The 54,949-nt window shown below is 66.0% G+C and carries 54 protein-coding genes and 1 tRNA gene (2 of these 55 cut by a window edge); 24 read left to right on the top strand and 31 right to left on the bottom strand.

Going from position 1 to position 54,949, the window contains the following annotated elements; translation table 11 throughout:
* A protein-coding gene (locus DOL89_RS09650; protein ID WP_119678955.1) for a histone deacetylase family protein crosses the window boundary here: on the bottom strand, nucleotides 1-427 show its start. 503 nt of this gene lie to the left of the window's left edge; 427 of the gene's 930 nt are visible here — the first part of the coding sequence; it begins with the start codon at nucleotides 425-427; the stop codon falls past the left edge of the window.
* 100 nt (nucleotides 428-527) lie between these two features.
* Nucleotides 528-764 (bottom strand): sulfurtransferase TusA family protein, encoded by a 237-nt coding sequence (locus tag DOL89_RS09645; RefSeq protein ID WP_119678954.1) that lies wholly within the window; start codon nucleotides 762-764, stop codon nucleotides 528-530.
* Nucleotides 765-856: 92 nt separating this feature from the next.
* Here DOL89_RS09645 and DOL89_RS09640 point away from each other — a divergent pair, with 92 nt between their 5' ends.
* Nucleotides 857-1,198 (top strand): ArsR/SmtB family transcription factor, encoded by a 342-nt coding sequence (locus tag DOL89_RS09640; protein WP_119678953.1) that lies wholly within the window; start codon nucleotides 857-859, stop codon nucleotides 1,196-1,198.
* A gap of 21 nt (nucleotides 1,199-1,219) precedes the next feature.
* Here DOL89_RS09640 and DOL89_RS09635 read toward each other — a convergent pair whose 3' ends face one another.
* The 3 genes from DOL89_RS09635 to wrbA all read right to left on the bottom strand — a co-directional run bounded on the left by DOL89_RS09635 (nucleotide 1,220) and on the right by wrbA (nucleotide 3,293).
* Nucleotides 1,220-1,627: a DUF423 domain-containing protein gene (locus DOL89_RS09635; RefSeq protein WP_119678952.1), complete on the bottom strand. Its 408-nt coding sequence runs from the start codon at nucleotides 1,625-1,627 to the stop codon at nucleotides 1,220-1,222.
* Between the two features lie 191 nt (nucleotides 1,628-1,818).
* Nucleotides 1,819-2,529: a pirin family protein gene (locus DOL89_RS09630; RefSeq protein WP_119678951.1), complete on the bottom strand. Its 711-nt coding sequence runs from the start codon at nucleotides 2,527-2,529 to the stop codon at nucleotides 1,819-1,821.
* A 164-nt stretch (nucleotides 2,530-2,693) separates the two neighbouring features.
* On the bottom strand, nucleotides 2,694-3,293 hold the full coding sequence (gene wrbA, locus DOL89_RS09625) for an NAD(P)H:quinone oxidoreductase (protein WP_119678950.1): 600 nt from the start codon (nucleotides 3,291-3,293) through the stop codon (nucleotides 2,694-2,696).
* A gap of 169 nt (nucleotides 3,294-3,462) precedes the next feature.
* Between wrbA and DOL89_RS09620 the strand changes: the two genes are divergently transcribed.
* Complete coding sequence (locus DOL89_RS09620) at nucleotides 3,463-4,395, top strand: LysR family transcriptional regulator (RefSeq protein ID WP_119678949.1); 933 nt, start codon at nucleotides 3,463-3,465, stop codon at nucleotides 4,393-4,395.
* 30 nt (nucleotides 4,396-4,425) lie between these two features.
* Here the strand turns inward: DOL89_RS09620 and DOL89_RS09615 are convergent, their stop codons facing one another.
* Entirely contained in the window at nucleotides 4,426-4,572 is a 147-nt protein-coding gene (locus DOL89_RS09615) for an entericidin A/B family lipoprotein (protein WP_119678948.1), read from the bottom strand.
* Nucleotides 4,573-4,632: 60 nt separating this feature from the next.
* Here DOL89_RS09615 and DOL89_RS09610 point away from each other — a divergent pair, with 60 nt between their 5' ends.
* The gene (locus DOL89_RS09610; RefSeq protein ID WP_119678947.1) at nucleotides 4,633-5,382 is read left to right on the top strand and encodes a TlyA family RNA methyltransferase; all 750 of its coding nucleotides are present in this window, start codon (nucleotides 4,633-4,635) and stop codon (nucleotides 5,380-5,382) included.
* Nucleotides 5,383-5,441: 59 nt separating this feature from the next.
* Nucleotides 5,442-5,789 (top strand): hypothetical protein, encoded by a 348-nt coding sequence (locus DOL89_RS09605; protein WP_119678946.1) that lies wholly within the window; start codon nucleotides 5,442-5,444, stop codon nucleotides 5,787-5,789.
* Nucleotides 5,790-5,850: 61 nt separating this feature from the next.
* Here the strand turns inward: DOL89_RS09605 and sppA are convergent, their stop codons facing one another.
* The gene (gene sppA / locus DOL89_RS09600) at nucleotides 5,851-7,665 is read right to left on the bottom strand and encodes a signal peptide peptidase SppA (protein WP_162937430.1); all 1,815 of its coding nucleotides are present in this window, start codon (nucleotides 7,663-7,665) and stop codon (nucleotides 5,851-5,853) included.
* A 158-nt stretch (nucleotides 7,666-7,823) separates the two neighbouring features.
* On the opposite strand from sppA, the gene pabB reads away from it, so the two are divergent.
* The 3 genes from pabB to DOL89_RS09585 all read left to right on the top strand — a co-directional run bounded on the left by pabB (nucleotide 7,824) and on the right by DOL89_RS09585 (nucleotide 11,167).
* Nucleotides 7,824-9,254, top strand: coding sequence for an aminodeoxychorismate synthase component I (gene pabB / locus DOL89_RS09595; RefSeq protein ID WP_119680350.1), 1,431 nt, complete (start codon nucleotides 7,824-7,826; stop codon nucleotides 9,252-9,254).
* Nucleotides 9,251-10,006, top strand: a complete 756-nt coding sequence (locus tag DOL89_RS09590; RefSeq protein ID WP_119678944.1) for an aminotransferase class IV — start codon at nucleotides 9,251-9,253, stop codon at nucleotides 10,004-10,006. The genes pabB and DOL89_RS09590 overlap by 4 nt, the downstream gene beginning before the upstream one ends.
* Nucleotides 10,007-10,210: 204 nt before the next feature.
* The gene (locus tag DOL89_RS09585; RefSeq protein ID WP_162937429.1) at nucleotides 10,211-11,167 is read left to right on the top strand and encodes an extracellular solute-binding protein; all 957 of its coding nucleotides are present in this window, start codon (nucleotides 10,211-10,213) and stop codon (nucleotides 11,165-11,167) included.
* Nucleotides 11,168-11,187: 20 nt separating this feature from the next.
* Here DOL89_RS09585 and DOL89_RS26010 read toward each other — a convergent pair whose 3' ends face one another.
* Complete coding sequence (locus DOL89_RS26010) at nucleotides 11,188-11,430, bottom strand: sensor histidine kinase (protein WP_225889965.1); 243 nt, start codon at nucleotides 11,428-11,430, stop codon at nucleotides 11,188-11,190.
* 40 nt (nucleotides 11,431-11,470) lie between these two features.
* A complete protein-coding gene (locus DOL89_RS09575; RefSeq protein WP_162937428.1) occupies nucleotides 11,471-12,331 on the bottom strand; it encodes a hypothetical protein in 861 nt (286 codons plus the stop codon).
* A gap of 354 nt (nucleotides 12,332-12,685) precedes the next feature.
* Here DOL89_RS09575 and DOL89_RS09570 point away from each other — a divergent pair, with 354 nt between their 5' ends.
* On the top strand, nucleotides 12,686-13,705 hold the full coding sequence (locus DOL89_RS09570) for a response regulator (protein ID WP_119678940.1): 1,020 nt from the start codon (nucleotides 12,686-12,688) through the stop codon (nucleotides 13,703-13,705).
* A 35-nt stretch (nucleotides 13,706-13,740) separates the two neighbouring features.
* Here DOL89_RS09570 and DOL89_RS09565 read toward each other — a convergent pair whose 3' ends face one another.
* Nucleotides 13,741-14,589, bottom strand: a complete 849-nt coding sequence (locus tag DOL89_RS09565) for a phytanoyl-CoA dioxygenase family protein (RefSeq protein WP_119678939.1) — start codon at nucleotides 14,587-14,589, stop codon at nucleotides 13,741-13,743.
* 260 nt (nucleotides 14,590-14,849) lie between these two features.
* Here DOL89_RS09565 and DOL89_RS24845 point away from each other — a divergent pair, with 260 nt between their 5' ends.
* From DOL89_RS24845 to DOL89_RS09550, 3 genes are all read left to right on the top strand, one after another.
* Entirely contained in the window at nucleotides 14,850-15,005 is a 156-nt protein-coding gene (locus DOL89_RS24845) for a hypothetical protein (RefSeq protein WP_162937427.1), read from the top strand.
* A 426-nt stretch (nucleotides 15,006-15,431) separates the two neighbouring features.
* Complete coding sequence (locus tag DOL89_RS09555) at nucleotides 15,432-16,766, top strand: DUF6538 domain-containing protein (protein WP_119678937.1); 1,335 nt, start codon at nucleotides 15,432-15,434, stop codon at nucleotides 16,764-16,766.
* Nucleotides 16,767-17,613: 847 nt separating this feature from the next.
* Nucleotides 17,614-18,285, top strand: a complete 672-nt coding sequence (locus DOL89_RS09550; RefSeq protein WP_318658490.1) for a recombinase family protein — start codon at nucleotides 17,614-17,616, stop codon at nucleotides 18,283-18,285.
* A 28-nt stretch (nucleotides 18,286-18,313) separates the two neighbouring features.
* Here the strand turns inward: DOL89_RS09550 and DOL89_RS24840 are convergent, their stop codons facing one another.
* Nucleotides 18,314-19,057, bottom strand: coding sequence for a hypothetical protein (locus tag DOL89_RS24840; RefSeq protein WP_162937426.1), 744 nt, complete (start codon nucleotides 19,055-19,057; stop codon nucleotides 18,314-18,316).
* 329 nt (nucleotides 19,058-19,386) lie between these two features.
* On the opposite strand from DOL89_RS24840, the gene DOL89_RS24835 reads away from it, so the two are divergent.
* From DOL89_RS24835 to DOL89_RS09530, 3 genes are all read left to right on the top strand, one after another.
* Nucleotides 19,387-19,527 (top strand): hypothetical protein, encoded by a 141-nt coding sequence (locus tag DOL89_RS24835; protein WP_162937425.1) that lies wholly within the window; start codon nucleotides 19,387-19,389, stop codon nucleotides 19,525-19,527.
* A gap of 817 nt (nucleotides 19,528-20,344) precedes the next feature.
* The gene (locus tag DOL89_RS09540; RefSeq protein WP_119678934.1) at nucleotides 20,345-21,556 is read left to right on the top strand and encodes a hypothetical protein; all 1,212 of its coding nucleotides are present in this window, start codon (nucleotides 20,345-20,347) and stop codon (nucleotides 21,554-21,556) included.
* Between the two features lie 413 nt (nucleotides 21,557-21,969).
* Nucleotides 21,970-23,082 (top strand): AAA family ATPase, encoded by a 1,113-nt coding sequence (locus DOL89_RS09530; protein WP_162937424.1) that lies wholly within the window; start codon nucleotides 21,970-21,972, stop codon nucleotides 23,080-23,082.
* 772 nt (nucleotides 23,083-23,854) lie between these two features.
* Here the strand turns inward: DOL89_RS09530 and DOL89_RS09525 are convergent.
* Both DOL89_RS09525 and DOL89_RS09520 read right to left on the bottom strand, forming a co-directional pair.
* Nucleotides 23,855-25,327 carry a site-specific integrase gene (locus DOL89_RS09525; RefSeq protein ID WP_162937423.1) on the bottom strand — a complete coding sequence of 491 codons (1,473 nt, stop codon included), beginning with the start codon at nucleotides 25,325-25,327 and terminating at the stop codon, nucleotides 23,855-23,857.
* 119 nt (nucleotides 25,328-25,446) lie between these two features.
* Nucleotides 25,447-25,536, bottom strand: a tRNA-Ser gene (locus DOL89_RS09520).
* Between the two features lie 320 nt (nucleotides 25,537-25,856).
* Here DOL89_RS09520 and rplU point away from each other — a divergent pair.
* The 3 genes from rplU (at nucleotide 25,857) to obgE (ending at nucleotide 27,707) form a co-directional block, all read left to right on the top strand.
* Complete coding sequence (gene rplU / locus DOL89_RS09515) at nucleotides 25,857-26,168, top strand: 50S ribosomal protein L21 (RefSeq protein WP_119678930.1); 312 nt, start codon at nucleotides 25,857-25,859, stop codon at nucleotides 26,166-26,168.
* A gap of 45 nt (nucleotides 26,169-26,213) precedes the next feature.
* A complete protein-coding gene (gene rpmA / locus DOL89_RS09510) occupies nucleotides 26,214-26,501 on the top strand; it encodes a 50S ribosomal protein L27 (RefSeq protein ID WP_119678929.1) in 288 nt (95 codons plus the stop codon).
* A 150-nt stretch (nucleotides 26,502-26,651) separates the two neighbouring features.
* Entirely contained in the window at nucleotides 26,652-27,707 is a 1,056-nt protein-coding gene (gene obgE / locus DOL89_RS09505; protein WP_119678928.1) for a GTPase ObgE, read from the top strand.
* A 2-nt stretch (nucleotides 27,708-27,709) separates the two neighbouring features.
* Here obgE and DOL89_RS09500 read toward each other — a convergent pair whose 3' ends face one another.
* A complete protein-coding gene (locus DOL89_RS09500; protein WP_119678927.1) occupies nucleotides 27,710-28,123 on the bottom strand; it encodes a type II toxin-antitoxin system VapC family toxin in 414 nt (137 codons plus the stop codon).
* Nucleotides 28,123-28,380 carry a type II toxin-antitoxin system Phd/YefM family antitoxin gene (locus DOL89_RS09495; RefSeq protein ID WP_119678926.1) on the bottom strand — a complete coding sequence of 86 codons (258 nt, stop codon included), beginning with the start codon at nucleotides 28,378-28,380 and terminating at the stop codon, nucleotides 28,123-28,125. Before DOL89_RS09495 ends, DOL89_RS09500 begins: the two co-directional genes overlap by 1 nt.
* A 179-nt stretch (nucleotides 28,381-28,559) precedes the next feature.
* On the opposite strand from DOL89_RS09495, the gene proB reads away from it, so the two are divergent.
* Nucleotides 28,560-29,702, top strand: a complete 1,143-nt coding sequence (gene proB / locus DOL89_RS09490; protein ID WP_119678925.1) for a glutamate 5-kinase — start codon at nucleotides 28,560-28,562, stop codon at nucleotides 29,700-29,702.
* Between the two features lie 69 nt (nucleotides 29,703-29,771).
* Here the strand turns inward: proB and DOL89_RS24830 are convergent, their stop codons facing one another.
* Genes DOL89_RS24830 through metX form a run of 3 tightly spaced genes read right to left on the bottom strand, consistent with a single transcriptional unit; the run spans nucleotide 29,772 to nucleotide 32,107 of the window.
* The gene (locus DOL89_RS24830) at nucleotides 29,772-30,242 is read right to left on the bottom strand and encodes a hypothetical protein (RefSeq protein WP_162937422.1); all 471 of its coding nucleotides are present in this window, start codon (nucleotides 30,240-30,242) and stop codon (nucleotides 29,772-29,774) included.
* A gap of 50 nt (nucleotides 30,243-30,292) precedes the next feature.
* Entirely contained in the window at nucleotides 30,293-30,916 is a 624-nt protein-coding gene (gene metW, locus DOL89_RS09480) for a methionine biosynthesis protein MetW (RefSeq protein WP_119678923.1), read from the bottom strand.
* A gap of 3 nt (nucleotides 30,917-30,919) precedes the next feature.
* Nucleotides 30,920-32,107 carry a homoserine O-acetyltransferase MetX gene (gene metX / locus DOL89_RS09475; RefSeq protein WP_119678922.1) on the bottom strand — a complete coding sequence of 396 codons (1,188 nt, stop codon included), beginning with the start codon at nucleotides 32,105-32,107 and terminating at the stop codon, nucleotides 30,920-30,922.
* Nucleotides 32,108-32,245: 138 nt separating this feature from the next.
* On the opposite strand from metX, the gene DOL89_RS09470 reads away from it, so the two are divergent.
* Together DOL89_RS09470 and hisC are read left to right on the top strand one after the other, a co-directional pair.
* Nucleotides 32,246-33,109 carry a chorismate mutase gene (locus tag DOL89_RS09470; protein ID WP_119678921.1) on the top strand — a complete coding sequence of 288 codons (864 nt, stop codon included), beginning with the start codon at nucleotides 32,246-32,248 and terminating at the stop codon, nucleotides 33,107-33,109.
* Nucleotides 33,110-33,157: 48 nt separating this feature from the next.
* Complete coding sequence (gene hisC, locus DOL89_RS09465; protein WP_119678920.1) at nucleotides 33,158-34,255, top strand: histidinol-phosphate transaminase; 1,098 nt, start codon at nucleotides 33,158-33,160, stop codon at nucleotides 34,253-34,255.
* Nucleotides 34,256-34,361: 106 nt separating this feature from the next.
* Here hisC and DOL89_RS09460 read toward each other — a convergent pair whose 3' ends face one another.
* Nucleotides 34,362-36,401 carry a S9 family peptidase gene (locus tag DOL89_RS09460; RefSeq protein WP_225889751.1) on the bottom strand — a complete coding sequence of 680 codons (2,040 nt, stop codon included), beginning with the start codon at nucleotides 36,399-36,401 and terminating at the stop codon, nucleotides 34,362-34,364.
* A gap of 151 nt (nucleotides 36,402-36,552) precedes the next feature.
* Entirely contained in the window at nucleotides 36,553-37,590 is a 1,038-nt protein-coding gene (locus DOL89_RS09455; RefSeq protein ID WP_119678918.1) for a DUF2125 domain-containing protein, read from the bottom strand.
* A gap of 252 nt (nucleotides 37,591-37,842) precedes the next feature.
* Here DOL89_RS09455 and DOL89_RS09450 point away from each other — a divergent pair, with 252 nt between their 5' ends.
* Nucleotides 37,843-38,451, top strand: coding sequence for a gamma-glutamylcyclotransferase (locus tag DOL89_RS09450; protein WP_205574556.1), 609 nt, complete (start codon nucleotides 37,843-37,845; stop codon nucleotides 38,449-38,451).
* Between the two features lie 46 nt (nucleotides 38,452-38,497).
* Here DOL89_RS09450 and DOL89_RS09445 read toward each other — a convergent pair whose 3' ends face one another.
* The 3 genes from DOL89_RS09445 to DOL89_RS09435 form a co-directional block, all read right to left on the bottom strand.
* Nucleotides 38,498-38,812, bottom strand: coding sequence for a YgaP-like transmembrane domain (locus tag DOL89_RS09445; protein ID WP_205574555.1), 315 nt, complete (start codon nucleotides 38,810-38,812; stop codon nucleotides 38,498-38,500).
* A 63-nt stretch (nucleotides 38,813-38,875) separates the two neighbouring features.
* Nucleotides 38,876-42,358: an LAGLIDADG family homing endonuclease gene (locus tag DOL89_RS09440; RefSeq protein ID WP_119678917.1), complete on the bottom strand. Its 3,483-nt coding sequence runs from the start codon at nucleotides 42,356-42,358 to the stop codon at nucleotides 38,876-38,878.
* 133 nt (nucleotides 42,359-42,491) lie between these two features.
* Nucleotides 42,492-43,280, bottom strand: a complete 789-nt coding sequence (locus DOL89_RS09435; protein WP_225889750.1) for a lysophospholipid acyltransferase family protein — start codon at nucleotides 43,278-43,280, stop codon at nucleotides 42,492-42,494.
* Nucleotides 43,281-43,404: 124 nt separating this feature from the next.
* Here DOL89_RS09435 and DOL89_RS09430 point away from each other — a divergent pair, with 124 nt between their 5' ends.
* Nucleotides 43,405-43,665: a hypothetical protein gene (locus DOL89_RS09430; protein WP_225889749.1), complete on the top strand. Its 261-nt coding sequence runs from the start codon at nucleotides 43,405-43,407 to the stop codon at nucleotides 43,663-43,665.
* Nucleotides 43,666-43,672: 7 nt separating this feature from the next.
* Here DOL89_RS09430 and DOL89_RS09425 read toward each other — a convergent pair whose 3' ends face one another.
* Together DOL89_RS09425 and DOL89_RS09420 are read right to left on the bottom strand one after the other, a co-directional pair.
* Entirely contained in the window at nucleotides 43,673-44,380 is a 708-nt protein-coding gene (locus DOL89_RS09425) for a YdcF family protein (RefSeq protein ID WP_119678916.1), read from the bottom strand.
* A complete protein-coding gene (locus DOL89_RS09420) occupies nucleotides 44,380-45,264 on the bottom strand; it encodes a cell division protein FtsX (RefSeq protein WP_119678915.1) in 885 nt (294 codons plus the stop codon). The genes DOL89_RS09425 and DOL89_RS09420 overlap by 1 nt, the downstream gene beginning before the upstream one ends.
* 213 nt (nucleotides 45,265-45,477) lie before the next feature.
* Between DOL89_RS09420 and DOL89_RS25515 the strand changes: the two genes are divergently transcribed.
* Nucleotides 45,478-46,242 (top strand): MJ0042-type zinc finger domain-containing protein, encoded by a 765-nt coding sequence (locus DOL89_RS25515; protein WP_119678914.1) that lies wholly within the window; start codon nucleotides 45,478-45,480, stop codon nucleotides 46,240-46,242.
* Nucleotides 46,243-46,334: 92 nt separating this feature from the next.
* Here the strand turns inward: DOL89_RS25515 and DOL89_RS09410 are convergent, their stop codons facing one another.
* The 4 genes from DOL89_RS09410 to argH form a co-directional block, all read right to left on the bottom strand.
* On the bottom strand, nucleotides 46,335-48,995 hold the full coding sequence (locus DOL89_RS09410) for a TIGR02302 family protein (RefSeq protein WP_119678913.1): 2,661 nt from the start codon (nucleotides 48,993-48,995) through the stop codon (nucleotides 46,335-46,337).
* Nucleotides 48,996-49,089: 94 nt separating this feature from the next.
* Nucleotides 49,090-50,406 carry a diaminopimelate decarboxylase gene (gene lysA / locus DOL89_RS09405; protein WP_119678912.1) on the bottom strand — a complete coding sequence of 439 codons (1,317 nt, stop codon included), beginning with the start codon at nucleotides 50,404-50,406 and terminating at the stop codon, nucleotides 49,090-49,092.
* A 13-nt stretch (nucleotides 50,407-50,419) separates the two neighbouring features.
* A complete protein-coding gene (locus tag DOL89_RS09400; RefSeq protein WP_119678911.1) occupies nucleotides 50,420-50,764 on the bottom strand; it encodes a hypothetical protein in 345 nt (114 codons plus the stop codon).
* A gap of 140 nt (nucleotides 50,765-50,904) precedes the next feature.
* Nucleotides 50,905-52,326, bottom strand: coding sequence for an argininosuccinate lyase (gene argH / locus DOL89_RS09395; protein ID WP_119678910.1), 1,422 nt, complete (start codon nucleotides 52,324-52,326; stop codon nucleotides 50,905-50,907).
* Between the two features lie 66 nt (nucleotides 52,327-52,392).
* Between argH and DOL89_RS09390 the strand changes: the two genes are divergently transcribed.
* Nucleotides 52,393-52,965, top strand: coding sequence for a TlpA family protein disulfide reductase (locus DOL89_RS09390; protein ID WP_225889748.1), 573 nt, complete (start codon nucleotides 52,393-52,395; stop codon nucleotides 52,963-52,965).
* 70 nt (nucleotides 52,966-53,035) lie between these two features.
* Here the strand turns inward: DOL89_RS09390 and DOL89_RS09385 are convergent, their stop codons facing one another.
* The gene (locus tag DOL89_RS09385) at nucleotides 53,036-54,190 is read right to left on the bottom strand and encodes an ABC transporter substrate-binding protein (RefSeq protein WP_205574554.1); all 1,155 of its coding nucleotides are present in this window, start codon (nucleotides 54,188-54,190) and stop codon (nucleotides 53,036-53,038) included.
* Between the two features lie 191 nt (nucleotides 54,191-54,381).
* Nucleotides 54,382-54,949: the 3' portion of a 3-hydroxybutyryl-CoA dehydrogenase gene (locus DOL89_RS09380; RefSeq protein ID WP_119678907.1), read on the bottom strand. Its footprint extends 308 nt past the window's final position; only the last 568 of its 876 coding nucleotides appear in the window; its start codon lies beyond the right edge, outside the window — the gene reads right to left on this strand; the stop codon is at nucleotides 54,382-54,384.

Below are 54,949 nucleotides of genomic sequence, written 5' to 3'. Positions count from 1 at the left end.
CCACGGCGATGCTGTTGAACAGGCAGAAGCCCATGGCCTGGTCCGGTTCCGCATGGTGGCCCGGCGGGCGCACGGCGCAGAAGGCGTTCCGCACCTCGCCCGTGCAGACGGCATCCACCGCACCGACCACCGCGCCGGCCGCCCGCAGCGCCGCCTCGCCCGAGCCGGGGGACAGCCAGGTATCGTCATCGATGCTGGCCGAGCCTTCCTTGGGCACCTTGGCCAGCACGCCGTCGATATGGTGGGCGGGGTGGACGCGCAGCAACTGGTCCCGCGTGGCGCGCGGCGCCTCCCGCCGATCCAGGAACATGAAGGCCTCATCCTCCAGCGCCGCGAGCACGGCCCGCACCCGCTGGGCGCATTCGGGATGCCCCTCGCCGGTGTCGTGCTCCAGGCAGGCAGGATGGAAAAAGAGCGCGGTGTGCATGATTCTTCCGGGTTCGTTTCCTCACCGCCTATCATTCCCCAAACCGCGCGCGGTTTCATGGGGAAAGTGTCACGGGCGCAACGCGGGACCCGAAGCCGGATCAGCCGCCCTTGCGGATGCGGAACCGATAGACGCCGTCCTGCTCGGTGGAGGACAGCAGCTCATGCCCGGCCTCCCGGCAGAAGGTGGCGAAATCCTTGGGCGCGGCCTTGTCGGTGGCGGTGACGGAGAGCACTCCGCCGGGGGCGACATCCTTCAGCCGCTTGCGTGCCCGCAGCACGGGCAGGGGGCAGATCAGCCCGGTGCAGTCCAGTTCCTGTTCCACCAGATCGGCCATGTGCGCCCTGCTTTCAGATGGTGTTCCTACCGGGTGAAAATTTTTACCGGGGCAGGCTTGACGCCCCGTGAGCCCGGACGATTTCCCTGCCTATGGACATCGAACGCCTCAAAGTCAACGCACACAAGGCTGCCGCTCTCCTCAAGGCGATCGGCAACGAAAAGCGCCTCTTGATCCTCTGCCATCTGGTGGATGGCGAGCGGTCGGTGGGGGAGCTTGAGAAGCTGGTGGATCTATCCCAGTCCGCCCTGTCGCAGCATCTGGCACGGCTGCGCAAGGACAATCTGGTGAAGACCCGCCGCAGCGCCCAGACCATCTATTACTCGCTGAACGGCGAAGAGGCGGTGGTCGTGATGCACACGCTTCACGAAATCTGCTGCGGGGCCAAATCCGCCAGCACGCCGAAGGCCAAGGTGCCGGAAGCCGTGGGCTGAAACCCGTCGGCTGCCGCGCTGCTATGAACCGGCGCCCGCCCCCCGGACGCCGGCGGCGGCCAGCAGCAGCCAGCCCAGGATGAAGCCCAGCCCGCCGATGGGCGCTACCGCGCCCAGCACGCTCGGCCCCTGCCAGCCCAGCAGGTAGAGCGCGCCCGGAAACAGGATGCAGCCCAGCACGAACAGCCAGCCCGCCGCGGCCAGCAGGCCCGCGCCGGCCGGGGCGCGCTGCCGCAGCGCCACGACGCCTGCGATGGCGAGCGCATGCACCATCTGATACTGGCTTGCCGTCCCCCACAGCTCCACCGCCCGCGGCCCCTTGGCCGCTTCCAGCCCGTGCGCCGCATAGGCCCCGCAGGCCACCGCCAACGCGCCGAACAGGCCGGCGAGCAGGAGAAGGGCGGAGGCGGTGCGGTCGGTGCGGGTCATGTCGGTGCGCCTTTCGACTGTCCAGGAGTCTCTATCGTCCAAGTGTCTCCGCCGTCCAGGCGGGCCGATGCAGCATAGGGCGGCGGGCAGCCCTCCGCATCCATGCCGGGAGCTTCTCTGCCCTGCGGTTCCGGCCAGCACGGAAAGGGCGGGCCCTTTCGGACCCGCCCTCCCGCACAGGCACTGTTCCGTTACGCCGCCTTTGGCAGGTCGGCCAGGAGGATTTCGGCTTCCTCCAGCGCCTCGATGGTCAGGGTCGGCTCATCCCTGACGGCCGCACCGTCGCGGGCGTCGAGTTCGATCCCGTTCACCCGCACCTTGCCGCGGGCGGGAACCAGATAGGCCAGACGGTCGCCGACCTCGTAGGTCACGGTCTTGCCGGCGGGCAGAGTCGCGCCCAGCAGGGCCGCGTCCTGATGGATCATCAGCGCGTCCGTGTCGGCATGCTTGATCCGGCCGGACGCCAGCACCACCAACTCGCCGGCGGCCTCGCCCTTCGGGAACTGGCGGGCCTCCCAGCGGGGGGCGACGCCGGCCTTGTTCGGGATGATCCAGATCTGGAAAATCTGGGTCTCGCCCGGCTCGCGGTTGTACTCGGCATGGACGATGCCGGTGCCGGCGGACATCACCTGCACGTCGCCCGCCTCTGTGCGGCCCTCATTGCCCAGAAAATCCTGGTGGGTGATGGCCCCCTTCCGAACATAGGTGATGATCTCCATGTCCTTGTGCGGGTGCGGGTCGAAGCCGGTGCCGGCCGCGATGGTGTCATCGTTCCAGACCCGCAGAGGTCCCCAATGAACCCGCTTCGGATCGTGGTAGTGGCCGAAGCTGAAATGATGCTTGGCATCCAGCCAGCCGAACCTGGCGCCGCCCAGGCTGTTGAACGTACGACGCTCGATCATGACACGTCTCCTTGTCTGGCCCCTCTCCTGAGGCGGCCGGTTGAACTCGTTTGCGGGCCGTGGGCCGGATCAAGCGGAGCGCCGATCCGACACGGTTCCAGCGTTCTGCACCGCTGTGTCGGATCGTCGGGCCATGCCCTCGATCCGACCTACGGTGTTCCGCCTCAGCCCTTCAGCTTGGCGGCGATCTTCGCCACATGGGCGCCCTGGAAGCGGGCCCCGCCCAGCTCCACCTCGCTGGGCTGGCGGCTGCCGTCGCCGTCGGCCAGGGTGCTGGCGCCGTAGGGGGTGCCGCCCTTCACCTCTTCCACGCCCATCTGGCCGGGATAGCTGTAGGGCAGGCCGGCGATGACCATGCCGTGATGCATCAGGTTGGTGATCACGCTGAACAGGGTGGTCTCCTGACCGCCATGCTGGGAGGCGGTGGAGGTGAAAGCCGCGCCGACCTTGCCGACCAGCGCGCCCTTGACCCACAGCCCGCCGGTCTGGTCCCAGAAATTGGCCATCTGGCTGGGCATGCGGCCATAGCGGGTGGGCGCGCCCACGATGATGGCATCGTACTCCGGAAGCTCCGCGACGGTTGCAATCGGGGCCGCCTGCTCAAGCTTCATGCCTGCGTTCCGGGCGACTTCCTCCGGCACCAGCTCCGGCACCCGCTTCACGGTCACCTCGGCGCCTTCGGACCGCGCGCCCTCGGCGATGGCGTTGGCCATCTGCTCGATATGGCCGTAGCTGGAATAATAGAGGACGAGAACCTTGGTCATCGGGAAGACCTCCTGCGTTTCAGGTGACGGGCCGACAACAGCGACGCTGTCCTTCCGTCCACGCCGCAACAGATAGCGCGTTGCCCGCCGCCCGATAATCCGCCACAATTGCACCGGTTCGTTGCCGTCAGGGGGACAATGGGCGAACCGCAGGCGGAGATGAGGGGCGATGGAGAGGCTGGAGGATCTGCGGCTGTTCACTCTGGTGGCGGAGGCGAGAAGCTTCACCCGTGCCGCGGAAAAGCTGAACCTTTCGAAATCCGCCGCCAGCCGCCGCATCGCGGAGCTGGAGGAGCAGCTCGGCGCGCGGCTGTTCCACCGCACCACCCGGTCCATCAGCCTGACCCAGGTGGGCCAGGGCTTCTACCAGCGCATCTCCCAGATCCTGGCCGATCTGGAGGATGCGGAGCGTAGCGTCACCGACGAGCATGCGGCCCCTCGCGGCGTGCTTAAGATCGCGGCCCCCATGTCCTTCGGCTTCCGGCATCTTGGCGGCGCGCTCTGCGACTTCATGAGCCGCTACCCGGAGGTGGAGGTGGATATGGAGCTGTCCGACCGCTTCGTCGATCTGGTGGAGGAGGGGTACGATCTGGCGGTGCGCATCGGACGGCTGAAGGACAGCTCGCTGATCGCGCGGCGCATCTGCCCGGCCCGCATGGTGGTCTGCGCCAGCCCGGACTATTTCAAGCGGCGCGGCCGTCCCGGCATTCCCCAGGACCTGACCAATCACGACTGCCTGATCTATACCGGCTCCCAGCGCGACGAATGGACCTTCCGCGCCAAGCCGGGCTCCAACGAGCTGGTGCATATCAAGGTCAATGGCCGGATCAAGGCCAACAATGGCGACGTGCTGCGGCAGGCCGCGGCGGGCGGCTGCGGCATCGTCATCATGCCGACCTTCATCGTGGGGGAGGATTTGACCGCGGGACGGCTGGCTCCCTGCCTGCTGGACCATATGGTGGAGCCCAGCGCCGTCCACTGCGTCTACCCCGCCAACCGCCACCTCAGCCCCAAGGTCCGCGCCTTCGTGGACTTCATGACCGGCCGTTTCGGCCCGGTGCCGTACTGGGATGAGAGCCTGACGGTGCTGAAGGGCGGGTGAGGGGCGTTTGACCCCGGCCGCCGGTGGCGGTTATCTCTTGCCCTTCTCGCCGGCGCCCTCGATCGCCTCACCGGCCCGTTGCAGGTCCTTGCCGATCCCTTCCACCGTGTTGCAGGCGGTCAGCAGGGCGAGCGAGGCCAGCAGGATGGCGGGGAGGGCGGTGCGCAGGCGCTTCATGGCGGGCCGAACCGAATGTGTGAACCTATCTTCCGTCCCCATACCACGAAGTCGTGAAGCATGTCCAAACAGCCGAAAGTCAGGGTGGATCAGGCGTTGGTGGAACGCGGGCTGGCTGAAAGCCGCGCCAAGGCCCAGGCCCTGGTCATGGCCGGGCTGGTCTATGCCGATACCCGCCGCATCGCCAAGCCGGGCGAGCAGGTCGCCCCCGATCTGGCTCTGACCGTCAAGGGCCAGGACCATCCCTGGGTCAGCCGGGGCGGGTTGAAGCTGGTGAAGGCGCTGGATCATTTCGGGATCGATCCAACCGGACTGACCGCCATCGACGTCGGCGCTTCCACCGGCGGCTTCACCGACGTGCTGCTGAGCCGCGGCGCGGCCAAGGTCTATGCCGTGGATGTGGGCCATGGGCAACTGGCCTGGAAGCTGCGGGAAGACCCCCGCGTCGTGGTGATGGAGAAGACGAATGCCCGCCATCTGACGGCGGAGCAGATACCGGAACCGCTGGACATGGTGGTCTGCGATGCCAGCTTCATCGGGCTGGAGACGGTGCTGCCCGCGGCCCTGGACCTGACCCGGCCCGGCGCGTGGCTGGCGGCCCTGATCAAACCGCAGTTCGAGGTCGGCAAGGGCCGCGTCGGCAAGGGCGGGGTGGTGCGGGAGCCGGAGCTTCACCAGGAGGTCTGCGACCGCATCCAGGCTTGGCTGGCGGCCCGGCCCGGCTGGATCGTGCTGGGCATCACGGAAAGCCCGATCACCGGCCCGGAGGGAAATAAGGAATTTCTTATTTGCGGTCGCCGAACCGCGTGAGGGGGGCCGTCCTATCCTGTTGGCTGTCGCCGAACAAGCAATTACAGGAGCTTGGCACGATGAACAGCAACCGTGGCGACGACCGCCGGGACAAGGCGACGGAGCGGGAAAAGCGCCTGACCCGGAGTGGACTGGGCGCTGGGGACAGCGATCCGACCCGCACCCGCGTCGCCGGCACCATGATGGACCCGCTGGCCGAACCGGCCCCGCGCGAGGGCGGCGGCCGGGGCGAGCATCCCGGCGCGCCGAATCCGCCGGCCACCCCGCCCCACGCGGATGCCGCGCCGGGCGTCGATCTGGCGAAGACCTCGTCCCGCGATGCGGCGGGAGGCGGGGACGAGGTGGCGCGCAATCAGGGCTCCATGGGCCGCCGCAACACCCCGTCGGAGACCAAGCCGATCGGCTGAATGACCGTACTTTCAAGGATGGGAGCCGGCGTGACCGGCTCCCCCCATCCGGACGGTTCCGTCAGAGACCCTGGCCGGTGATGGAAACGGGACGCATCATCACGATGGTCTCCTCCGGCGAGGGGGCAGCGAGCCAGGGGGCCAGGGTCTTCATCACCGGCCGCGCCCCTACCAGCACATCGCCGAAGGATCGGCTCAGCAGTCCCGCGGCGATGTCGGCGCGGACGTCGCCGCTGATCAGGTCCATGACATAGGCGAACTGGCTCTTGCTCTCCGGAAAGAGGAGGGTGCGAACCGGCGCGTCGGGGGCCAGCCCCATCACCTCGCGGAGCTGGGCCAGGGCCACGTCGTAGCCGCCCAGCGCATCCACCAGTCCGATCTCCTGCGCCTGCCGGCCGGTATAGACCCGACCGCGCGCGATCTCCTGCACCTTCTCCAGCGGAAGCTTGCGGCCGTTGGCGACGCCGGCGGTGAAGCGGGCGTAGATGTCGTCCAGCATGACGTTCAGCCGCTCCTGCTCGCTCTCGCTGAAGGACGAGTTGGAGGACCACATGCCGGCATTGGCCCCGACCTCGATCCGGGCGGTGCCGACGCCGGCCCATTCCTGAAGTCCGCTGGTCACCAGCTTGCCGTACAGCACGCCGATGGAGCCCGTCAGGGTTCCGGGCTGGGCCACGATGCGGTCGGCGTCCATGGCGACCCAGTAGCCGCCGGAACCGGCCACGTCGCCCATCGAGATCACCACCGGCTTGCCGGCCTCGCGGGCCCTCTGCACGGCGCGGCGCACCACCTCCGACCCGACGGGGGAGCCGCCGGGGCTGTCCACCCGGAACAGGATGCCGCGGACACTCTCATTCTCCACCGCCTTGTCGAATGCCTCCGCGATGCTGGCGGGGCCGAAGCTCTGTTCACCCGACAGCGGGTCCACGTTTCCTTCGCCGCGGTAGATCGGGCCGGAGCCGATGATCACCGCCACGGCGGGCGCGTCGGACGGCGGCGTGGGATCGGCGATGCCGGCATAATCCAGCAGGTCCATCTCCTCCGGCGCCGGCCCGTCGCCGCTGGTGAAGGCGCGGTCCATGGCGGTCTGGGTCAGCTCGTCATAATAGGCCAGCCGGTCGATGAGCTTGAACTCCAGAGCCTCACGGTCCAGCAGCGGCGCCCGGTCGACGGCGGCCCGCACCCCTTCCGCATCGAGGTTCCGGGAGCTGGCGACGCCGGCCACCCATTGGTCGAAGAGATCGCCGATCAGGGAGGCCGTCATCTCCTGGTTGGCCTGGGTCGGCTCCCGCTCCATGAAGGTCTCGGCGGCGGTCTTGTACTCATGCCGCTTGGCGAATTCCGGCTGGACGTAGATCTTTTCCAGCGTGCCGCCATAGACCTGCAGCTCCGCCGCGATGCCGTTGACGCCCAGCGTGCCCACCGGCTGCATCCAGACCTCGTCGAAGGCGGAAGCCAGATAGTAGCTGAGCATCCCGGAACCTGCTTCGCCGAAGCTTTCGGAATGGATCAGGGCGAACTTGCCGCTCTGCCGGAAGCGGCCGACGGCGTCGCGCAGCTCCTGGGTCGCGCCCCAGCCCACGGTGGAGTCGCCGATGCGGCCGACCAGCCCCTTGACGCGATCATCCTTTGCCGCCCGGTCGATGGCCGCCACCAGCTCCCGCACAGTGGGATTGTGCCCGCCGAGCAGGCCGGCCAGCGGGTCCTCCGGCGTCTTTTCCAGCAGCGGAGTCTCAAAATCGAATTCGAGCACGACGCGCTCCGGCACTTCCGGCGCTCCGGGGGCGAAGGCCCACAGGGCCGCCACCATCCCGCCGAACAGCAGCACGACGAGGAAGCCTACGACCGCGAAAATCCTGACGATGATCCGCATCATGAAGGACGAACTCTCCTGACGGTTGGCGCGGGGAAAGACCCCGGCGCGCGCAGAATGGAGTAAGCCGGAGCAGTTTTCCATCCTGGCATGCGACTGCGCGACGACAGGCGCCGGGAGGCCCGTTGTTGGGCGGGCCGCATCCGTCTATGGTCCCGGCCATGAGTCCGCAGCCCGTCATCCTGCCGATCCCGGCCGCCGATCCGGCCGCCGCCTTCGCCGCCCTGGCGGGGGAGGCTGGCGCTATCCTGTTGGACGGGGCCGCTGCGGAGGATCCGGGCCGGGCACGGTATTCCTATATCTGCGCCGCTCCTGAAGCCTGGCTGGATGTCCGGGGCGGCCGGGTGCTGCTGGACGGCCGCCCTGTGGAAGGAGAGCCCTTCTCCCTTCTGGAGCAGCTGCTCGGCCCGCGGCGGGCGGCGGTGCCGGGGCTGCCGCCGTTCCAGGGCGGCCTTGCCGGATATCTGGGATACGAATTGGGTGGTTGGCTGGAGCGGCTGCCGGAGCCGCAGTCGGTCGGGCTTGACCTCCCGGACATGGCGGTCGGCCTGTACGACACGGTGGCGGCTTTTGACCATGTGGCGGGCGATGCCTGGGTGATCGCCCATGGGCCGGAGGCGGAACGGCGTGCGCAGACGATGGCCGGACGGCTGGCCGCCGGGTGGGACCTGCACCAGACGCCGACCGACCGCGCCCTGCTCTCCGGGCCGGGATGGCGGGCGGAGATGACGCCCGATGACTACCGCGCCGCGGTGGGAAGAGTGCTGGATTATATCCAGGCCGGCGACATCTATCAGGCCAACCTGACGCAGCGCTTCCTGGGCAGGCTGTCGCCGGGAGCCACGGCCTGGGACGCCTATCTGCGCCTGCGGCCCCGGACGGCGGCCCCATTCTCCGCCTTTCTGGAGCTGGGGGAGGGGCGGGCGCTGGCGTCGGGCTCCCCGGAACGGTTCCTGAACCTGTCCGCCGAGGGGCGGATCGAGACCCGTCCGATCAAGGGCACCCGCCCGCGCGGAGCCACGCCGGACGAGGATGCCGCCCTGGCAGACGAGCTGCGGGGCAGCGAAAAGGACCGGGCGGAGAACCTGATGATCGTGGACCTGCTGCGCAACGACCTGTCGCGCGTGGCGGAGATCGGCAGCGTGCGGGTGCCGAGCCTGTGGGCGCTGGAGAGCTACCGTACCGTCCATCACCTGAGCAGCGTGGTGGAGGCGCGGCTGCAGCCCGGCCTGGGGCCGGTGGACCTGCTGCGGGCGGCCTTCCCCGGCGGCTCCATCACCGGCGCGCCGAAGATCCGGGCCATGGAGATCATCCGGGAACTGGAGCCGGCGCGGCGCGGCGCCTATTGCGGGTCCGTCGTCTGGATCGGGCGCGACGGGGCGATGGACAGCTCCATCGTCATCCGCACCTTGGCTGTTTCCGGCGGGTGGGTGCAGGCGCAGGCCGGCGGCGGCATCGTCGCCGACAGCGAGCCGGAGGCGGAGTACCATGAGTGCCTGACCAAGGCGCGCGCCCTGCTGACTGCGCTCGACCCCGACATGGCCTGGCCGCCGGCTGCCGGCCATCCCGAAGGGCTGGAGGCAGCGGAATGAGCGTGCTGTGGCTGGGACAAGGGCTGGTCGACAGCGCCGAAGCGCGGATCGATCCCGCCGACCGGGGGCTGCTGCTGGGCGACGGGCTGTTCGAGACCATGCGCATGGATGGCGGGACCGTGCAGCGACTCGAGGCCCATCTGGCCCGGCTCCGCCAGGGGGCGGATATCATCGGCCTGCCGGTGCCCCTGACGGACGATGCCCTGGTAGATGCGCTGGGAGAGGTGGCGAAGGCGAATGGACTGACGGATTGCGCCCTGCGCCTGACGCTGACCGCCGGGACCGGGCCGCGCGGATTGCTGCGGGCGGAACCGCCGCGACCGACTTTGATGATCGCCGCCGCTCCCCTGCCGCCGCCGCCCGGGCCGGCGGTGCTGGCGGTCGCTACATGCACGCGGCGGAACGAGCATTCTCCGGTGTCCCGCATCAAAAGTATTAACTATCTCGATGGCATCATGGCGCGGCGGGAGGCGCAGGCGCTGGGCGCCGACGATGCCGTGCTGATGAACACGGCGGGGAGGGTTGCGGAGGCGAGCGCCGCCAACATCTTCCTTCTGCTGGATTGCGGATGGGTTACGCCGCGCGTGGAAGAGGGGGCGCTGCCCGGCACCATGCGTGCGGCGATGATCGGGGCCTGGAACGCCGAGGAGCGGGCGGTCAGCGTGCAGGACCTCCGCCGTGCCGACGCGATCGTACTGACCAGCGCCTTGGGCGTGCGTGAGGTGAAGGGGCTTCTTCCCGCGGCGGATTGAGACTTTCCGGACCCTGTCCGGCGCACTAGTGTAGGACGGATTTTACGTTTGATTACAGCGGCTCGGAGAGGTTCCGGAGTGGGGCGGGGTTCGAAATCGATGTGGAGACGCTTCGCCGGCCTGTCGGCAGCGCTGCAACTCCTATCGGCGCTCCTTCTCGCCCCGCTCCCCGCAATGGCCTCGGGCGATCCGATGGCGTCGGGAATGCTGACAAGACTCACCGTGGTTTCCACGCTCCAGCGGGAGAACATGCGGCCGTTCAAGGAGGCGTTCGAGGCCGAGAACCCCGACATCCGCCTGACCATGCGCACCCTCGGCAATGGCACCGTCACTGATGCCCTGATGGCCCAGGCGGAGGTGGCGGATGGGATCGACGTGATCTGGGGCCTGTCAGCCGCTTCGATGATCCTGCTGCGGGATGCCGGCCTGCTGCTTCCCTACACGCCCTCGGGCGCTGAGCGGGTCGAGGTCCGGTTCAAGGATGCGAGAGTACCAGCCGCCTGGGTCGGCGGCGGCATCTGGACCACGGCGCTGTGCGCCGCGACGGGGCTGGGCGACAGGTTGCCAGCGGCCTGGAGCGACCTGACGCATCCGTCCTGGCGCGGCCGGATCGCCATGCCCAGCCCGGTGAGCAGCGGCGTGGGCATGGCCCTCGTGGGCGGCTGGCTTCTCAGCATGGGAGAGGAGCGTGCCTGGGCCTTCATGGATGCGCTGCACGAGAACATGGTGGTCTATACGCAGGAAGGCAGCAAGGCCTGCCGCATGGTCTCGACCGGCGCCATCGATATCGGCCTGTCCTTCGATTACCGGGCGACCCATACCAAGGCCCAGACCAAGGCCGTGGTGCCGGTGTTTCCTGATGGTCTCGGCTGGGATGTCAGCGCTGCCGCCATCCTGACGACAACGAAAAATGCGGACGCGGCGCGCCGCTTCGCCGACTGGTCCGCCAGCGACCGTGCCCGCCGCTTCTATGCCGACGCGCTCGACTTCTCCATGGTTGCCAGCGGTGAGGTGAACCGGGAGCTTCCCGATCTTCCGCCCGACCTCGCGAAGCGGCTGGCCCCGATGGACTTCACCTGGCTCGCCGCCAACCGGGAGCGGATCATCGCCACCTGGATCAAGCGCTATGGCACCAAAATGGAAGCGCCAGCCGCCGAATAGGTGCAGGTCCGCGGCTGGTTTCAGGTGCGGGCGCGGGGAAGTTCAATGATGAATTCGGCTCCCTGTCCTGGATCGCTTCGGCAACCGATACGGCCGCCGAACAAGCCGATGGCGCGTCGCGCAAAGGCAAGGCCGATGCCGGCGCCACCGGACCGGCCGGAATGGAAAGGTTCGAAGATGCGGGCCAGGTCCGCCGGAGCTATGCCGATGCCGTTGTCCCGGACGTGAAGGCGGTTGTCCCGCTCGCCGGCCCGAAGGCGGATTTGCAGGACGGGGGAAGCGCCGCAACCAAGCCAGTGCTTTTCAGAAAGGGCGCGCAGGCCGTTCTTGACTCAGGATGTCCGAACCGACATAGGTAAAGTCGCATTCCGCCGGTTCCCAGCGGACCAGCTCCCGCTCGCCCGGGCGGAAGGGATAGGCGTCCAGCGCGGCTGAGACCGTGCCGGACATGCTGTGCGGGGCGAAATTGCGGCTGTCCAGCCGGTCGCCGGCGATGTTGGCCAGCAGCGTGTCGATGACCGTATTGAAATGGGCGGCGTGGCGGATAATGCGTTCCAACGCCTGCCCGGTCTGGCTCCGCCCACCGGCGGCCATGTCCGATCCTGCCGGCGGCGTCCAGCCCTGCGCCAGCGCCCAGGCCCGTGCGGCTTCCAGCTCGGCGATATCCTCCCGCAGCCCCTCGGCGTCCAGCCGGATGCCCAGGAGCGGCGTGCGCATCTCGTGGGCGATCGAGCCGCTGACCGCCGCCACTGCCCGCATCCGCTCCGCCGTCAAATCTTCAATGGCGTCCTCGTTGTATTTGTAGACGACGGCTCCGACCAGCGCGTAGGCCAGGATGGGAAGATAGGCCAGGTGCGCGATGCCGAATTCCGCCCGCTCGGCCGTCAGCAGATAGGCGGCGATCCCGAGCCCCGTGCCGACGACCAACGCTGCAAGCATGTTGCGCAGGTCCAGGAGCAGAATCAGATAAAGGACGGAGCAGACGGCCGAAGCCATCCAGACGGCGTTCATGCCGTTCATCAGCGCCATGTAGGTGAAGAAGAACGGCAGGCAGAAGACGATCAGGGCGTAACAATAGACCGGCGCCGCCTGCTCCACAGCCGCCCTGTAAGGTCCGCGGTAATACAGCATCCCCCAGTAGAGCAGGCAGGCCGCACTCCCCACCAATCGCAGCCAAAAATTTTCATAAGGCTGCGGAAAGACGTTGGCCCAGGTGAAGAAGTATATTGGGAATCCGAGCGCGCCGACGATAACCGCATTCTTCGATTTCAGAAGAATGCTCCCGAACCGCGGTGTCTCCTGCATCGCCCATGGCTGCTTGATATCGTCCGATTCCGCTGATTTCGGCATGCCGCACGCTGGTTCGAGTAGAGGTCCCTGCTTTGGCAATCATACCGGACATCCGCCCGCCGGCCATCGCATCCAGCGAAGGCTATATTCTTTTAACAGGATTACTGGTGGTTGCGGGAATGTTGCCCGACATGTAGAAGTCTAAGAAGTTCCTTCCGGGAGGGTGCCATGGCGGGTGGGGGATGTGGTCGTCCTGGCGCAATTCCGCCCTACTGGCACCCGACCACGGTCGTCGCGGTGGATGACGATCCGCTGCTGCTGGAAAGTCTGGCGTTCCACCTGTCCCGGGCGCAACGCTGCGAGGCCTATGTCAGCCCGGTCCAGGCGCTGGCCGCGATCCTGGAACGGGGGCGGTCGGCCCGGCCGGATGGCTGGGTGCAGCCGCTGACGGTCAGCGACCTGAACGAGCTGCCGGGCGACCCGTCGGACCATGGGGTCCGCCTGCATCTCCGCAGCATCGCCGATATCATGGCCAATCCGCGGCGGGCGTCCGAGATTTCCGTGCTGGTGGTGGACTACGACATGCCGCAGATGGACGGGTTAGCCCTCTGCCGCGCCATTTCCCATCTGCCGATCCAGAAGATTCTGCTCACGGGCAAGGCCGATGAGCGACTGGCGGTCGATGCCTTCAACGAGGGGATCATCGACCGCTTCATCCTGAATCACGATCCAGATGTCCGCGGAAGGCTGAAAGCCGAGATCGCGCTTGCCGACGAGCGGTATTTCCGCGGGATAACGCGGTTCCTCGCGGATATCTTCCATGCCAACCACGATTTTCCGGCCGATCCCGACTTCGCAGGCTGGTTCGCGGCGGAGCGACAGAGGGATGGCATCGTCGAATATTATTTCTCGGTCGATCCGCCAGGTATGATCTGTTTCGACGCGCGGGGCCGTGGGCGCCTTCTGCTGGTGCAGGATCGTGAGCAGATCGAGGCGCACCGGGCGGACGCCTGGCACCAGCACGCTCCTGCGCATGTGTTGGACGGCATGGGGCGGGAAGACCGGCAGCCCTGGTTCGCGGAATGGGGCGAGGGGCGGGACGACCTTCCGCGCTGGGCGATCCATCCGGCCAGCAGGGTCGGGCAGGGGGAGCGCTTCTGGTGCAGCTGGCTCGACCTTCCAGCCTCCCTCCAGGAGCGGATCAGGCCGGCGCTGGAGGGAGACCGCTTCCGCCGCTATGGAGCATAGCCGACGGTATGCAGCATCCCTCCGTAGGTGGCGGCTCAGAACCCGCGGGCCGGATTGTCTTCCCCACGCTGCAGCCAGTTGTCCGCCGGCCAGGGCAGCGCCCCGTCCACAACATGGACGGCATAAGCGTGGCGCGAGCGGTCGGAGCGGTTGGGGCCGGACAGGTGGGGCAGCAGCCCATGCAGCAGGACCAGCGTTCCAGCCGACGCTTCCAACGGAACGTAGCCGTTTTCCGGCGTCATTTCGGGCCACGGAGTCGGGTTGAGAGTGCGCATGGCCACGCCGCCTTCCGCCGTGCGGCCGAACAGGGACTTCAACCCGGCCCGGTGTCCGCCGGGAAGCGCCCAGAGGCAGCCATTCTCCACAGTCGCATGCTGTAGGGCGAACCACAGCCCGACCACGCTCGGCGGATCGGTATAGAGGAAAGTCGCATCCTGATGGCAGGTGACTTCGCCGCCGATGCGGGGTTGCTTGAAGATGTACATGGACTGCATCAGCACAGGCTGGAGCATGCCCAGATCGGTCATAATTGCGGCCAGCCGCCGGTCGCGCGATACGGCATCGAATTCAGGGTCGAGGTCGTGCAGGGCATGACCGATCTTGTTGATGGACAGCCGCTTCTCCTGGCGCAGTCGCCCATCCGCGTCGAACGCCTCCTCCTCGAAGAAGAAGCGGATGCGGTCACCGGAGGAAAGGAAGTAGGTGTCGGCGGCGTGCCGCTGGTCACGGGTCTGGAAGATGGTCCGGTGCGCATCCGCGTCGAAACCGTCGACCAGTTGCTCCGCACGCTGGACTAGCCTGGAACAGGCGCCGGCGTCCAGGAAGCCGGGCAGCATAAGGAATCCATCCCGGTGGAAGGCGGCGGTCTGGTCGGCGGTCAGCATGGGCGAACGGTATCCTCAGGCAGCGGAATGCCTATGGTACATCGCCTGCCGGCGCGGGCGAGAAAATCCCGGACCGGACCGGGAGGATCGGGCAGGGGAGGGCAGGCCGTCCGGGCGCCTCTGCGACCCGGACGCGGCGCATTCAACCGCGACTCGGGAAAACACAATTCCGCCAAGACCGTCGCCCGGAGACACGGGCGCGGATCAGCGGAGGTCAGAAAAGGAAAACAAAGCGCCGGCCTGCTGAAGAACAGCAGGCAGTGGAAAAGTATGCGCGGGAATATCCGGTCCTAGGCGACAATGTCGATGCGGCCGCCGCGAGAGCCCAGCCCAGCGGACATGATCTTCTCTGCCTGGGAGACCTGCTGGATAGTCTGGACGACTTTCTGCTGATTACGCTGCATGGCTTCCTGTGACACGTTGAGCATCTGGCTCCACCGTGCCCTGTTCCGATCCATAACCGACTGCGCAGCTTGAGTTAATGCGGCTGACATCTCCACCTCCCTCGACACTGCATAATCCTATGGCTTCTACCCCGATCTGCAAGCGCAAATGACGCATGCGTGCTCACGCTCAGCGGGAGCGCGGACATCGCGTTTGGGAAGACGTGCCCGGTGCGGCCGAGAACCTTCAAGGGAATGTGGCGGAGAGGGTGGGATTGTGCCTCGTCCGCTCAGAAACGGCAGTTTTCCTAGGCTTTCAGGCCCTGTGCGTTAGCCCGCTTTGTACCACCGCTTTGTATCCGCAGCAACGGCCTGTCTGATGAGGCTGCTTCCTAAGGTCGCTTGGATTGCCGTCCTGGATGCTAATTACATGAGGTAAAAGCTACCCTAGGGGCGGATATGGATAACGACACCCGGTACCTTATGCGTCGCTACCAGACTTGGTATGTGAAGGTCCGGGTTCCCAGGTCCTTAGAGGCTCAGGTTGGAAACACTCATATTATCCGTACCCTGAAGACCCATTCCCTAGATGAAGCCCGTGTTCTTCGCTGGCCCTTGGTGGCCCAAATTAAGGCTGAGCTTGCTGGCCTGGAGAAGGTCGGAAATCTAAGTGCCGCGACTAGGAAGGCCATAGAGGTCCGGAAGGCCATCCTAGCAGCGTCCAATGTTCCAGACCCTCTCACTGGTATGAGTGACCGGGATATTGCCATGGTGGTCCTGGAGACGCTTGCTGAGAAAGCCGCGGCCCAGGTGAGTGAGGGTCTTTCGCGTTCCCTGGTGCGGGGAGCACTGTCCAAATCACCCACCCTGAGGGAAACCTACGCTCTATGGCTGGTGGACCTAGAAGCATCTGAAGCGGCCCGGAAGACCGTCCATGATTATAAAACCAGTGTCTCCAAGTTCCTGGAGTGGGCGGATTCCAAGGGCATCCTCCTGGTCCATGAGGTCACCCGCCGCCATGCCGGGGATTATGTTTCCGATAAGCTCCAGGCAATGGCTAAGGACACCCGGAACCGGAACCTCAGCGGAATCAGTAACTGGTGGAAATGGCTTATCCAGAAGGGCCGCACCAAGGATGACCAAGCCAATCCTTGGGGAGGCCAGCGTGGAGCCGTAACCAAGAGCCGTGGAGGCAAGAAGGCCAAGGGCTGGGTGCCTTACACCACTGAAGAAATCTCCAACCTCCTGAGAACCCTGGAGGGGCCACTGGCTGACCTGTTTCGCCTGGGTCTGTTCACCGGGGGCCGTATCAATGAGCTAGCCAGCCTGAGGGCTAAGCATGTGGTGGAAAAGCATGGGGTCCGTTTCCTGTCCATTGAGGAAGGGAAGACTGAAGCCGCTATCCGCCATATCCCCATCCACCCCCAGATAGAGACGCTGGTGGATAGGCTCCTGAGGACCGCTGAGGCTGACCCAGGCGGCTGGTTCTTCCCGGATAGCGTCTTCCCGCCTGGAGGCTATGACAAGGATAAGGGCCATAGCGCCTCTAAGAAGTTCTCAGCGGCCCGTAGGGGAGCGGGGGTAGATAGGGCTGGCGTGGTCTTCCATTCCACCAGGAAGAACCTGATTGAGCTTCTGGAAGGGGCTGAGGTCCCGCTATCCACGGTCCAGTTGCTAGTGGGCCATGAGCGTAGGGACATGACCTTTGGACGCTATTCCAAGGGCGTCTGTGTGAACCTCAGCAGCGCCATTCAGAAGGTAGACTACGGGCCTGAGGTCAACGCCTTGGTCTGAGGTCCAAGGTTCTCCCAGGACACCCCCGGCCCACGGCTGGGGTCCCCATCTCCCCAGAAAACAGGCCCCCCTGTTCCGCGGGAGGGCTGAAGAGACCCCCTGGGGGGGATGAAGAGGGGGGGGGGCTTTGGTTTTCTCAGGGGGACCCCGGACTTGAAGGGTGGGACAACAACTAACAACTTTCCCTTTAGGTGCCTTTTTTGAATGGACCATTGATTGACCCCCTGGGGGTGGCTTCAGACCCCACCCCATCCTCTCACGGTGCTGGGCTAGCCTAAACGGCCCAACGTACTTCAGTTGCTAACGATGGGCGGGCGTGAGGAATGCCGCTTGGGATCAGGTCGGAAGCCTGAGAGAATCCAGCCCAAGACAGCGCCTATGATCCATAGAATGATTGGGGGTGCTATAATAAGCGATACTCCCAACGCAGCGCCGATGCGGGCATCGCTCACAATTCGGTGAAAGTTATGCTCATAGTTCTCATAGGTTCCGGAATAAAGCTGGCAGGCAACTCTTTCTTTTTTGGATAACCTCACCCAGGCTTCATACGAAGCTGAACACATGTCAGCGGGTAAGCTTGTGTTCGCATAGGCTTCCCTAGTTAGAATTTTGAGGAAGGCGAGTTCATAATCGTGTGAGAGTTGGTCATAAGCGCTGAAGCTAGTTCCAATCATCCAAAGCGCTGACAGAATGAGCCACGCACGGGAAAAACCTCGCGACCACCGAACATTCATATCGCTCCCCCTTCTTATGGCCCAACTAGTCTCGCTGGACGCCTGAGGATATTGCTTTACCTAAACAGGAAGGGGTATTACAAAACTCCGTAACGTTCGTTTGGCTGTTTTGGATGGGCACCATGGATGGGCGATTTGTGGCTTACTATCGGGTCTCCAGCGAAAAGCAGGGCCGCTCTGGGTTGGGTCTAGAGGCTCAGCGGGCAGCTGTCCGGGAGTACCTGAACGGTGGAAACTGGAAGCTCCTGGCTGAGTTCACTGAGGTAGAAAGCGGAAAGCTAAACAGCCGTCCGGAACTGGAGAAGGCAAGGGCCTACTGCCGGATGACAGGAGCCACCCTGGTTATTGCCAAGCTGGACCGCCTGAGCCGGAATGCAGCGTTCCTTCTGACCCTTAGGGACGCTGGGGTGAACTTCGTTGCAGTGGATATGCCAAACGCCAATCCCCTGACGGTGGGAATCATGGCTGTGGTGGCCCAGGATGAGCGTGAGCGGATCAGCCAGCGGACCAAAGCGGCTCTGGAGGCAGCTGAGGCCCGTGGGACGCGCCTGGGGAATCCCAACGGCTTCAGCGGCAAGGTTTACCGGGACGGCGGTAGGGCTGCGAAAGAGGCCGCAGACGGCTTTGCTGCCGCGGTCTTGCCCCAGGTGAAAGCTCTACAGGCTGAGGGGTTGAGCCTGAATGCTATTGCCAAGAAGCTAACAGAGATGGGAGCCAGGACGGCTCGTGGTGGAGCCTGGACGGCCCAGGCTGTGAAGAACGTCCTGGCTAGGGTTAATCCTTAGGGTGCGGGGCTGAAGTAGAGGTTATCATTTAGTCCTCAAGGGGGTAATAGTGAGTACTCGGCGAGTATCCGAACTGCGAAACATCTTCTAATGTTACATATCCGAGAATACGGATGCGGTGCATTAAATGCTTATAACGCTCATCATAAAGTGTGGCGTGGGGAGAGTCGGGTTGCACGTCACGTAGCTTCTTAAGTGAATCATTAAAGTGCTTCACCATTCTTCCAACTATTTGCATTTCTACCAACATAGGAGGGGGGTACTTTTGCGGATGAAAATTGGCCTCACCAGGAAAGCCAAAATCGCGTATTGTGACGACTCGGCCATCAGTGAAGTTGCCATCCTGTTGGCGTAGAAGAAACTTTTTCTCCTCAAACTCGTCAAAGTATGTTCCTAGCATCTCTAGGCTATTCATCGCATCATTCCGCTTTGCCTCTCTCTCATAGTTATCTACTGTTTTTCTATGAATATCCTTGGTCTGAGCTAATTCAGAGCGCGTTGCTTCTAATTCTCGCGATTGCAGAACAAGTGAGTAAAGGAGTGCCATGAAGCTTACGAAAGCAAAAATGGAGTTAAGAGTTCCTCCAACAAAATCCCCAAACGTTCCCCAAACACCTTGATCTGGGCTTAGACCTAAGTGGGCGAATTTATAAATGTAAGCCCCCCAAACCAGCGCGACAACTAGGAATGATGCCGCGATGATCCAGGGACGAGCCTTCCTGATTCTTTCATAACTGTCAGAATTACTAAACTGTCTTTCTTCTTCGGTCATTGAGAGCACTCAGTGTCGTTAGTGGATGGAGGGAGGCTCTAAAGCCTCCGCTCCCGGTTGGTTGCTATTTGTGTTTGGTGCGGGCCGCTATTACAAAGCCCATCCCATCTCTGGGGTTGGGTGGCAACGGCTCACCTTTTACAAAAGTACGCTCAACCCCAGTACGTCCTCCACGAGGAGCGATCAGTTTAAATTGACCAGACCGAGGGGCATACTGCCTAGGCTTCAGGTTTTTCACCAATTGGGCCTACCTAAGCCGCAGCAGCGAGCGCGTAGGGGTACGGCCCTGGAGGTGGAAGAACCTCCAGAGGCGCTGGAGGAGTTGAGGCATGACGCTGCCCGTGCTTAACCTCACTGACGCGGGCTGCATTTACGCCAAAGAACGCGGCAATGTCGTGCTGGCGATCACCACGGATAAGCATTCCCTTCATTACGGAAGCGTCAGCCGCGGTAGGGCTTTTCTGCCCTGAAGGTACATAGGTGCTCAATTTCGGCCTCTTACATTGTGTAAGCTGCCCCCTAGACACAACCAAGCTCCGCACGGTATGGGTTTTTGTACAGAGAGAACCTGTACGGACCCGGCGTTGCCTAGGGGACTACGGGAAACTGATGACGCGGCGGGAGAATTCTCCGGGCCGCGTTTTTTTTGCTATAGCTCTAGGTATCTGGTCAGCGCCTCCATCCTGTCGTTGCGCTAGATATAGCGCCGGACGAAAGGAACTCTACCACATTCGGGGGAGCTGCCAAGAGTCCGTACCTGTGGATAAGTGGGATAATGGGTGTATTTACGCGGGTCCAAGGGCACTTGCGGGCCACCATAAGCGAAGCAGGAAAATAAACCCAGGATAGCTGGAGGGCTAGTTGGTGCCTCAGGGAGCCGCTGGTGAAATTAAAGAGGGGGCTGACTGTCTCCTAACGCCCAGCGCCTCTCCAGCGCCAACACCAGGGTTCATGCGGGTTCTAAGCTGATCCGCAATCTAAAACCCCACCCTGAGAGAGGATAGCAGGTCAGGACCTTAGGATACCTCTAGGGATAACCCTAGAGACCTCCTGACTTCCTCCTAACTACATCCATACAAGACATATAGGATATCCATAGATGAGTAAGAACCGGGCCTATGGGGCCGGCGGAAAGCCCCTGTTTTTGCGTTTGAATGATACTGAACGGGCAGCTTGGGAGGGGCTAAAGTCTTCTCTGGAGGCTGAAGTTGGTTCCAGGATCAGCCATAGCCTGTTTGCTACATTGCTGATTAGCCGGTCCTGGGCTTCCCTGGGGCTGAGCCGATAATGGGTGTGGTAGCTAAGACCCTCTTTGGCGGAACCTCTACCGCCAAGACCACCACCACTAACGAACCCTGGAAGGCACAAAGCCCGTATCTTACGGATGCCTTTGGTTCTGCCCAGGATATCTATAACAGCCAGAAGGGAACGCCCTTCTACCAGGGTCCGCTTCATGCCGGTCTCAATGGCGTCCAGACGGGGGCCATTGGTCAGGTTCAGAACTGGACCAACGGAACCGGGGGCCAGCTTGCCCAGGGTGCCGCCAATGCGGCCCTGAGTGGTATGGGTAATGCCCAGACCTTTGGGGCCAATGCCGCCAACTTTGCCCAGGGTAACACAGGGGTTCAGAACCCTGTGGCTCCTGGGATGACCGGGACGCTGAATGATTATGCCCAGACCGCCCTCCAGGGTGCCTCTGGGGTCCAGAGTGGCCTTAATGGCGTCCTGTCTGGAGCCATGGCTGACCCTACCCAGGCCAACATCCAGGCAGCCCAGGCTTACGCCAACAATCCGGCTATGGATGGCATGATTGATGCCGCCTCCAGGGACGTTACCCGTGCCCTGGGTCAGGAGGTCCTGGGGTTGAACTCCCAGGCTACGGCTGGTGGCAACCTCAATAGCTCCCGTGCGGGGGCCGCTGAGGCTGTGGCTACTGCCCGTGCTGGGGACCGCATTGCTGATATCTCCAGCACCATGCGGGGCAACGCCTACCAGAGCGGTCTGGGGCTGGCTGAGAGTGCCCGGACCTCCAACCAGGGTGTGGCTTTGAGTGCCCTGGGTCAGCAAGCCGCCCAGGCTAACGCCGGCTTGGGTGCCCTGAGTTTCCTGGAGAACCAGCGCCAGTTTGACACAGGAACCGCCCTCCAGGGGAACGCCCAGCTTGGTCAGTCCGCGTCCCTTGGTTACCAGGGGGCTGGGGTGGCTCAGAACCTCCAGATGGGCAACCTTGATGCCCTGTTTGGGGCTGGTGGTCTGATGCAACAGGACACCCAGGGCCGGTATGATGCTGATTACCTACGCTGGCAGGGGGAGGACACCAGGGCTAATGACCTCCTGAACCGGTACTATGGGATCATTGGTGCGGATAAGTGGGGTGGGACCATGGTCAGCACCCAGCCTGTCCAAAAGCAGGGCCTTCTTCAGCAAGGGCTGGGCGTGGCTTCCATAGCTGCCGGTATAGGTGGCCAAGGCGGCTTTGGCCTCTGGGGCAATAAGTAACACAGACAGAACTATGGGCAGCCTTGGGGCCGGTAGCGGCTTCAGGGAACGCCCCAGCTTTGCCCTGAGGGGCGGAATAGGAAATGAACATGAATGATGGATTGAAGATGGCCCTGGGGACACCTGGGAAGCCTCAGGAGTGGCCTGAGGGCGCTGGGCAGTACCCTGGGGGCCTGGGGAGCCAGACAGCATCCTGGAGGCTCCTGTGTGTCCTATGGAGAAGCAACAGATTATCCGGGCTGCCCAGCGCCTGGAGGCCGATATGGGGGAGCTTCTGGCTCTCCTGCCGTCCAACGGTGTCCGGGGGGAGCTTAGGGCAGCCTGGAAGCGGCTGGGTAGGGCGATGAGGTCTGGGGAAGCATTCAAGGATAATGGCGGTAACGGTGCCCAGGTGGTGCCGGGGATGGCGGGCTATGCCGGTCACCGCTGAGACCCTGGAGGTTCCTGTAGACCTGGAGAGACGTAGGGCTGGGCTGAAGGCGTACAAGCCAAAGACGCTGGGTGATTACCTGGAACTTGAACCGCCACCTTGGGAGCCGGTCCTGGAGCCGTTCCTAGCCCGGAAATCAGCAATGATGATCTGGTCTCAGCCGGGAGTGGGAAAGACATGGCTGGGCCTTCAGATTGCTGTGGCTGTGGCTGGGGGCGGAACCATACAGGGCCTAGGCTGGAAAGCTCCCAAGCCGTGCAAGGTGGTCCTGTTTGATGGGGAAAATGGGCAGTTCACCCTTATCAGTCGTCTAAGGGCCATCATGGCGGACAACGCTATTGAAGGGCTGGACGTGGAGGCTGCTAAACGGAACCTCACCATTGTCTCCAGGGCTGATCCTGAGTGGCCCCAAGGATTGGACTTCTATGACCTGTCCACCCCAGCGGACCAGCGCATCATTGCTGAGACCGTGGAGGCCAAGGGCTATGGGCTAGTGATCCTGGACAACATCTCCAGCCTTGCCGATCGCTTCACGGATGAGAACAGCAACGATGAGGCCAAGGCGTTCCTCAGGGTGGTTATGGCAATCAAGCGGGTAGCGTCCGTCATTGTCATGCACCATTCCAGGAAGGCCCAGCAGGGCATGAAGGAGACCTTCCGTGGGGCAAGTGCCCTGGAGTTTCCGTTTGAGTTCTCCATGGGCCTCCTGAGGATTGCCGCTGATGATGACAGGCGGGATTTGCCGGGGGGCCGCATAGACGGCGCTGGATTCACCATCAGCATTTCCAAGCCTCACCGGGACCGCGTGGAGGTCAATGCGCTGGAGGGCCTAGCGTTTCTCCTGGGAGATTTTGGGCATTGGCTCCCTGTGCTTCCGGCAGAGGGGCAACGGGTGCTTCCGGCAAATGCCAAGGTGACAGATGAACGTCTCAGAGCCGCGGTTACCAGCCGCCGCTTTAGGACCCAGCGGCAATTGGCAGATTACCTAGGCGTCAATCCCAGCCAGATCACCAGAAGGATGAGGGGGCTGGGGCTGACCCTTCCTGAGCCGCTGGAGGGGCTTGCTGATGATGACGACGATGAAGGGGATTTCTGAGCCGCAAGGGGCGTTGCGGGCCTCCGGGTATCTCAGGAAGAAGCCATGAATGAAACTGGCAGAAATCCTAGGGGTTCAGAGGCGTTGCAGCGTTGCTTGCGGGGGAAACTCTAGAGACACGCAATCCGGCCCTGAAACCGGCCCCTGATCTAGGTTTGCCGCGTTGCGGGGCCACAAAAACACTATGGAGGACCCAGCCCATGCGCCGTAAGCGTCAGAAGATGGAACGGACAGTGACATTGGTAAGCGGGGACAGCCGGAAGACGCTTGAGGGTCCAGAGGCCAACAGGGTCTTGGAGAACCTGGGCAGCGTTGGGCTGAAGCTGAACAAGCACCCTATTCAGCAGCGAACAAGGTTAAAGCAACAGTAGCCGTCTGTAGAGAGTAGTTGTTGGTGTGTGAAGTCAGGCGGCTGAAGTGCTAAGAAAAAAGCTACGCACTCGTCAAGTGTATGAAGATTATAGCGTTTACCAAAATTATCTATTGGCGATAAATATCTTTGGAGGTATCTGTAGGCACCCTAACGATGATGGTGCGCCATGCTTCTTCAGCTTTCCCGCCGCTCCTTTCTCTTGCAAACGGCATCTCTGGAACTTGAGTTGTCCCTGGTAGGGTTCTTCATAGCCCGCCTGGGTTCCAGGGTGGCCTGTTGGTCAAAGGATGAAGGCTGGGTTCTGGAAAGGGTCTGAGCGGCCCTGAAACACCCCTACAACATGCCCCCGGTTCCGCTGAGATGGCTTTGGCTGTCCTGTGGAGCCGGGGGCTTTTTTTGTTAGCCGTGCCCCAGGGGTGAGGGAACTTGTTTCATCCACTCAGCCAAGGTTCTGACGGTAAAGCCTTCACCGTAGCTATCGCCCACGTCCCCGGATTTATGGCCCAGGAGGGCGTCTTGAACGTCCTTGGGGATGCGGGCCTTACGGCAAACATCCTTAAACCTGTGCCGCCAAGCGTGGTTAGGGGCCTTGCGTTTGTCCGTAATCCCTAAGCCGCGAACCCAGCGACCGAACACCTTGGTTCCATTTCCAGCCCTGCGCCCGTAGCGGTCTGGCGTAATATCTGGGAAGATCGGCGCGTTGGCGGGATGGGAGGCCACAAACTCCAGGAAACCCTCTCTGATAAGGATGGGGTGAACGGGAATCTGCCGTGCTGAACCTTCTGTCTTCAGCCGCTTCTGGAAGTCTGCATTGAGGTCCAGATAGGTGACGCCTTCCTCAGTCCTCACATCAGACGTGAGAAGCTGGCAAGCCTCATCCAGGCGGGCACCCGTGAAGGCTAGTATCCAAGGAACCCACCGCTTAGCACCCCGGAGCTTCCTAGCTTCCTGTAGGATCAATGCAGCTTCATCGTCGGTGAATGGCAGCTTCTTTGTCCCCGCGGCCTTTTTAGCCCGGACACGGATTCCGGCAAAGGGGTTCGCAGGAATCCGCTTGTTCTCCACACCCCAGTTCAAGACGGCGCTGAAAGCATGAAGGTAGTTTCTAACCGTGATAGCCCCGAGCTTTCCCAGTGCGTGTTCCTTCCAGCGTACTGCATCCTCAGCTGTTAGCTGGGCAGGACTGCTGTGACCCAGGAACTCCCCCAGGCGCTGGAACTTTCCGCCCCAATCATCGCGGGTCTTCTTCTGGGCACTAGTCTCCAAAGCCCAGCCGTCCAGAAGGTCATTGAAGGTGAGGCTGGTTGCTGAAGCGGTCCCAGGAGGCTTCCAGGCTGGAAAGGAAGCTAGGTGTGGGTCAGGAGCGTAGTTGCCTCTGACACGCTGGCTCAGGGTGTTGCAGAGCTTAACCTTGCTCCAGAACATCCGCTCAGCCAGCCGCTCACGGGTTGGCTCATCTAGCACCAGCCCTTGGGCCGTAAGCAGGGCCTGAACGTCCTCAGCCATATAAGCAGCAAGGCAGCCCTTCTCATCAGCCGCCGCCATCTCATCCAGTTGAAGGGTCCAGCGGGTTTCCTCCCCACTAGCTTCACCTGGATCAGCCTCATACCGCGCCAACTCCTGGCGGTACCACAGACCCACTAGGGCCATAAGCTGTTCCTGCGTAAGAGTCTGAGTCCCGTTCCTGGCACGGGCAAATAGCTGGTCAGTTTGCTCAGCAATCCTGAGATAGGCTTGACGGGCCTCAGCCGGGTCTCTGGTGCCCAGGCTAACCTTGATTTCCCGCCTCCCTATGGCCTCCCTCAGAGCTTCTGGAACCACTCTGCGGAAATAGAGCATCCCGGTCTTTGGATGGCGGAACGGCTGAGCCATGATCCTGACTGTATGCGGACGGAAAGAGGGCATTTGGACCACCGTTTTGTACCACCGGCGGGCCTGAGGGCCTAGGATAACTGCGGGATATGAGTGTTTCTGCGGCTTCTAGAGCCAAATGGCGGAGAGGGTGGGATTCGAACCCACGGTACCCTTGCGGGTACTTCGGTTTTCGAGACCGACGCGTTCGACCACTCCGCCACCTCTCCGCAGTGCCCGCGGCAGCCTGTTCCGGGTGGTCGGCCCGGCCTGCCTGCGAAGCGGCGCGCACCATATACAAAGGGCTTGCGCCGTGCAAGCATCGGAATCGCGGGCGCATCCGCGTCGGATGGGGGAGTGTTCTCCCTGTGGGCGGGCAATTGGCCGTTGACAGGGCAAGCCAGCGGCGTATATTCCCGCGCCTCTGGGAACGGGTTCGGCCGCGTCCATATATATGGTCTGCGGCGGTCCCGTTGTTGTACTTGAAGGGTGGCCCCGGCCGGCGTGGCTCGTGTGGTATCCGGATCCTTTGAAAGAAGTGGTGGGTAACATGTTCGCAGTCATCCGCACCGGCGGGAAGCAGTACAAGGTCGCGGCCGGCGACGTCATCAAGGTCGAGAAGCTTGCGGGTGAGGCGGGCGCCACCCTGAAGCTGGACGAGGTTCTGATGGTCAGCGACGCGGGCACGACCACCGTCGGCACCCCGCTGGTCGCCAACGCCGCCGTGACCGCCGAGGTCGTGGCGCAGAGCCGCGGCCCGAAGATCATCATCTTCAAGAAGAAGCGCCGCCAGAACTACCGGCGCAAGAACGGCCACCGTCAGGACCTGACGGTGCTGCGCATCACCGGTATCGAGGCCTGAGGCGGCAACGCCCGGTCCTGACGCGCTTATACAAGGAGTTAGAACATGGCACATAAAAAGGCAGGCGGTTCGTCCCGCAACGGCCGCGATTCGGCCGGCCGTCGTCTTGGCGTGAAGCGTTTCGGCGGTGAGGAGGTCCTCTCCGGCAACATCATCGTCCGCCAGCGCGGCACGAAGTTCCATCCCGGCGCCAATGTCGGCCTGGGCAAGGACCACACGATCTTCGCGACCGCCGACGGCGCCGTGAAGTTCCACTCCGGTCTGAAGGGTCGCACCTATGTGTCGATCGTTCCGGCCAACGATGCCGAGACTCCGGCGGTCGCCGCCGAGTAAGTCTCTCCCCCTTCGCGGGGGGATACAGGGCTTCGCGATCGGGGGAGCGGGCAACCGCTTCCCCGTTTTGCGTTTCCAGACGATCTGATTTTCGGGCTCCTCTGCTGTTGGGATGGCGCCCTGTCTCTTGCGTGCGATACCGGTGACGCCATGAAATTCCTCGACCAGTGCAAGATCTTCGTGAAGAGCGGCGATGGCGGGCCGGGGGCGACCGCGTTTCACCGGGAGAAGTTCATCGAGTTCGGCGGCCCGGACGGCGGCAATGGCGGGCGCGGCGGCGACGTCATCGTCGAGGCGGTGGAGGGGCTGAATACCCTGATCGACTACCGCTACCAGCAGCACTTCAAGGCGCGGCGTGGCGGCCACGGCATGGGCAAGTCCCGTACCGGCGCCAAGGGCGAGGATATCGTCCTGCGCGTGCCCGTCGGCACCCAGGTGCTGGACGAGGACCAGGAGACGGTGCTGGCCGATTTCACCGAGGTGGGGCAGCGCGTGGTGCTGATGCGCGGCGGCGATGGCGGCTTCGGCAACGAGCATTTTAAGACCTCCACCAACCGCGCGCCCCGCAAGCACACCGACGGCTGGCCGGGGGAGGAACGCTGGATCTGGCTGCGGCTGAAGCTGATCGCGGATGCCGGGCTGGTCGGGCTGCCCAATGCGGGCAAGAGCACCTTCCTGGCCGCGGTGACGCGGGCGAAGCCGAAGATCGCGGACTATCCCTTCACCACCCTGACGCCCAATCTGGGCGTGGTGCGGGCCGGGGACCGGGAGTTCGTGATCGCCGACATCCCCGGCCTGATCGAAGGCGCGCATGAGGGGCATGGGCTGGGCACCCGCTTCCTGGGCCATGTGGAGCGCACCAACGTGCTGCTGCATCTGGTGGATGCCACGCAGGAGGATGTGCAGGCGGCCTACCGCACCATCCGCCGCGAGCTGAAGCTCTATGGCGGCGGGTTGGCGGACAAGCCGGAGATCATCGGGCTGAACAAGTGCGATGCGCTGACGCCGGAGGAGATCGAGGAAAAGCGGACCAAGCTGCGCCGCTCCGCCAAGAAGCCGGTGATGGTGCTGTCGGGCGCGGCCGGTACGGGCGTGCAGGAGGTGCTGTTCGAGCTGATGCGGCACATCGACGAGGCCCGCGATGCCGAGGCGGAGCCGGCGCGCGAGGCGGCCCGCATGGCGCGGTACTCGCCGATCGAGGAGTAGGATCAGGCCTGCTCCGTGAATGGATTCAGGGTTAGAACCCCGGTAGGCGCGAAATCGCCGACGTTCCGGGTGACGACCGTGAGCCCGTGCTCCAGGGCCGTTGCGGCGATGACGAGATCGATGCCCCGGTGCCCGATCCTGGCGGACAGGCGGCCCCAGCGGCGGGAAACCGCCAGATCCATGGGCAATATCCGATCCTGATGCAGGCGGAGAACCTGATCCAGCCACTTCCCCAGCCGTGCGGCGAAGGCTGGATCAATGCTCCGCTGCCGCTCGATCCCGCGCTCGATCTCCCCGATCGTCGCCGTGCTGACGAACATGTCCGTCGGCCGGGTTGCCGCCACCCAGGCGACCACGCCCGGGTTCTTCCGTGGATGACGGAAGTGGGACAGAACGTCGGTATCGACCAGGAACATCAGAACTCGACCTCGCGCGGCTTGAAGTCGAGCCCGTCGAAGGGGGGCGGATCGTCCTGCGTCGGCATAGCGAGCAGAAGCTCCGTGAAGCTTGGAGCCTTCTCCTTTTCAAGCCGCTTCAGCCGCTCATATTCGGATGCTTCGACCACGACCACGGCGGGGCGACCGTGCTTGGTGACGGTCTGGGCTTCCTTCCGGGCGGCCTCGACAACCGCACTGAAGCGGTTCTTTGCTTCCTGCACGGACCATACGGCCATGGGCGTCTTCCGTTCTGGCTAGATTACCTGTCCAGAATATGCGCCTTGCCGGTTCATCCATCAAGCAGCGGAGCGTCCCGCAGCTCTCACAATCCAGCAATGATCGTGCGCGTGTTGACCCTTGCTGCGCACGAAATGCATAACCGCCGGGTCCGACCCCGAACCGCTGGACCCTTCCCGTGACCACCGACGCCGTACAGACCCTTGCCGCCTCCCGCCGGCTGATCGTCAAGATCGGTTCCGCGCTGCTGGTCGATCCGGAGACGCACCGCATCCGCCAGGGATGGCTGGATACGGTGGCGGACGATGTGGCGGCGCTGAAGGCGCAGGGGATGGAGGTGGTGATCGTCACCTCCGGCGCCATCGCGGTGGGGCGGGAGCATCTGGGGCTCACCGGGCGGACGCTGCGGCTGGAGGAGAAGCAGGCGGCCGCGGCCACCGGCCAGATCCGGCTGGCCCACGCCTATCAGGAGACGCTGGCCCGCCACGGCATCACGGTGGCCCAGGTGCTGCTGACGCTGGACGATACCGAGAGCCGGCGGCGGCACCTCAATGGCCGCGCCACCATCGAGACGCTGCTGAAGCTGGGCGCGGTGCCGGTGATCAACGAGAACGACACCGTGGCGACGGCGGAGATCCGCTTCGGCGACAATGACCGGCTGGCCGCCCGCGTGGCCCAGATGATCAGCGCCGACACGCTGGTTCTGCTGTCCGACATCGACGGGCTCTATACCGCCGATCCGCGCAAGGACCCGGAGGCGAGGCACATCCCGCTGGTTCGCGAGATCACGGCGGAGATCAGCGGCATGGCCGGGGAGCCGCCGCCGGGCTACAGCAGCGGCGGCATGGTGACCAAGATCGCCGCCGGCCGCATCGCGCTGGGCGGCGGCTGCCGCATGGCCATCGCCCGCGGCAACCGGCCGAACCCGCTGGCAGCTTTAATGACCCCGCCGGAGCAGGGCGGGGCGCTCGCCACCTGGTTCCTGCCGGGGGCGGAGCCGCGCACGGCGCGCAAGCGCTGGATCGGCGGCAGCCTGAAGCCGCTGGGGGTGCTTACCGTCGATGCCGGAGCAGTGGCGGCCCTGGCGCGGGGCAGCAGCCTCCTGCCCGCCGGCCTGACGGGCGTGGAGGGGAACTTCGAGCGCGGCGATCTGGTGCTGGTCAGGGGACCCGACGGCCGGGAGGTCGCCCGCGGTCTGTCCGCCTATGGGGCGGACGATGCGCGTCTGATCCAGGGACGACAGAGCGCCGAGATCGAGGCCATCCTGGGCTATCACGGCCGGGATGAGATGATCCATCGCGATGATCTGGTGCTGAGTTAGCGGTATCGGGCCGCGGGCCGGGCGGGGCCGAGCTTACTCGGAGTTTCCGGGCTCCCGCACTGCGCCGGATCACTCGCCGTCCGGAGCCGATCCCGTCGGGGCAGCGCCGCCGCGTTCTTCCACCTGGTCCTGGCCGGGCAGGGGGCCTTGCGGGCTGCCGGCATCGGGCGGCGGCTCCACGCCGCTAGGCAGCTCGCCATAGGCCGGATCGGGCAGGCCTTCCGAGGGGGCATCGCCGTCGATCCCGGGATTGACGGGGACTTCCGTCGTCGTGGCCGTATCCTCCGGCTGTGTGCCGGTGGTCAATGGACTGCCCGAAAAGACACGATTCCCTTCCTCTTCTTCGGGCAGGATTACGGCTTCGGGCGGGGTTCCGTCGGGCCCTGGCCGGCCCGGAACGGTCGGAACGGGGGCGGGCGGAGGAGCTTCCTGGGGAGGCGGGGCCTCCTGCGCCAGGGCGGGCAGGGTCGGGGATGCCGCCAGCGCCAGCACGGCAAGAGCGGCGTACCCGCGGCGAAGGGGAGCGCGATGGTTCGTCATGAACCATCAACGGCGCTCGAAGGCCGCCGTTCCCGGCGGCCCGTCGATGTTCAACCGGCCCGGCGCAGCAGGAACAGGCCCTGTTCGCCGAACAGATTGGCCATGGCCGGCCCGACCGGCTTGCCGTCCCGGCCCAGCACCTCCGCCCGGTCGATGACGATGCCGCAGGCCCGGCACAGATCGTGGAAGTCCGCGATGGTGCAGAGATGGATGTTCGGCGTCTCCCACCATTCCCAGCGGAGCTGATCGGTGACCGGCATGCGCCCTTTCAGAAGCAGGTGCAGGCGCGGCTTCCAGTGACCGAAATTCGGGACGGACACCACCGCCTGCCGGCCGATCCGCACCAGATGCTCCAGCGCCTCGCGCGGGCGCTTCATGGCCTGGAGGGTCTGGGACAGGATGACGTAGTCGAAGCTTGCGTCCGGATAGTCCTTCAGGTCGGTGTCGGCATCGCCCTGGATCACCGGCAGCCCATGGGCCACGCTGGCACGGACGCCGTCCATGGACAGCTCCAGCCCGCGGCCATCGACATTCTTGCCATGGACCAGATGCTCCAGCAGTTCGCCGGTACCGCAGCCGACATCGAGGACGCGCGCGCCGGGCTCGATCCACTCGGCGATGCGGGCCAGGTCCGCGCGCAGCCCGCGGGAGGGGAGGATATTCGTCGGCGCCATGGCTCAGCCTACCTTCTCGGCCAGCCCGCGGTGGGCGGCGCAGCCATCCAGGAAGCCGCGGACGACCTGATACAGCTCCGGCACGTCCAGCAGGAAGGCGTCGTGGCCCTTGTCGGTCTCCACCTCCACGAAGCTGACATTCGCGGCGACGGCGTTCAGGGCGTGGACCACGGCCCGGCTCTCCGCCGTGGGGAACAGCCAGTCGCTGGAGAAGCTGACCAGGCAGAAGCGCACCGGCGTCGCTTTTGCTCCCACCCGGAAGGCATTGGCGAGCTGCCCGCCATGCTCCGCCGCCAGGTCGAAATAATCCATGGCGCGGGTGATGTAGAGGTAGGAGTTGGCGTCGAACCGCTCCACGAAGGTGATGCCCTGGTGGCGCAAGTAGCTTTCCACCTGGAAGTCGGCGTCGAAGCCGAAGGTCACCTGGGTGCGGTTCTGGAGGTTGCGCCCGAACTTCCGGTGCAGGGCCGGCTCCGACAAATAGGTGACGTGGGCCGTCATGCGGGCCACGGCCAGTCCGCGCGTCGGGCGGGTGCCCTGCTGGAGATAGGTGCCGCCGTTCCACTCCGGGTCGGCCATGATGGCCTGCCGCCCGATCTCATGGAAGGCGATGTTCTGGGCGGAGTGGCGGGCCGCCGTGGCGATGGGGACGGCGCAGAACACCCGCTCCGGATAGGCGGTGGCCCATTGCAGCACCTGCATTCCGCCCATGGAGCCGCCGATCACGCAGAAGAGCTGGTCGATGCCGAGATGGTCGATCAGCAGCTTCTGCGCCCGCACCATGTCGCCGATGGTGATGACAGGGAAAGACAGGCCCCAGGGTTCCCCGGTGCCAGGATTGATCTCCTTCGGCCCTTCGCTGCCCATGCAGCCGCCGATGACGTTCGAGCAGATGATGAAGTAGCGCGCCGGGTCGAGCGGCCGGCCCGGCCCCACCATCAGCTCCCACCATCCGGGCTTGCCGGTGACGGGATGGCGGTCGGCCACGAACTGGTCGCCGGTAAGGGCGTGGCAGATCAGAACCGCGTTCGACCTGTCGGCGTTGAGCGTGCCGTAGGTCTGGTATGCGATGCGGAAGCCGCCCAGCTCCACCCCGCTGTCCAGGCGCATGGGCGTGCCCTCCGCCAGAGTGATCTGGTGGCCGGGAAGCGGCTGCAAAGGCAGAGTTGGCGGGGCGCTGGGCGCGTTCATTTGATTGATCCGGATGACCCGTCGAAGCGGATGGCTAGAGCTAGAAAGGGGGTGCACCCAAGTCAACGTTTTCTTTGCTTTTCGCCGGCCCGGTCCTTACTACTATCCGCTCCCGTATGGACAGCCATCCGGCCCCGAATGCCCCCATCGCCTGAGAAGCTCGACGATCTCCGCAGTGAGATCGACAAGATAGACGACGCGCTGCATGATCTGCTGATGCGGCGCACGGAAATCGTGCTGGAGATCGGGGCGGCCAAGCAGCCGGGTCGCCCCTATTTCCGTCCCGGCCGCGAGGCGGAAATCCTGCGCCGGCTGGCGGCACGGCATGAGGGCGCCTTCCCGGTCGGCGCGTTGATGCGCATGTGGCGGGAGATGATGGCCGCCCTGACCCGCGTGCAGGGCGCATTCGCCGTGGCGGTCTGCGCGCCGGAAGACCAGCGCAGCATCTACTGGGACATCGCGCGCGACCATTACGGCAGCACCACGCCGATGATCGCCGCCAACACGCCCATGGCGGCGATGCGTTGCGTCTCGGACGGCACCGCTGCCATCGCCGTCGTGCCCTGGCCGGTGGAGGAGGAGGCGGACCCCTGGTGGCGCTATCTCTTCTCCACCGACCCGAAGACACCCCGCATCATCGCCCGCCTGCCCTTCGTCGCCCGCGGCTGGGAGGACGGGGATGCGCTGGCCCTTGCCGCCGTTCCGATGGAACAGACCGGGGACGACCGGACCCTGCTCGGCATCGAGCTGTCGGTTGACGTCAGCCGCGGCCGGCTGAAGGAAAGCCTGGAAGGCTGCGGTCTGGTGACGCTGCAGTTCCGCACCCATCATCTGGGCGGCGGCGCCGGGGCAGTGCATCTGGTAGAGGTGGAGGACTATGTCCCCGCCGATGATTCCCGATTGAACCTGCTGGCCGAAAGGCTGGGGGAAGGGTTGGTGCGCGTCCTGCCCGTCGGCGCCTATGCCAGACAGCTCGTTCCGCCCGACCTGCGCCGGGGCTGAGCTGCCGATCCGTTCGCCGTCAAGCCGCTTGCTGAAGTGAGAGCCGCCATGTCCGGTCCCGTTCCCAATCCAGGCATCCTGGACATTGCTCCCTATGTCGGCGGTGAGCACAGCGCCGCCGGCGCTGCTCGGCTGTACCGGCTGGCCTCCAACGAGGGGGCCCTGGGACCCAGCCCGAAGGCGGTTGCCGCCTATCAGACGCTGGCGCAGGAGATGCACCGCTATCCGGACGGCGGCGCCCATGTGCTGCGGGAGTCCATCGGTCGCCGCTTCGGCCTGGACCCCGCCCGCATCGTCTGCGGCGCCGGGTCGGACGAGCTGCTGCAACTCCTGACCAAGAGCTACGCCGGGCCGGGCACCGAGGTGCTGTACAGCCGGCACGGCTTCCTGATCTATCCCATCGCCGCCACTGGCGTCGGGGCCACCCCGGTGGCAGCGCCGGAGAAGAACCTGCGCGCCGATGTGGACGCGCTGCTAGAGCGGGTCAACGAGAAGACCCGGATCGTCTTCCTGGCGAACCCCAACAACCCTACCGGAACCTATCTGACCACGGCGGAGATCGAGCGGCTGCATGCCGGCCTGCCGGACCATGTGCTGCTGGTGATCGACGCCGCCTATGCGGAGTTCATCGACCTTCCCGACTACACGGCCGGGGCAGAGCTGGTGGACCGTTTCCCCAACGTGGTGATGACCCGCACCTTCTCGAAAATCTATGCGCTCGGCGGTCTTCGGCTGGGCTGGGCCTATTGCCCGCCGGCCGTGGCCGATGTGCTGAACCGGCTGCGCGGGCCGTTCAATGTGGGCGCTCCCGCGCTCGCGGCCGGCGCCGCCGCCGTCGAGGATGTGGAGTTCGAGACCCGCAGCCGCGAGCACAATACGATCTGGCGGGAGTGGTTCACCGCGCGGGCGCGGGAACTCGGCTACAGGGTCCATCCCAGCGTCGCCAACTTCGTGCTGGTGGATTTCGAAGGGCTGCCCGCAGGCAAGGCCGATGCCGAGGCGGCGCGCCAGTTCCTGAAATCCCGCGGCATCCTGGTCCGCCAGATGGGCGGTTACGGACTTCCCACCAACCTGCGCGTCACGATCGGCAAGCAGGACGAGATGGAGTTCGTGGTGGAGGCGCTGCGGGACTGGCTGCGCGGATAGGCCCCGCCGCTGACCCGTGGAAAAAGGGCGCCCCTGATTTCGTCCGGCCGGATGCGGGCCCGAGGGCCGCTGACCGGAGCTGAAACCAGGAGCGCTCCCGCGCCTGCTACTTCTTCGCCGCCAGCGCCTCCTTCAGGCCCGGCACGTAGTCCGCCCCCTCCGGCACCTGGAGGGACGCGCCCTGGAAGTCATCGCCTACCGGCTCATACCGCCCGCCGAGGCAGTGGGAGAGGAAGCCCTCCGCCACGGCATAGAAGCTGATCCGGTTCTCCGGCACGGCGAAGCCGTGGCCCTCATCAGGGTAGAGGACATAGGTGACCGGGATCTTGTTGGCCTTCATGGCCTCGACGATCTGGTCGCTTTCCGCCTGCTTCACCCGCGGGTCGTTGGTGCCCTGGGCGATCAGCAGGGGCGTCTGGATCTTGTCCACATAGGTCAGCGGAGAGCGCTCCGCCAGCAGGGCCTTGCCTTCCTCCGTCCGCGGGTCGCCGACGCGGCGGGCAAGCTGCTCGAAGAAGCTGGCCCAATAAGCGGGAACGCTGTTCAGCAGGGTGGCCAGATTGCTGGGGCCGACGATATCCACGCCACAGGCGAAGCGCTCGGGCGTGTTGGTGACTCCCCACAGCGTGGCGTAGCCGCCGTAGGAGCCGCCATAGATGGCGACCGTGTCCTTGGCCGTGATCTTCTGCGCGATGGCCCAGTCGACGGCGTCGATCAGGTCGTCATGCATTTCCCGGCCCCAGGCCTTGTCGCCGGCATTGGTGAATTCCTTGCCGAAGCCGGTGGAGCTGCGGAAGTTCACGCTCAGCACCGCATAACCGCGGTTGGCCAGCCACTGGTGCTCGCTGTTGTAGCCGAAGCTGTCCCTGGCCCACGGGCCGCCATGGACGTTGAGGACCATCGGCACCGGCCTGTCCGGAACGCCGTCTCCATCGGGGTCGGTTCCGGGCGGAAGGGACAGATAGCTCACCAGGGTCTTGCCATCGCGCGACTTGATCTCCCGCGCGTACATCGGCGCCAGCGTGTCGTCCTCCAGCTCCGGCCGGATCGTGAACAGCTTGTCCAGCTTGCGGGCCTCGCGGTCGTAGAGCCAGTAGGCGGCCGGCTCCGTCACCCGGTCGATCACAACGGTCCAGGTATCGTCCTCCAGGTCGCGGCTGGTGACGGCCCACTGGCCCTTGGCCTCCCGGTCCAAAAATTCGATGTCGGCTTTCAGCGCGTCGCCCAGCGGAACCCAACGGTCGGTCAGGTACTCCACATTGTAGGCCTGCACCTCGCCCGTGACCGGGTCATCCATGATGCCGCCGATATCGGCCTGATCGCTCTCCGCCAGCTTGGTGGTCTCGCCGGTCTTCAGGTCCAGCCGCATCAGCGCGGCCTTGTCCCGCCCGCGGGTGTCCACGGCATAGGCGTAGTCCGCGCCCTTGGGGATACCCAGGATGTTGGTGGACAGGGCGTCGTCCGGCCCGATCTCCGTAAGGGGGGCGGTCTTGCCGTCCGCCTCGATCCGCTCCACCACCATGCCGCCGTCGGGGCGCGGCTTCAGGGCAAGCCGGAGGTTCAGGTCGTGATCGGCGACGAACCCTGCATAGCCGTCATTCTCCCGCACCAGGGTCAGCTCGCCCGTCTTCAGGTTCAGCCGGTGGACATCGTGCCAACGCGGGTCGCGGTTGTTCAGGCCGACCAGGATCGCGTCATTCACCGCAGGGCTGATACCGACGAGCTGGACGCGGGTATTCTCGAAGGGCGTGTACTCACGGGTCTTCCCCTCCACGATGTCGACGCCGTAGAGCAGGAAATCCTCAGTCCCGCCCTTGTCCTGGACATAGAGGATCTGGCTGGAGTCGAGAGCCCAACTGTACTGGCGGACCGGACGCACCTTCTCCTGCGTGATCGGCTTCGCCTCGTCCATCTGACCAAGCGGGGCGACAAACACGTTCATGACACCGTCGCGCGGGGCCAGGAAGGCCAGCATCTTCCCATCCGGGCTGATCCGGGGGGCGCTCCTGCTGGGGTTGCCGAACAGCTCCTGCCGGGGGATCAACTCGGCCTTCACCTCCGGCGCGGTCGTGGCGGCGGATGCGGGCAGGGCGGCGGGCAGCAAGGCAACAGCCGCGGCAAAGGTCGCAAGGGTCAGTGCTTTCAAGGCGGTCCTCCGAATGGCGGGCGGGCGGCGGACAACCGCGCGCCCATTCATAAAGCCCGAGGGCGGCCGGGCCACAAGCGTGGCGAGTATAGACGCCCGCCCGAAGCTGCACAGGGCCAATCGCACGGGCGGGGTGCAACCACCCGGCTCTCTACTCGGGCCATACCAGCGGCGGCACCGTAGTCACCGCCATCGGGCCAAGGCTGAGGCGGTGATCCTGCAGCGTCACCGGCAGGCTGACCCGGCGGGTGCCATCCTCCCGCGGCTGGGCCAGGAACTCGATGAAGGGGCGGAGCTGCGCGGCCTGCTGGGGGGCCAGCAGGTCGGAGGCCACCAGCGCCTTGAGCAGGGCATCGGTCCCGCCCACCAGCAACGTTCCGGCGCCAATGGGCTGCAAGGAACCGTCCAGCGCCAGGGTGGCGTCGCCGCGCAGGGACAGCTCCCCCCAGTCGAGCGCCAGTCCCGTCATCTCCACGGTGCCGCCATCCTCGCTCCAGGCCCGCAGGTCCGCCGCCCGCGGGTTCGGCGGCAGGTCGCCGAGGATGGTCGCCGAAATCGCCGCCCGCTTGATCTCCGGCCCCAGCACGATGGCAATCGGATCGGTTGGATCGGGAAGAACAAGCCCGGACAGCTGCAGGCCCAGCGTGCCGAGCGGATCGGTATGCGTGGCCGGCGGAAGGGCGGGCAGGGTGGTCGCCAGCTCCGCCGTCGCGGCGTTCAGCGGCATGTCGGCGCCGGGCGGCGTGATGGTCAGTCTGGAAAGCGCCAGCGTCCCCTGCCGCACCCGTCCGAAAGTATCGAGGCCGGCTGTCCCGGTCGCACTCTCGGCGGCCAGGACCAGTGCGGATTCCGGCCCGGCGGGCAGCGAGACCCGGGGAGTTTCCATAACGGTCAGCCGCACATCCAGCGGATTCCAGGTATCGGCGGCGGCGGCGATCCCGGCGGCGCTCGCCTCGGTTCCGTCGGGCAACCGCAGCAGCGCATCGCGGGTGTTCACCGCAAGCTCCAACGGAAAGCCGCCGATGGACAGGTCGGTGTAGCTGACCATGGCGCCGCTGGCGCGCTGCGCCTCCACCCAGCGATCAATTCCGGCGCGGAGTTGCCAGGCCGCCGATGCCCACCAGGCTGTATAGGCCAGGACCAGCAACAGCACGAAGGCCAGGACGACAGACAAGGAGCGCAGGCGCATGATCGACCGATCGGAAGGGGAATGCACGGCAGTGAGCCACGGCGCGTTGCCGCGATCAAGGTGGCGTGGGGCTTCAGATCGGCAGCGAACCGGCTTAACACGCGTTCTCACGGATGGTGACCCATCCGTGAGCTTCAGACGCCAGCGCCGCTCCGCGGCTCAGCTTACGCCGCAGGGCGGCACGGCGGCAGTCGCCGCCGATAACAGCTCTCGATGAGTTGCCTTCATCGAGAGCTGTTATAAGCTGGAAGCATGAGCGACCTACCCAGCGACGACAGCCTGTCGGCTGCCCTTCCGGCCACCAAGCCCGACCCGTCCCCGATGGTCGAGCTGGGCCACCCGCCGGACATGCCGCTCTGGGTCTTCGCCTACGGCTCCCTGATGTGGAATCCGGGCTTCGCCCATGACCGCAGGACGGGCGGGATGCTGCATGGCTGGCATCGGGGCTTCTGCGTCTATTCCTGGCGTCACCGCGGCACGCCGGAGGTGCCGGGAGCGGTGCTGGGCCTGGACCGGGGCGGGGCCTGCCGGGGCATCCTGTACCGGGTTCCGCCGGAGGATCTGGAGGATGCCCTGGACTATCTGTGGGAGCGGGAGATGGTCAACCGCGTCTACAAGCCCCGCATGGTGAAGGTCGCGACCGACCAGGGTCCCGTACAGGCCCTGGCCTTCACGGTGGACCGTACCCATCGGCAATATTGCGGACGGCTTCCGCCGGAAGAGCTTGAGCAGCTTGTGCGGCAGGGCGTGGGGCAGAGCGGGAGGAGCGTGGATTATCTGCTCGGCCTGCTGGCCCACCTGCGTGAGCTGGGAATCCGCGACCACCGTCTGGAGCAACTGGCGAAAAGAGTAACGGCCTGAGCGGACATGGCATGCCGCCCAGGCCGTGCATCGGACACGCTGCCGGTCAGGAGACGTAGTCCATCTCCCGCGTCGACAGCGCATCACGTCCGCCGCCGCCGCTGTGGTTCGGGATCGAGCGCCTGCCGCCGCCATTGCCGTCGATCAGCGCCGCCTTGGCCGGGCAGCGGCCGTAATAGCCGCTGAGCGCCAGATAGGCGCCGCCCGCCAGCGCCAGCACATTCAGCAGCGGGTTCGGCCGGGGCGTCGCCGCCGCGGCCGCCAAGCCCAGGCCGCCGACGATGTAAAGACCGCGCTGGGTGGTCGAGAGATTCGGCTCGCCTCCGAACAGCGGCTCGAGCATCTCATTCATGTCGCTCATCATTTCCTCCTGGTCCGCCCGCTCGAACAGCATCCTGGGCCGAATGGTTCCGGCGGGCGGGCGTCAGGAGCATTTGCTGTAGCCGCAGTTGCCGCAGAGATCGCACCCCTCCTGCCGGACCAGGGTGGCCTGTCCGCAACGGGGGCACTGGGCCAGACGGGCTTCCGGCGGGCGGGTGCGGCCCTGCTGGGCGGGCGGCGCGGCGGCCTGGGCGGGGGAGGCGGGCGAGCCAAGGAAGGCGGCGCGGCGCGCATCCTCCTCCTGTCCAGCTACATCGCCGGCCCCCGGCAGGAAGCCGATGGCGATCATGTGCCGTTCGATCACTTCGCCGATGGCGGCCAGCAGGGAAGGGACGTAGCGCCCGCCGACCCAGTGCCCGCCGCGCGGGTCGAACACCGCCTTCAGCTCCTCCACCACGAAGGAGACGTCGCCGCCGCGGCGGAACACGGCGCTGATCATGCGGGTCAGCGCCACGGTCCAGGCATAATGCTCCATGTTCTTGGAGTTGATGAAGACCTCGAACGGCCGCCGCCGCCCGCCTTCCATCATGTCGTTCACGGTGATGTAGAGGGCGTGGTCGCTGTCCGGCCAGCGGACCTTGTAGGTCTGGCCCGGCAGCGCCTCCGGCCGCGCCAGGGGCTGTGTCATGTAGACGATGCTGCCGGCCGCCTTCTCCGGCGTGGCCGCGGCGGGAGGCGAAGCGGCTTCGGCCCTGGCTTCCGGCTTGGTGTCCTTCTTCACCGACAGGACGGAGCCGGTGACCGCGTTGGGGCGGTAGGTGGTGCAACCCTTGCAGCCCAGCTCGTAGGCCTGGAGATAAACGTCCTTGAACGCCTCGAAAGGCAGGTCCTCCGGGCAGTTGATGGTCTTGGAGATGGAGCTGTCGATGTATTTCTGGGCCGCCGCCTGCATCACCACATGGGCGCTGGGCGCCAAGCCCTGCGCATCCACGAAGGCGTCGGTCAGCGGCGTCTCCTCCCCGAACATCTCCCGGTACAGGCGGTAGGCGAAGTCCTGCACCAGCTCCGTCCGGCGCGATCCGTCCGGCATCAGCACGGCCCGCTCATACTCATAGGCGAAGACCGGCTCGATCCCGCTGGAGATGTTGTTGGCGAACAAGCTGATGGTGCCGGTGGGGGCGATGCTGGTCAGCAGGGCGTTGCGGATGCCGTGCCTGGCGATCAGGTCGCGAACCTCCTGCGGCAGTTTCTGGATCATGGGCCGGGACAGATACTCGTCCCGGTCGAACAGGGGGAAGGGGCCTTTCTCCGCCGCCAGCTCCGCACTGGTGCGATAGACCACGTCGCGGATGGTGCGCAGCCATGTCTCGGTCAGGCGCACGGCCATTTCGCTGCCGTAACGGACCCCGCACAGGATCAGCGCATTGGCCAGCCCGGTGACACCCAGACCAATGCGCCGCTTGGCCCTGGCCTCCGCCGCCTGCGCTACCAGCGGGAAGCGGCTGGCATCCACCACATTGTCCATCATGCGGATGGCCAGGGCTGTCACCCGCTCCAGCTCCGCCATGTCCAGCGCCGCCTGCGCCGTGAACGGCTCCCGCACCAGGGTGGAGAGGTTCACGGAGCCGAGCAGGCAGGCGCCGTAGGGGGGAAGCGGCTGCTCGCCGCAATTATGGACCATGAGGCCGTTGGCATCGAAGGCATTGACCCCGGGAATCTGGACGTCGAAGACCTCCTCCTCCCCGTCCGGCAGGATCTCCAGCACTTCGGCGGCGAAACGCTCCCGGTTCAGCTTGCGTTTATAGGTGGCCAGCGCCGTTTTCAGCCGGAAGGCCTTGTCCGTATCCGCAAAGCCGATGCGGTCCGCGAAGCGGGCCACATTCTCCCGCGCAATCACCAGTTCATGGTCGGCCGAGCACTCATATTCCTGATGCCCGCCCTTGCCGTCAGGCAGAACGCGACGGCCGGCTGGGCGACGGTCGGCGTAAATGGTGGAGATGATGCCGAGGCGTTGCAGCATGCGCTGCACCGCGCGCAGGCGGTCCAGGTCGCTTTGGCTCAGCCGCACGCTGATGCCTTTGGTCTGACTGCCCTGCACGCTGCCATCGGCGTCGAACAAGCCGCGGAGGAAGCCGATATGGAACGCGGAGGAGCTGCGCTCCATGGCGGGGGTGATGGCCTTGGCGCCAGGGCGGAGGCCGAGATCAAGGGCCAGCCGCTTCAGGGCTCCCGAGGCCAGACGATGCTCATTCCGGCCCGGAACGGCGATCCAGCCCTGGAAGTCGGCGCGGTGCGGCAGGCGCTTGGCACAGTCCAGCGCCACAGCCATCACCGCCTCCGGCCCGGAGGGCAGGCCGCCATTGACGGCGATTGCCGGCGTCCAGACCGAGAGCACGGCCTTGTCCTGCTTGAGGGTGCCGTCGCCCACCAGCAGGCCTATCAGATATCCCTCTCCCTCGCCCAGCGGACCTTGCCAGGACAGGGGGCCATGGTCATGAAGGCGTATCAGGTCTCCCGGTTTCAGATCGCCCAGGGTCGTCCACTCCTCCGCCTGCTGGTAGCGGGTGCGGGCCGCGATCCGACGGATGGGGTGGCAGGCGGTCGCCCGCAGCTCCAGCCCTTCCCGTGTGCGCAGACGGTAGACCGGCTTGACGCCGGTGGAGAAAAACCCCTCAGGGCCGGACGGGTAAGGGGCTCCATCCACAATCGCCGTGAAGCCGGTGCCCACCACTTCTCCGGCCTGGCGCGGCCCGGCGGTGGTCATGACCCAACTGTCCGCCGTGATGCAGGGGTTGGTCGCCGATATGCTCTCGCAATAGGCGAGGTTGTTTTCCGCGTTGATGCGGTCGATGAAGATCACGCCGGGTTCGGCGTAGTCGTAGGTGGCCCGCATGATGCGGTCCCAGAGGTCGCGGGCGCGGACGGTGCGGCAGGTCCTGCCGCCGAAGACCAGGGGCCAGTCGCGATCCTCCTTCACCGCCGCCATGAAGGCGTCGGTGACCAGGACGGACAGGTTGAACATGCGCAGCCGGCCGGGCTCGCGCTTGGCGTCGATGAACAGCTCGATGTCGGGGTGGTCGCAGCGGAGCGTGGCCATCATGGCGCCGCGGCGGCTGCCGGCACTCATGATGGTGCGGCACATGGCGTCCCAGACATCCATGAAGCTGACCGGGCCGGAGGCGTCGCTGCCCACGCCCGCCACCGCCGCCCCCTTGGGCCGCAGGGTGGAGAAGTCGTAGCCGATGCCGCCGCCCTGCTGCATGGTCAGGGCGGCTTCGCGCAGATGGTCGAAGATGCCGCCCATGTCGTCGGGCACCGTGCCCATGACGAAGCAGTTGAACAGGGTGACGCTGCGGCCGGTGCCGCTGCCGGCAAGGATGCGGCCGGCGGGCAGGAAGCGGAAATCCCGGAGCGCCGTCAGGAACCGGTCGCGCCAGAGATCGGGGTCCCGTTCAGGCGCGGCGAGGGCGGTGGCGACGCGGGCCCATGTCTCCTCCACCGTACGGTCCACGGGCTGGCCGTCGGGCTGGGTGAAGCGGTACTTCATCTCCCAGATCTGGCGGGAGATGGGTGCCAGGCTGTCCATTCGGCCGCCTCCGCTCTTCTCTCGGTCCGCGCTGGATACCGCGGCACAACATGTTGAGAGTAAGAACGGCAACGCTCGCAATCAAGCCGGGGTTCCGTGAACGTTCCAGGGCGGCGCTGGAAAGCAGCGCCTGTCAGGCCAAGACGGCCCGGGGCGGCTGCTCGACCGGGGGGATGGTAGCCGGTCCTCCGACCGCCGTGACCAGCCTGTCGGTGGCGGGCTCCAGCGCGGACTCCAGTCGCGCCATGGCCTCCTCCCGCGGCAGGCCGGGCGGGATGGGCGGCAGGAACTCCACCGTGATGGTGCCGGGGCGGCGGATGAAGGTGCGGCGGCCCCAGAACATCCCGGAATTCAGCGCCATGGGCACGATTGGCACGCTCAATTGCTCATACAGCGCGACGATGCCGATCTTGTAGGGGCGGTACTCGCCGGGGGCGGTGCGGGTGCCCTGGGGGAAGATCACGATGGGCCGGCTCTCCTCACAGACCCGGCGGGCGCCGGCCACCATGGAGGCGATGGCGGAGCCGCGCTTGCCTCGGCGCACGGCGATCATGCGGGCCTTGGCGGCGTACCAGCCCCAGATCGGGATGAACAGCAGTTCCCATTTCAGGATGATGGCCGGGTCGCCCAGGATCAGATGGATCTTCATCGTCTCCCACATGGACTGGTGCTTGGCCCCGACCAGATAGCAGCCCTCCTTCGGCAGATGCTCCAGCCCCTTCACCTCGTAGCGCAGCCCGATGATGGTCCGCTCCAGCCAGTAGAGCGTGCGCATGTACCATTTCACCACCTCGACCATGCCGCGCCGGGGCAGCAGCAGCATCCACAGCAGCCCGAAGCAGCAGATCGTCGTCCAGATGTAAAAGGCCGTATTGAACAGGATGGAGCGCAGGGTCAGCATGAGGCCGTGCCGTGTGGTCATGCGCGACAGGCAGTCGCAAGGAGTCCTGAATAGCCGCCGGAAGGCCGGCCTGTCCAGACGAGGAACCGCTCCGGGGGCCGACCGGTTGAACCCTGCATCGACCCGTGACGATCAGGAGCTTCGAATGACTTCCCAGGCCCCACAGAAGCCCGGCCCCGGGGGCATGGCGAATGACGCCAAGGACCCGACCCAGCAGATGCCGCCCAACCTGGAGGCCGGCGGCTCGGAGGAGCAGCGCATTCGCGAGCAGCAGCACACCGGCAACCACCAGAAGCCCGGCGATGAGGCCCGCGGCGCGGATGTGCGCGGCGGCACGCGCGCTGGCGCGGAGAATGTCGAGCCCACCGGCAAGCCCGAACCCAAGGACGGGCGCGTGACCGGCTGACAGCCTGTCAGCCCTCGGCGGAGGGGGCGGCCATTGGGCCGGGCGGAGGGGTTTCCGCCGGTCCGGGCGCCTCTCCCTCCGGCGGCGACTCCCGCGGTCCGAGCAGTATGGCCCGGAGCGAGGCGAGCAGGAACTTCGTATATTCGCTGACGATCAGCTCGGCCGTGCCGGGCCAGAAGTACCAGTGATCCAGCCGCACATTGGGCGGAGCCACGGGATGGGCCACGATCTCCGCCTCCGGCAGGGCCCGTCGGAACTCCACAAGGCTGCGCGGCATGTGGTAATTGGCAGTTACGAGGCGGAGCGACGTGAACCCCTCCGTCCGCATCCAGCGGGCGGTCTCCAGCGCATTCCCCTCCGTATCCGCCGCGTCGTGGCCCAGCACGATGCAGCATTCCAGCTCAGCGGGAACCTGCCGGCCCATGCGCAGCAGCTCCCGCACGTCCACGCCGCGGTAGACGCCGGAGATGAAGAGCTTGTCCGCCTTGTCGGCGGCGAGCAGATCGAAGCCGACGGCCAGACGCTCGCTGCCGCCGGTCAGCACGACGATGGCCTGGGTGCGCCGCCCTTCCGGCGCAGCCGGGGCCCGATCCAGCCGGGAGGCGAAGGCGGCCAGACCGGCCAGCCAGCCGAGGGTCAGCAGCGCCAGGCCGAGGAGCAGTGGCCTCAACGGCCCGCGGCTGGTCAGAAGGCGGAAGCGGCCGGAGCTGGGCATCAGGGCAACCGGCCGAGAGCGCGGAGAACGGTGATCCGGGCGGTGGCCGCTGCCAGAAGCGCCGCCGCCGCCGGTACGACCAGCAGCATGGCCCATTGGATAGCGGCCAACTCCAGGTCGGGCAGCAGTGCCGCCTGCATCCCCGCCGCCGCCCGGTCCATCGCCGCCAGCGTGCCCAAGGCGAGCAGCGCGCCGGCGCCGCCGCCCACCAGCGCCAGCCGCAGCATATGACGTTGGAACTGGCCGGCCACATAGCCGTCGCTGGCGCCGAGGACATGCAGAAGCTCGACCTCCGACCGGTGCACGGCGAAGCCGGCGCTGGCCGCGAAGACCACGGCCGCGACGGCAACGGCCCCGATCAGCCCCACCACCAGCACGGCCACCCATTGCACAGTGCCGGCGAGCCGGCGCAGATCGGCCAGCCATGTTCCAGGGTCTTCCACGCTGACGGCCGGGAATGTGGACTGTACCCGGTCCCGGATGCCGGCGACGTCGGCGCCGTCCTCCAACCCCACCTCGATCAGCGCCGGGACCGGCAACTCGGCCACCAGCGCGCTATCGCCCAGCCATGGCTCCACCAGGGCAAGCGCCTCCTCCCGCGGGACCGGGCGCACGGCCTCCACGCCGGGCAAGGTCTCCAGCAGGCGCTGCACCTGTTCCGTGCGGGTCTGGAGCGAGCCCGCGGCGGCATCGGGCAGGGGGCTGACCTGGATGGTCAGGCTGTCCGACAGGCCGGTGTCCCAGCGCTGCGCCAGTCCGGACAGCACCATGCTGGCGGCCAGCGCCAGGGTGGCCAGATAGACCATCAGGGCAATGATCCAGGGCAGGAAACGGCCCGTGGCGTCGCGCTTCAGGGGGATGTCGTAGTGACCGCGTCGGCTCATGATGGAAACAGGCTGTCGGATCGTGGGCTGACGGGTGGTGCGACCGGGGGCACAGGTGCCGCTCACCGTGTCGGGTTACCCCCTAGAAATCGCACGACCGGCATGGCTGCGTCCAGACCGGCTGCAGCCATGCGCCCAAAAGCGCGATGAAAGTCCCCCATCGCCTTGCCTTGGCAGGGCGTGGGTGGGTATAAGATCGGTACCCCTTTTGCTATGGCCGGCGCCATGATCCTCTCCTGCCCGTCCTGTTCCAGACGCTTCCTGCTCGATGCGGGCCTGCTCGGGAACGGACGCAGGGTGAAGTGCGGCAACTGCGCCCATGTCTGGTATCAGGACCCGCCGGAAGGGGAGGCCGTGAAGCCTTTCGCGGCCGGGCCTGACGGTTCGGACGTCGACGCAATCCCGCCGCGCCGCTTCGATTCATACCTGGATGAGGATGAAGGGCCGCTTCCTGCCGCGGGGAAGGCGGCTGCCGGGGTCAGGGGCGCTTCCGTCGACGGGGAACAGAAGCCGGCACGATGGAGGGCGGTTCTGCCCTGGGCCGGGCTTGCCGCCTCCCTGGCGCTGGTGGGATTCGGGCTGGTTCAGGGACGGGATGCCGTCGTCGGCCTCTGGCCTGCCGCCAACCGGGCCTATGAGCTGGCCGGCATGGCGGTGGAACCGGTGGGCGCCGGTCTTGAGCCGGTCTATACGGCCGAATACCGGGAGGTGGAGGGGAACCCGATGCTGTTCGTGTCGGGCGAAATCCGCAATGTCTCCGACGAGGTTCGCGAGGTTCCCGACCTTGTCGCCACCGCCATCGATCCCGAGGGCCGGCAGGTGCAGAGCTGGGTCATCACCCCGTCCGCCCGCCGACTGTCGCCCAAGCAGACCGCCACCTTCAGCTCGATCCAGCCGGAAGGGGCGAGTCAGGCGAAGGAAATCGCACTGAACTTCAAGCCGGCGCAGACCGCCCAGCTTACCGACGCAACGCATTAAGGGCAGTCCGCCGCATCCCAGGCTCCCCCGCATAGCGGCGGGATGAGCCGCATTCATGCGGCTCTATCGGCATCCGCCCTGCAAGGTCCTTCTCAGAACCGGTCCAGCAAGCGGTCGATATAGTCCCGCTCCAGCTTCGGACGGTCCTGCTCGCCGGAGCGGCGGCGCAGTTCATCCAGGATTTCGCGGGCGCGCTGCAGATCGGCCTCGGCGGGAATCTCCACATTCTCCGCATTGAAGGGACCGGTGCCGGGCAGGGGGCGGCCCAGCGGATCGCGCCCCTGGGCGCGGCCCTGCTGCGGACGGCCGGTGCCGGCCTGCATGCCCTGCTGCATCATCTGCTGGGCCATCTGCTCCGCCATGGACTGAAGGCCCTGCTGCAACTGGTCCAGCGCCTGGGACTGGTTCTGCACGGCCTGACCGGGAGCGCCCTGCTGAAGCGCCTGTCCGGCCTCGTTCATGGATCGCTCGGCCCGGCCCAGCGGGCGGGGGATATCACCCTGCATCTCGCCGAACTGGCGCATGATCTCACCGAGCTGGCGGCGCAGGGCTTCCTGCTGTTCGGCCATGGCGCTGCCCTGACCCTGGCCTTGCCCCTGGCCCTGCATCTGACCTTGCTGCTGGCCCGGCTGACGGCCCTGGCGGGCGGGACCCTGCGGACCCTGCTGTCCCATCTGGCCCTGTTGCCCCATCTGACCCTGTTGGCCCTGCTGCGGCTGTCCCTGCTGCCCCTGCTGGCCTTGCTGCCCTTCCTGTCCCTGCTGCGACTGGCGGAAGGTCTCGTCCATCAGCTCCTGCTGTTGCCGGGCCAGATCCTGGAGCTGCTCCATCATCTCCATCATCTGCTGGTTCTGCTGCGCCTGCTGGGGCGTGGGCTGCTGGCCCATCTGCAGCGATTCCATCATCTGCTGAAGCTGCGACAGCATCTCGCGCGCGGCCTCGCGGGAGCCGGTCTGCGCCATGTCGCGCATCTGCTGCATCATCTGCTCCAGATCCTCCCGCGTCATGGTCTGCATGTCGGAGGGGGGCTGCATTTCCGGCATCTGCTGGCCGTTCTGCATGGCCTCGCGCATCTGCTGTTCCAGCGCATCCAGGAAGTTCTCCATGGCCTGCTCCAGTTCGGCCATGAGCTGGTCGATCTCCTCGTCGCCGGCCTCATTGTCCAGCGCCTCCATCAGGCGCTGCTGGGCATCGCGGAGATCGCGCTCAGCCAGCGACAGCCCGCCATCCTCAAGCGCCAGCGCCATGTCCCACAGGGTCTGCTGCACCTGCCCGATCACCGCCGGCTGCTGATCCAGCATCAGGCGGGCGATGGTGGAGCGCATGCCCAGGAATACCGCCAAGCTGTCCCCGAAGGCGCCGGGGCGCACCGACAGTTCCGACAGGGCGCGGGCAACAGGCTCACGGGCGCGGTCGCCGCCGAGGGTCAGATTCCGGCGCTGCTCGATCAACTGCCGGGCGATCGGGTGGGTGAAGCGCCGTTCGGGCAGGACGAAGGCCTCGTCGGGGCTGCTGCCGACCTGTCCGCGGCCATCCACCGCCTCCAGCCGGATCAGCACCGGCAGGCCGGCCCAGGGGTGCGGCGTCAGATCATGGTAGCCGGTGGCGTTCGCCTCCTTCGGCGAGCGGCCGGGCAGCGGCAGCGGCAGGCTCAGCGGGCTCTGGTCCACCGTGTCCGGTAGCTCCACGCCCAGCCGGACTGTCGCGGTGACCTTCTCGATCCCGTAATCGTCGGCGGCGGTGTAGTCCAGCCGCAGGGCCTGACGCTCCGTGGCGCTGGGCGGCTGGCGGAAAGCGATGCCGGGCGCCTGATCAGGCACCACCACGATGTTCCAGGATTGCAGCTCCCGCCCCGCCTGGGTCACCGCGATGCGGTTCCCGCTGGTGATCTCCTGGCTGGACTGGAACCCGCCGGCCACCGGCTCGAACGGGGCGGTCTGGCCGTTGGCGGCCAGTTCCGGCGTACCATAGCCGCCGGTGACGCGGGCCTGGATGATGCTGCCTTCCGGCACCGCCACGGCCGCCGGCTCGGCCGGCGCGTCCCCGTCCGCCGAGGCCGTCTGCGGCACGGCGGGTCCGGCGCGCCGGGTCAGGAATACCGGGGGAAGGCCGGTATAGTCCGGCGGGGTGATCCAGGCTTCCAGCATGGCCGGCTGGACGATTCCGCCGATGCCGACGGGGGGCAGCAGGGCCGCTGCCAGACGCTCCGACAGGCTGCCCCAGGATACCGTGGCACCGACAACCAGCAGCAGCCCGACCCCGGCGCGGAGTGCCCAGGGATCTCGGGCGGCGAGGTTCGGATGGGGCGAACGGAGGGTGAGACGGTCCACCTGGCGCCGGGCGCGCTCCTGCGCCGCCTGCCAGAGCGCCATGGCGAGGGGGTCGCGCGCGCCGCCGCCCAGGCTGTCGGTCAGGGTGGAAAGGGGACGGTGGCGGAGGTTGCTGTCCCGCTCGATCCGCCGGCGGGCCTCGATCACGCCGGGGAAGCGGAAGCCCCGCAGCCCGCGCCAGAGCAGCCAGCCGATGCCGCCGAGCACGGCCAGCAGCAGGACCAGATGCACCCATGGGTTCAGCAGCGAGGGAATGCCGATCCAGGCCAGGGCCACGAACAGGCCGGTCAAGCCGGCGGCGGGCCACAGGGCCGGCCATAGCCGCTCCCAAGCCAGGGCCGACTGGGCCATGAACAGGGCGCCCGCCGGCTCCCCCGCCTGTTCCGGGGCCGATGAGGTGGTCAGGTCGTCGCGGCTCGTCATGCCTTCAGCCTCGGCCAGAGGGGCGGCCCTTTCCAGGGCCGCTCAGAATAAACCCCGCCGGTCCGGCTTCGGGCACGCGGCTATCCGCACAACCTCAGCCCGCCGACGGGTCGAGCCAGGGGGGCATGGCCTCCATGGCCAGAAGCTCCGCCATCCCCTGGCGGTGACGCACCACGCTCCAGTCTGAGCCCTGCACCAGAACCTCCGGCACCAGGGGCCGGCTGTTGTAGGTGGAGGCCATGACCGCGCCATAGGCGCCCGCCGTCATCAGCGCCACCAGATCGCCTGCGGCGACCGGCGGCATCTGCCGTTCCTTCGCAAAGGTGTCGCCGCTCTCACAGACCGGCCCCACCACATCCATGGAAACCTGCCCGGCGCCTGCATCCGGCTCCTTGACTGTAAGGATAGTGTGCCAAGCCTCGTAAAGCGAGGGGCGGATCAGGTCGTTCATTGCCGCGTCGAGGACAAGAAAGCGACGGTGCAGCCCTTCCTTGACGAAGTTCACGGTGGACAGCAGCAGCCCGGCCGTCGCCACGAGCGACCGGCCCGGCTCCAGCGTGATGTGGCAGTCCAGGTGGCCCAGGGTCTGCCGGACCACGGCGGCATAGGCCTTGTGATCCGCGAGATGGTCGTTCGGCCGGTAGGGAACGCCCAGGCCGCCGCCGACATCGATGCGGCGGATGTCGATCCCATCCTCCCGAAGCTGGACCACCAGCCCGGCCAGCTTCCGATAGGCGCTCTCGAACGGCGACGTCTTGATGAGCTGGGAGCCGATATGGACGGCGACGCCCACCGGGTTCAGCCCCGGCAGGGACTTGGCGCGGGCGAAGGCTTCGCGCGCATGGGCCCAGTCGATGCCGAACTTGTCCTCTTTCCGGCCGGTGGCGATCTTCCCGTGGGTCTCGGCATCCACGTCGGGATTGACGCGGATGGCGATGGGGGCGGTCACCCCCAGCTCCTGCGCCACCGCGGACAGCATCTCCAGCTCGGGGAAGCTCTCCACATTGATCTGGTGGATGCCGGCCTTGAGGGCGAAGGCCATCTCGCTCCAGCTCTTGCCCACGCCGGAGAAGACGCAGCGGCTGGCCGGAATGCCGGCGGCCATGGCGCGCTCCAGCTCGCCGGATGAGACCACGTCCGCCCCGGCGCCGAAGCCGGCCAGGGTGCGGATGACGGCAAGGTTGGAATTGGCCTTCAGCGCGTAGCAGATGTCCACCGGGGCATCGGCAAAGGCATCGGCATAGGCGTGCCAGTTCGCCGCCAGCTCGGCGGTTGAATAGACATAGGCCGGCGTTCCGACGGATGCGGCGATGCGGGCCAGCGGCACGTCTTCCACATGCAGCGCGCCGCCGCGGTACTGGAAGGCGCCGCTGGGGAAGGTGGCGGTCTTGGGCAGGGTAGGCTGGGTCATGATCCCGGATGGCTCACTGGCCTGTGGTGGGAGAGGCGATGCCGGGCGGAATGGTCGGCCCTGCCGGCTCGCCGGGATTCTGTTGCGACGGATCGACGGGACGGGGGACTTCGTCCGTGTCGGGCACATCCTCCGGCGCGGCTTGCGGTAGGGTCGCTGGCGACGGCGCGTTGACGGCCGGCCGCGGCTCCGGCGCAACCGGCGGGATGTAGCCGGGATCGAGCGTCGGGTCGGGGTAGAGCCGCGGCGTCGGCGCCCCGCCCTGGACGGTCGGGAAATCCGGCTTCTTGCCGCAGGCGGCGAGAAGGGGGAGAGCCAGCACGACGCCTATGGCAGCGCGCGCCGCCATCGGCATCATCCCAGCTCCGTGCCCTCTTATCGTCATCCCGGCGGAAGCCGGGACCCAGGGGCCGCAAGCACCGCCCTCGGGACTCCGGGGCCCCGGCTTCCGCCGGCGTGACGGTCCCATGAAAGCGGAGCGAAGTCGGGTCGGCAGCATCACAGGAACCTCTCCCGCGCGGCCTTCACCGCGGCTCTGACATTCTCAGGGGCGGTGCCGCCGGAGCTGGTCCGGCTGGCGACGCTGGCCTCCACGCTCAGCACGGCGAAGACATCCTGGGTGATGCGCTGTTCCACGCCCTGCATGTCGGCCAGGGACAGGTCGGAGAGGCCGCAGCCCTTGCCCTCCGCTAGCTTCACCACGCGGCCGGTGATGTGGTGCGCCTCGCGGAAGGGAATGCCGAGATTGCGGACAAGCCAGTCGGCCAGATCGGTCGCGGTGGGGAAGCCCAGCTCCACCGCCTTGCGCATTCCGGCCTCGTCGGCGGTGAGATCGCGGATCATGCCGGTCATGGCGGCCAGCACCAGCGCCATGGTCTCCTCCGCCTCGAACACCGGCTCCTTGTCCTCCTGCATGTCCTTGGAATAGGTCAGCGGTAGGCCCTTCATCATGATCAGCAGGCTGTTCAGCGCCCCGATCACCCGGCCGGCCTTGCCGCGCACCAGCTCCGCCGCGTCCGGGTTCTTCTTCTGCGGCATGATGGAGCTGCCGGTGGTGAAGGCGTCGGACAGGCGGATGAAGCGGAACTGCGGCGTGCACCACAGCACGATCTCCTCCGCCAGGCGGGAGAGATGCATGGCGCAGATGCTGGCGGTGGAGAGGTAGTCCAGCGCGAAGTCCCGGTCGGAGACGCCGTCCAGCGAGTTGGCCGTGGGCCGGTCGAAGCCGAGGGCGGACGCCGTCATATTCCGGTCGATGGGGTAGGGCGTGCCGGCTAGGGCCGCGCTGCCCAGCGGCGACTCGTTCATGCGGGCGCGGGCATCGCGGGCCCGGCCGCGGTCGCGCCCGAACATCTCCACATAGGCCAGCAGATGGTGGCCGAAGGTCACCGGCTGGGCCACCTGAAGATGGGTGAAGCCCGGCATCACCGTTCCGGCATATTCCTCAGCCCGGTCGATCAGGGCGGCCTGAAGCTCCTTCAGCCCGGCCTCCAGCCGGTCCAGCGCATCGCGCACCCAGAGGCGGAAATCGGTCGCCACCTGGTCGTTGCGCGAACGTGCCGTGTGCAGGCGGCCCGCCGGCTCCCCGATCAGCTCCTTCAGCCGGGCCTCCACATTCATGTGGATGTCCTCCAGCGCGGTGGAGAACTGGAACCGGCCCTCGGCGATTTCGGCTGCCACCTGATCCAGGCCGGACAGGATGGCGTCGCGGTCGGCCTCTGTTATGATGCCCTGTACCGCCAGCATGGCGGCATGCGCCTTGGACCCGGCGATGTCCTGCGCCCAGAGCTTCCGGTCGAAGCCGATGGAGGCGTTGATCTTCTCCATGATCTCCGCCGGGCCGCGGGCGAAGCGGCCGCCCCAGAGCTCATTCGACTGAGGGGCTTGGCCGGGTGCGGCGTTCTTTGCGCTTGAATTCATGGGCTGGCTGACCGAGCTAAGGGCAGGGGCGGAACCGCCCCGGCGGACCGAGGAATGAGGGCAAGAATGGCGATTTTGCGGCGGCTCGCAACCATCGTGCTTGCAGGGGTGCTGGCAGGCCACGTCATCGCGGCGGACTCCGCTCCTGTCCAGGCTGCCGAACCGCCCGCATTCAGTGGGGAGAAACGTCCCTTCGTCTATGCGGCGGGCCGGCCGGAAGTGCCTGATCTGGCCTTCACCGGGCCGGATGGCAAGGCCCTGAAGCTCTCCGACTTCCGGGGCAAGGTCGTGTTGCTGAACCTCTGGGCCACCTGGTGCCCGCCCTGCGTCAAGGAGATGCCGTCCCTCGACAATCTCCAGGCCGAGCTGGGCGGAGAGGATTTCGAGGTGGTGGCGCTTTCGCTTGACCGCGGCGGGCAAGGTCAGGTGGAGCCGTTCTTCATGGAGACGGACCTGCAGCACCTGACCATGTATCTCGATCCCGCCATGACGGCCATGAAGGCGATCAAGCCGCCCGGCCTGCCGGTCAGCCTGCTGATTGATGCGCAGGGCCGTGAGATCGGGCGGCTGAGCGGCGAAGCCATCTGGGACGGCGACGAGGCCAAGGCCTTCATCAGACATTTCATGCAGGAAGGCTGAGGCCGACGAGACCAATGAAGAAGGCCCGCCGGGATTCGGCGGGCCTTCGCGTTGCGGGCCGGCGGACCGGTCAGCGAACCAGCTTCGTGACCGGCAGGAAGCTGCCGTCCGCGTTCAGGACGGTGAAATAGACGCGGTCGGAGCCCTGGTTGTCACCGGGGCCGAACGTCAGGGCGAAGCCGCCGAGGTCGTGCGTACCCTGCATGGCCTTCATCAGCGCTTCCCGCGTGGGGGAGGGGCCGGCCTTTTCCAGAGCGGAGAGGAACAGGCGGCCGACGAGGTAGCCTTCCAGGGAGACGAAGCCGGGCCGCTCGCCGCCCGCATGGGTCTTCAGGGCCGCTTGGTAATCGCGCACCACCGGCACGCTGGAATCCCAGGGGAAGGGCACCACCTGCGTGATCACCACGCCCTCTCCGATAGGGCCGAGGGTGTCGGCCAGCGCCTCGCTGCCGACGAAGGAGATGTTCAGGAACAGGGCGTTCAGCCCGGCCTTCTTCGCCTGCCCGATGAAGGCCGCCACGGGTGCGTATGCGCCCACCATCACCACCGCCTCGGGCTTCGCGGCGACGATGGCGTCCACGGCCGGCTTCACATCCGTGGTGTTGCGGGGATATGTGGCGGCGGCTGTCAGGCTCATGCCCCGCTTGTCCATCGCCTTCTGGACGCCGGACAGGCCGGCCTGCCCGAAGCTGTCATCCTGGTGCAGGATGGCGATGGACTTGATCCCGAGATCCTCGACCAGATGCTTGATCCACTCCTCCGTCTCCTGGTCGTAGGAGGCGCGGACGTTGATCACGTTGCTCAGCGCCGGATCGCGGAGGAAGCCGGCGCCGGTAAAGGGGCCGATGAAGGGAATGCCGGCTTCCTGGGCGATGGGCTGCGCCGCCTTGGAGGTGGGGGTGCCGACGGGGCCGATCAGGGCGAAGATGCCGGCCTCTTCAGCCATGCGGCGGGTCTGGGCAGCGCTGTCCTCCGGCTCGTAGCTGTCGTCCCGGGATACCAGATTGATGGTGCGGCCATGGATGCCGCCGGCCGCATTCGCCTCCCCGAAGGCGGCCAGCAGGCCTGTGCGCATTCCGTTGCCAAGGGCGGAGGCCGGTCCGGCCAGCGCCGCGACCTGTCCCAGCACGATCTCCTTTTCCGCGACGCCGGGTTCCGCCCGCGCGGGCGATGCGCCCAGTCCGATCAGCGCAGCAGCGGCGATGGCCGCCAGTCCCATCTTCATGCGCATTCTCTCCCCCATTCTTTGGAGCACACGGCCTTCTAGCGCGTGTCGGGGAAAGGATTGCGCAATGGTGGTAAAAGCAGCGTTTACTTCCGGTTGTTCCGGAATGGTTAATCTGAGAAACCATCCGTTGCGCATGAAAAAGGCCCGCCGACATGCGGCGGGCCTTGGATGCAGCGGCTCTGGCGGCCTCAGCGCGTCGGGCGGGGCATGTCGCCGGAATAATCGTAGAAGCCGCGGCCGACCTTGCGGCCCAGCCACCCGGCCTCGACATATTTCACCAGCAGCGGGCAGGGGCGGTACTTGCTGTCGGCCAGCCCCTCATAGAGCACCTGCATGATGGACAGGCAGGTGTCGAGGCCGATGAAGTCGGCCAGCTCCAGCGGCCCCATCGGGTGGTTGGCGCCCAGTTTCATGGCCGTGTCGATGGCCTCCACCCCGCCGACGCCCTCATACAGGGTGTAGACCGCCTCGTTGATCATGGGCAGCAGGATGCGGTTGACGATGAAGGCCGGGAAATCCTCCGCAATGGCGGCAGTCTTGCCCAGCTTGGCGGTGAGGTCGCGGATGCTGAGGAAGGTCGATTCGTCCGTGGCGATGCCGCGGATGATCTCCACAAGCTGCATCACCGGCACCGGATTCATGAAGTGCATGCCGATGAACTTTTCCGGCCGGTCGGTGGAAGCCGCCAGACGGGTGATGGAGATGGACGAGGTGTTGGTGGCCACCATCGCATCGGGGCGCAGGTGGGGGACGAGC

The sequence above is a fragment of the Indioceanicola profundi genome, assembly GCF_003568845.1.
In the GTDB taxonomy this organism is placed as follows: domain Bacteria; phylum Pseudomonadota; class Alphaproteobacteria; order Azospirillales; family Azospirillaceae; genus Indioceanicola; species Indioceanicola profundi.
This window is presented reverse-complemented; position numbering and strand designations above follow the sequence as displayed.

Coding starts and splice junctions, on each gene's coding strand:
- DOL89_RS09385 (WP_205574554.1), bottom strand. CDS start 54,190: ATGAAGATGGGACTGGCGGCCATCGCCGCTGCTGCGCTGATCGGACTG.
- metW (WP_119678923.1), bottom strand. CDS start 30,916: ATGGCGCCGACGAATATCCTCCCCTCCCGCGGGCTGCGCGCGGACCTG.
- DOL89_RS09550 (WP_318658490.1), top strand. CDS start 17,614: ATGGGCACCATGGATGGGCGATTTGTGGCTTACTATCGGGTCTCCAGC.
- DOL89_RS09590 (WP_119678944.1), top strand. CDS start 9,251: ATGAGCGTGCTGTGGCTGGGACAAGGGCTGGTCGACAGCGCCGAAGCG.
- DOL89_RS09585 (WP_162937429.1), top strand. CDS start 10,211: ATGCTGACAAGACTCACCGTGGTTTCCACGCTCCAGCGGGAGAACATG.
- DOL89_RS09420 (WP_119678915.1), bottom strand. CDS start 45,264: ATGAGCCGACGCGGTCACTACGACATCCCCCTGAAGCGCGACGCCACG.
- DOL89_RS24840 (WP_162937426.1), bottom strand. CDS start 19,057: ATGACCGAAGAAGAAAGACAGTTTAGTAATTCTGACAGTTATGAAAGA.
- DOL89_RS09390 (WP_225889748.1), top strand. CDS start 52,393: ATGGCGATTTTGCGGCGGCTCGCAACCATCGTGCTTGCAGGGGTGCTG.
- DOL89_RS09605 (WP_119678946.1), top strand. CDS start 5,442: ATGAACAGCAACCGTGGCGACGACCGCCGGGACAAGGCGACGGAGCGG.
- DOL89_RS09565 (WP_119678939.1), bottom strand. CDS start 14,589: ATGCTGACCGCCGACCAGACCGCCGCCTTCCACCGGGATGGATTCCTT.
- DOL89_RS09455 (WP_119678918.1), bottom strand. CDS start 37,590: ATGCGCCTGCGCTCCTTGTCTGTCGTCCTGGCCTTCGTGCTGTTGCTG.
- wrbA (WP_119678950.1), bottom strand. CDS start 3,293: ATGACCAAGGTTCTCGTCCTCTATTATTCCAGCTACGGCCATATCGAG.
- DOL89_RS09410 (WP_119678913.1), bottom strand. CDS start 48,995: ATGACGAGCCGCGACGACCTGACCACCTCATCGGCCCCGGAACAGGCG.
- DOL89_RS09425 (WP_119678916.1), bottom strand. CDS start 44,380: ATGCCCAGCTCCGGCCGCTTCCGCCTTCTGACCAGCCGCGGGCCGTTG.
- DOL89_RS09610 (WP_119678947.1), top strand. CDS start 4,633: ATGTCCAAACAGCCGAAAGTCAGGGTGGATCAGGCGTTGGTGGAACGC.
- DOL89_RS24835 (WP_162937425.1), top strand. CDS start 19,387: ATGACGCTGCCCGTGCTTAACCTCACTGACGCGGGCTGCATTTACGCC.
- DOL89_RS09615 (WP_119678948.1), bottom strand. CDS start 4,572: ATGAAGCGCCTGCGCACCGCCCTCCCCGCCATCCTGCTGGCCTCGCTC.
- DOL89_RS09630 (WP_119678951.1), bottom strand. CDS start 2,529: ATGATCGAGCGTCGTACGTTCAACAGCCTGGGCGGCGCCAGGTTCGGC.
- hisC (WP_119678920.1), top strand. CDS start 33,158: ATGTCCGGTCCCGTTCCCAATCCAGGCATCCTGGACATTGCTCCCTAT.
- metX (WP_119678922.1), bottom strand. CDS start 32,107: ATGAACGCGCCCAGCGCCCCGCCAACTCTGCCTTTGCAGCCGCTTCCC.
- DOL89_RS09450 (WP_205574556.1), top strand. CDS start 37,843: ATGAGCGACCTACCCAGCGACGACAGCCTGTCGGCTGCCCTTCCGGCC.
- lysA (WP_119678912.1), bottom strand. CDS start 50,406: ATGACCCAGCCTACCCTGCCCAAGACCGCCACCTTCCCCAGCGGCGCC.
- DOL89_RS09620 (WP_119678949.1), top strand. CDS start 3,463: ATGGAGAGGCTGGAGGATCTGCGGCTGTTCACTCTGGTGGCGGAGGCG.
- DOL89_RS09470 (WP_119678921.1), top strand. CDS start 32,246: ATGCCCCCATCGCCTGAGAAGCTCGACGATCTCCGCAGTGAGATCGAC.
- DOL89_RS09645 (WP_119678954.1), bottom strand. CDS start 764: ATGGCCGATCTGGTGGAACAGGAACTGGACTGCACCGGGCTGATCTGC.
- DOL89_RS09525 (WP_162937423.1), bottom strand. CDS start 25,327: ATGGCTCAGCCGTTCCGCCATCCAAAGACCGGGATGCTCTATTTCCGC.
- argH (WP_119678910.1), bottom strand. CDS start 52,326: ATGAATTCAAGCGCAAAGAACGCCGCACCCGGCCAAGCCCCTCAGTCG.
- DOL89_RS09540 (WP_119678934.1), top strand. CDS start 20,345: ATGGGTGTGGTAGCTAAGACCCTCTTTGGCGGAACCTCTACCGCCAAG.
- DOL89_RS09570 (WP_119678940.1), top strand. CDS start 12,686: ATGGCGGGTGGGGGATGTGGTCGTCCTGGCGCAATTCCGCCCTACTGG.
- DOL89_RS09430 (WP_225889749.1), top strand. CDS start 43,405: ATGACTTCCCAGGCCCCACAGAAGCCCGGCCCCGGGGGCATGGCGAAT.
- DOL89_RS24830 (WP_162937422.1), bottom strand. CDS start 30,242: ATGACGAACCATCGCGCTCCCCTTCGCCGCGGGTACGCCGCTCTTGCC.
- rplU (WP_119678930.1), top strand. CDS start 25,857: ATGTTCGCAGTCATCCGCACCGGCGGGAAGCAGTACAAGGTCGCGGCC.
- DOL89_RS09400 (WP_119678911.1), bottom strand. CDS start 50,764: ATGATGCCGATGGCGGCGCGCGCTGCCATAGGCGTCGTGCTGGCTCTC.
- DOL89_RS25515 (WP_119678914.1), top strand. CDS start 45,478: ATGGCCGGCGCCATGATCCTCTCCTGCCCGTCCTGTTCCAGACGCTTC.
- DOL89_RS09635 (WP_119678952.1), bottom strand. CDS start 1,627: ATGACCCGCACCGACCGCACCGCCTCCGCCCTTCTCCTGCTCGCCGGC.
- sppA (WP_162937430.1), bottom strand. CDS start 7,665: ATGATGCGGATCATCGTCAGGATTTTCGCGGTCGTAGGCTTCCTCGTC.
- DOL89_RS09445 (WP_205574555.1), bottom strand. CDS start 38,812: ATGAGCGACATGAATGAGATGCTCGAGCCGCTGTTCGGAGGCGAGCCG.
- DOL89_RS09640 (WP_119678953.1), top strand. CDS start 857: ATGGACATCGAACGCCTCAAAGTCAACGCACACAAGGCTGCCGCTCTC.
- DOL89_RS09555 (WP_119678937.1), top strand. CDS start 15,432: ATGGATAACGACACCCGGTACCTTATGCGTCGCTACCAGACTTGGTAT.
- obgE (WP_119678928.1), top strand. CDS start 26,652: ATGAAATTCCTCGACCAGTGCAAGATCTTCGTGAAGAGCGGCGATGGC.
- DOL89_RS09530 (WP_162937424.1), top strand. CDS start 21,970: ATGCCGGTCACCGCTGAGACCCTGGAGGTTCCTGTAGACCTGGAGAGA.
- DOL89_RS09500 (WP_119678927.1), bottom strand. CDS start 28,123: ATGTTCCTGGTCGATACCGACGTTCTGTCCCACTTCCGTCATCCACGG.
- rpmA (WP_119678929.1), top strand. CDS start 26,214: ATGGCACATAAAAAGGCAGGCGGTTCGTCCCGCAACGGCCGCGATTCG.
- pabB (WP_119680350.1), top strand. CDS start 7,824: ATGAGTCCGCAGCCCGTCATCCTGCCGATCCCGGCCGCCGATCCGGCC.
- DOL89_RS09435 (WP_225889750.1), bottom strand. CDS start 43,280: ATGACCACACGGCACGGCCTCATGCTGACCCTGCGCTCCATCCTGTTC.
- DOL89_RS09440 (WP_119678917.1), bottom strand. CDS start 42,358: ATGGACAGCCTGGCACCCATCTCCCGCCAGATCTGGGAGATGAAGTAC.
- DOL89_RS09495 (WP_119678926.1), bottom strand. CDS start 28,380: ATGGCCGTATGGTCCGTGCAGGAAGCAAAGAACCGCTTCAGTGCGGTT.